Source organism: Streptomyces sp. NPDC001393 (assembly GCF_053597455.1).
The window spans coordinates 284,146-340,012 of record NZ_JBSFIH010000002.1; the positions used below are offsets into that span (position 1 = coordinate 284,146).

Here is a 55,867-nt window from a genome sequence, read left to right on the forward strand (position 1 = left end):
GCGGCATCACGCCCGAACCCGCCACCGGCGTGTGCGTGACCATCGACCGCCGCGTCTACCCCGTGATGCAGGTCGGGGAAGTGATCACCAGACAGAACCGCCGCGACTTCACCTCGGTCGAGATGCGCCGCGCACTGACCCGCCTCGGCTTCACCTGCCACGACGCGCGCCCGGTCACGCCGGACTGGGACGCGCGAGCCGACGAGCGTGCGCTCGATTGGTGACGTCTTCCAGTTCAACGGCAGGTGAGACGCGGTGCGCGGGGCGGAAAGCCGCGGATGCCGCCCGCTCCCCGGTTGTCGTCGCGGGGCTGCCCGGCGACATCCGGTGCGGCGTGTCCGGGCCGGTTGCCGCCGGGGCCGCTCAGGTCCTGACCGTGAGGTAGAGCCAGCCGCCCCACGTGGTCAGGTTGGTGTTGTCCTGCGTGCTGTGCACGTACTCTGAGCGCACCCGGAACTTCTGGTTGACCGCGTTGGCGAGGCTCAGCTGCGTCACCCCGGTGCTGTTCGGGTCGAGGTAGTAGCAGCCCGAGGTGGTGAGCGTGTGCCAGGCGCCGCTGTAGTACTCCTGGGCCTGGAACTTCTCGCACTGGCCGGACTTGTTCGGTGTCACGACGGCGGTCACCCGCGGCTTCACCGTGTGGTGGTACACGCGCTAGGTGACGCCGCTGTACGTCGTGCTCGTGTAGGAGCCGCCCAGCGTCTCAGCGATCTTCACCTGGTCGTAGGCGGTGTGGGTGGCCGTGGCCGGTGCGTAGCGGTAGTCGCCCGCGAAGGACGCCGTGAACGTCGTGTTGCGGGTGAGCTTGTACGTGGCCGACAGGTTGCCGCCTGCGTCCACGGTGCCGGTCTTGACCAGCGTCTTCCCGCCGCCGTAGGGCTGGGCGTAGACCGAGACCGTACGGCCGTTGTACGTCGTGCCCAGGTGGGCGGTGACGGTGGCGGTGGCGCCGTACGCGTAGGAGGACGCGTTGGTCGTGACGGACAGGGCCGTCACGGTTCGGGACACCTGGACGATCGCGGACGCGGTGGCCGCCTGGTGGGAGGCGTCGCCCGGGTAGCTGACCGTGTAGGTGTTGGCGCCACCGATGGACGGCGTGTCCTTGACCGTGATCGTGCCGTCGGCTCCCACGGGCACGGTCCACCGCACGGGCGTCGTGGTGTGGGCGGCGTCCGTACGGGTCACGGTGACCGTCTCGCCGCTGTCGTACGGCACCTCGCTCAGCGCGCCGTTGAACGTCAGCGCGGTGCCGCGGGTGGCGGTCGCGGGCGCGTTCAGCGTCAGGGCCGGGGCGTACGGGGAGACCTGGCGGGACGCGTCGGAGGACGTCGGCTGGTGCGTGGCGTCACCCGCGTACGACAGGTGGTAGGTGAACCGTCCCGCGCGGTCCGGGTCGTCGGTGACGGTGAACTCGGTGGTGGCGGGGTCGACCGTGACCGACGGCAGCTGCGTCGTCTCCTGGGTGTCCTCGTTCGTCCGGGACACCTGGACGGTGGTGCCCTGGGGAAGGCCGCCGAAGTTCAGCTGGGTCATGAGCGAGCCGGTGAAGACCACCGAACGGGGCGACGCCGAACTGATGGCGGGGAACGCGATGGTGGTGGGGAGCTTCGCCACGTGCACCGTCAGGGACGCCGTCGCGGCCCGGTGCGTCGCGTCGCCCGCGTACGTCACCTGGTAGGTGTACGCGCCCTCGTCCTGGCTGGTGTCGCTGATGGCGAAGGATCCGTCCTTGCCGACGGTGGCGTCGGGCAGGGCCGTACCGTCGCGGGTGACCTGGAGCGACGCGCCGACCGGTAGCAGGCCCCTGGTGCTCAGCGATCCGGTGAACGTGTACTGCTGGGTGGGAACCGCGTACTGCGGGGGATTCAGGGACAGTTGCGTGTCGGTGAGCTTGGGGCCGCTCAGCACGTTGAGGGTGTAGGCCCCGGAGGAGTCCTGCGTGACGCCGTAGAGCGTCAGGCCGTCGGCTCCCCACCGCAGGCCGTCCGGAGTCAGGGTTCCGGACGGGAAGGTGACGTGGTTCTCGGCGAGGGTGTTCGCGCCGGCGTACAGGTAGACACCGGCGGCCGAGCCCGAGGGGCTGCCGACGGCGATCGTTCCATCGGTGTCCAGGGCGAGCGCGTTCGGGCCGGCGCCGCCGGTGCCGTAAGCGGAAGAACTGGCGAAGGCGAGGTCCGCGGTGCGGTAGGCACGCGCGGCAGGCTGCTGGGGGCGGCGAGTACGACCTCCGTGCCGTCTCCGGTGACCTGGAAGCCGGTTGCCGTGCCGCCATGGACAAGGGTGTCGGCCTTGACGGACGCCGTCCCGGAGGAGACGTCGAAGGTGGCCACGTGGCTGAGGCTCTGCTGCGGCTCCTCGGCCGCGAGCACGCCTCCGCCCGTCGCGAGCAGGGGTGCGACCGACCAGTGCGACATCGAGGGCTGAGGCGTCGCCGCCGGGTCGGCGGCGGACGGATCCAGCGATCCGATGGCACCCTTGCCGTCGGCCGTGTATCCGTACCAGACCCTGCCGCCCGCCACCGCGACGGAGGCCGGGGCACTGCCCGTACCGGTCGCGTAGCGGGCGGACTCGGTGAGTTTCGCCGTGTCGATGGCGGCGACCGCGTCGCCGTCCGACAGCGCCGCGTAGAGCGTGGCGCCGTCGGCGGACAGCGCCAGAGCAGTGGCGCCCGGCTCGTTCTCGATGGTCGTGACGGGGGTGCCGGACAGGTCGGTCACCACGATGCCGGTCGAGCCGGCACCCTGGCTGAAGAAGATGTGCTGGTGGGCTGCGTCGACCAGCATGTGTGCGTAGTGGGACAGCGGCAGAGCCGCCGTACCGTCGGCCCAGGCGGCGGAGCCGGTGAGGCCGACGGTGACAGTGGTCAGCCCGGCGACGACCGATATCGCCGCCGTGACGGAGACCTGCTTGAGGCTCATGGAGCTCCTGTTGAAAAGGTGAACAAGCAAGTCGGACGATAACCCCTGCCACTGACGAGGCCGTCTTGGCAAGAACTCGCTCGCACGTCAGCGGCGGTGCGCCGAGTCCAGGTCCACCGTCAGCAGTTGCAGCGCCGCCTCGTGCCGGTGCCCTCGACGCAGTTGGACACCCGCTGACCGCACCACAGCTCGGCCAGAGGTGGAGCCGCGTGAGCCGAGGCGGCGGACGACCGGTGTTCACCCTCCTCGGCGAAGGAGACCTCCGGCCGATTTTCTCCGCGCTCCCGTCGCGAAAACCCAGGTCAGCAGCCTGAGGCGGTGGCCGCCGTGCTGATCTGTGCGGACGGCCACAGCGAAGGGCACACACATGGGCGCATACTGAGTCATGACAAAGCCTGCTGCGCCGAAGCGTCACTTGCCCACCAGCCCCTTCAAGGCCCCGGTCACACCGGCGCCCAAGCACTTCGCCGTCGGCGACCAGGTCACACACGACGTGTACGGCCTCGGCCGGGTGGTCGGCCTCGAGGACGGAGTCGCGGCGCTCGTGGATTTCGGCTCGGCGCAGGTACGGATCTTGAGCCCGTACGTCAAGATGACCAAGCTGTAGGACCGCTGTGTCAGCCGGCCGTCGGTCACGGTGAAGGTGTCGGCGCTCAGCCGGTGAAGAACCGGTCGTCGAGGGCGATCGTCAGGAGCCGGTCCATGGTCAGTGCCGGCTGCGGGCGCGTCACCGGAGCGCTTTCGGCGTACGAGTTCACCTCCCGCACCGCCACCCGGCGGCCGTCCGGACGCAGGGTGTCGACCAGCCACACCACGGCCGAACCGCCTTTCTCCGAGGGCTCCTTGACCTTTTTGACCTTGGTGCCGTCGGTCAGGGTCAGGGCCTCGCAGTCGCCGGAGGCACCGGCGCAGCCCATGTGCCCGCCCAGGTCGGCGGTCATGTCGTACTGCGCGTCGGCCTCCACCATGTTCTTCCCGTGGCCGTCGTCGTACACCAGCTGGACCAGACCGTCGCCGGCGTTCATGTCGGAGACGGTCCCGGTGCGGGGCAGGTGCGACTTCAGCACGCTGGTCATACGGGCCCCGGGCACGTGCTTCCGCCCGGTGGAGGGGCTCTTGGCGGGGGGTTCGTGCGGGGCCGGCAACGCGGCGATCGCCTTGTTCCAGGCCGGGCTGCGCACGACGGAGGTCAGCTGGGTGATCGACAGCAGCGGGTCCGCTCCGCCGGACGAGCCCTTCGCACCGCCGCCGCCGTACTCCTGCACCGTCAGCTGCACCCCCTCGGCGGTGGTGAGCACCACGTACCAGCGCTTCTGCCCGGAGTCACTGCTCGGACAGGTGAACGACTTGGTGGTGTTGAGCACGGCGCCATCAGGGAGGTTCTGCGTGGTGCACTTGTCGTACGGGCGCACCTCGACCGGAAGGCAGCCGCCCTGGCCCTGCTGGTCCGCGGGGACGCCGGGGTCCAGCCGCGCGATGTCGATGGCGATGCCGGAAGAGCCGTTCGCGGTGGAGTAGGTGAGCTGGGCGGCCGGCCAGACGACGGGGCCGCCCGACCGGGAGCCGCGGCCCGAGGCGGCGGAGACAGTGCCGCCGGGCGGCAGCAGGCTCTTCAGCGTACGGACCATCTCCTCCCCGCTGATGGACGGCCGAGGGGCGGACGGCTGCCCGCTGACGTGTCCTCGGGCGCCGGGCCCCGACTGCTCCGGTGTGCCGGCACCGCCCGGACCGCGGAGGGTGTCCGTGACCATCAGGGTGCCGCCCGCGGTGACCAGCGCGAAGGCGGCCGTGGCGGTGACCACCTGGGTGGCGCGGACCAGCCGCATCCGCCGGCCCCGCGCGACGGAACGGCGCACCAGGTCGGCGGAGTGGGGTGGGAACTGGGCGGCGGCGCGGCTCATGGCGCGCATCAGCCGTTCGTCGCGGTCCTCGGAGGGTGACATGGTGAATCTCCGTTCGTCTGGGCGTCGTTCGGCCTGGGAGGGAGGGAGAGGAGCGCCGTCGGGCCGGGCTCGTCATGCGGCCAGGTCGGCCAGCTGGTCGCCGAGCAGGGCGCGCAGCCGCTCCAGGGCGCGCAGGCTCCGGACCCGGACGGCTCCCGGCGTGAGGCGCAGGATCTGTGCGGTCTCCTCCACCGAGCGGTCCTCCCAGTAGCGGAGCACCAGCACGGCACGGTCCTTGGCCGTCATCCGGACCAGGCCGTCCAGCAGGGCCATCCGCAGTTCCGCGTCCGGCGCGGGGCCGGCCGTGTCGGGCAGCCGGTCGCTGGGGCGCTCTGAGGAACTGCGGCGGCGGCGCTGGGAGATGAAGGTCCGCACCAGCACGGTGTTGGCATAGGCCACCGGGGACTCGACCCGGTTGATGCGCCGCCAGGAGCGGTACATCTTGGCGAGGGTCTCCTGGACCAGGTCCTCGGCGAGGTGCCAGTCGCCCGCGGGCAGGCAGGCGGTCCGGAACAGGGGCCCGCTGCGGGCGGCTGCGAACTCCAGGTAGTCCGCGGGTGCTTCCCTCACCGTGTGTCCTTTCATGGTCGGACGTCACCTCTCCCACGCGCTGGGGGTGCCTCCGCGTTACGCGCTCGACAGGGTTCGACGGGGGAAGTGGACGGTGCCGCGCGCCTCGGCATCACGTGTGCGGTCCGGACGTACCGCAGGGGGCGTTCGGCGTCATGGAGCGAGGATCCGGGGAGCGTGGGTGGCGTCGGGCGCCGCGGCGGTACGGTGTGCGGCAGCCGATCGCGTGTTCTGCGATCGCTGACCACCAAGGGGGTTACATGAAACACCGCCGCCCGCGCCACCGTCGCAGAACGATCGCCAGAGCGGTCGGTACGGCCGGTGCCCTGGCCGTCGCCCTGGGTGCGGGGATGACACCGGCGATGGCCGCCGGGAAGACGTCCACCCAGCCCGCGGCCACCGGCTTCTCGCCCGACCAGCCCGACCAGCCCGACCCGAAGACGCCCTGGGCGCCCGAGAACGACGAGGGGGCGCTGCACCACAAGGCCGTACATCCCGAGGCCCTCACGTCCGGCCGCACGGACGGGTCCGGTCTCCAGCTCAACATGCCCGCGCCCACGGGGCCGTACAGCGTGGGCATGGTCGGCCTGCACCTCGTCGACACGTCCCGTACGGATCCGTACATACCCGGCAGCACCTCCCGCGAGCTGATGGTGTCGCTCTGGTATCCGGCCACCGCCACGTCCGGGCACTACCAGGCCCCGTGGATGCCGTCGATCTCCGGTGCCCACTTCCTCGTCTCGCGCGGCCTGTCGCCGCAGGAGGTGACCCTGCCGAGGACCGCGGGCCATGTCCTCGCCCCGGTGAACACCAAGCTCGGCAAGCTGCCCGTCCTGCTGTACTCGACCGGGCTGCACTCGGACCGCGCCATGGGCACCGCGCTCGCCCAGGACCTCGCCAGCCGCGGCTACCTCGTCGTCACCGTCGACCACACCCACGACGCCAACGAGGTGCAGTTCCCCGGCAACCGGCTCGAGGTCAACACCATGCCGCCGGGCGCGCACTCCTCCGACACCCTCAACGTGCGCGCGCACGACATCCGGTTCGTCATCAACCAGCTCTCCACGATCAGCAAGGGCGGCAACCCGGACCCCGGCCACCCCACGCTCCCCTCCGGGCTGTCGGGCGCCGTGGACATGTCCCGGATCGGGATGTTCGGCTGGTCGCTGGGCGGTGCGGCGGTCGACACCTCCATGCAGCTCGACAAGCGCATCGCCGCCGGTGCCGACCTGGACGGCCAGTTCTTCGGATCGGCGCCGAGCAAGGACCTGGACCGGCCCTTCATGCTCTTCAGCTCCGGCACCCACAACCGCAACAACGACGGGTCGTGGCGCACGCTGTGGTCGCATCTGAAGGGGTACCGGGTCGACATCCAGCTGCACGGCGCGGCGCACCTGTCGTTCAGCGACAACGAGTGGATGGTGCCGCAGGAGGCGGGCCTGCTCGGGCTCTCCCAGGACCAGCTCCAGCAGCAGTTCGGCACGATCGACCCCGACCGGGCGGTCAAGGTCCAGAGTGACTACCTCGCGGCCTTCTTCGACCAGGAGCTGCGCCACCAGCACCGCAGCCTGCTCGACGGGCCCGACAAGAGGTACCCGGAGATCTCGTTCGTCCGCTGACCGGACGCCGGCCGGCCGGCTGCCGCACGCTGCCCGGCAGCCGGCCGGACTCCCGCGTGCGGCGGCCGTCGCCCCCGGCTTCTTCACACGTACGACACAGGGACGTAAGTGTGATGGAAATGTGATCGCACGAGGCTAGAGTGTTCGCGCCATCGAACATTCGGGCGCTCGGCGCCAATTGAGGAAGGATCCCCTGCCCTGCCCTCCGCACCCCGGGCGCCGCGCCGACACCGCACCCGCCGCCGCGCCGATATGCCGATGCTCGGCGGGGTGCGCCCGCCGATCGCCTCACTCGTCGTACTCCTGCTGGTCGTGGCCGCCCTGACCGTGATCGGCCTCGCCGGCATACACACCGATCCGGTGCCGCAGGCCGTGCTGAACGGCGAGCAGCACACCGCCGCGGACACCGCGCTGTCGGTGCGCACCGCGATCGACGTCGAGGCGAGCACCGTACGCCGTACCGCGGGCGCGTACCCGGCGACGAGCACCTCGACCCCCGCGACCGCGCTCAAGGCGCTGACCTCTGCCAGGAAGGCGGTCCTCGGCAGCGCGCTGCTCGACCCGCGCACCGGCAGACTGCTGGCGGCCGGCGGCAAGCCGGTGCCCCTGGCCGGGGTGGACGTCGCCAGGACGGCGGCCGGGCACGGCACGATCCGGCCCCGGCTGGTGGCCTCGGGCGGCACGCGGGAACTGCTGTACTTCGCCAGGGTCACGCTGCCCGCACAGCAGGAGGACGCCAACCAGGACCAGAACCAGGCCCCGGGCCGGTCCGAGCGGCAGTGGCTGCTGGTGGTCTCCGAGGCGCTCCCCGCCCTCACGACGTACGGCGACGGACGCATCGCCGAAGTGCTGGACGCGAGCGGCACGGCGCTCGCCACCACGGCCCACGGCGCGTCGCCGGCCGGCGCCGACAGCGGTCTGCCCGCGGCGGCGGCCGGCGCGGCGAAGGGCTCGGGGAGTGGCACCGACGCCTCGGGGAGCCTGCTGGGCGACGCCACGGGCAGTCGGCGCACGGTGGCCGGCTGGGCGCAGGTCGCCTCGGCGACCGGTCCGGGCGACACCGACGACCTCGGTCTGGTGGTGCTCACCACCCGCCCGGTGCCCACCACGACCACCGCCGCCGACTACTCGCGCTTCGCGCTCGAGGCCGCGGGGGCGCTGGCCGGTCTGGCCCTGCTGCTCGGACTGGCGCTGCACTTCCTGGTGCAGCGGCCACTGCTGCGGCTGTATCTGTCCGCCGGCCGCCTGGCCCGGGGCGCGACCGAGAACGGGCCGGGCGCGCGGGAGGAGCTGTACCGGCCGGTTCCGGTGCACGGCTTCGGGGAACTGGCCCGGATCGGGCGGGCGCTGGAGTCACTGCGCCGGCAACTGCTCGGCGAGAGCGGCCCCGAGGAGTTCCCGGCCCGGCGCGGACCGGGCTACCGGGCGCTGGCCGTGGCCGGCGTCGTGGTGGTGGCCTGCTGGGCGGTGCCGATGATCTTCATGCTGAACCGGGCCGACGCCGCGACCGCGGTGCCGGGTCCGGTCCTCGCCGACCAGCAGGCGCGCACCCAGATCGCGGCCAACCGGATCCGGCAGTCCCTGGACCAGTCGTACACCGACCTGAGCGACGTGGCGGCGGGTCTGCCGGGCATGAGCCGCGCCGTCCAGACCCAGGTTCTGCGGCACACCCTCGCCGACCACAAGCACTTCCGCTCGCTGTATCTCCTGGACCGCTCGGGCGGCATCACGCTGAGGGTGGGCGACACCCCGCTGCGCACCCTCGTCCACGTGCCCGACGGCGGCGGGATCACCACCGTCAACGCCTCGGGCAGGATCCCGGCGATCGCCGCCTACGCCCAGGTCCGGCCCGTCAGGGGCAAGACCCCGGCGGCCGGGGTGGTCCTGTTCGGCGAGATCGACGTGAAGGCCCTCAACTCCATGCTGCCCAGGCCGAAGCTGGGCAGCGTCTGGGTGACGAACGACGAGACCAAGGTGCTGGCGGCGAGCGTGGGCTACCGCGCCTTCCAGTCGCTGCCCAACTCGGGCCTGACCCGGCTCGCCCGCTCCACCCAGGGCGCCGCGGGGACCACAGGCACCGCGACCTCGGCGGTGCTCCGCTCGTCCTCCGGCCCGTCGGTCGACGCCGCAGCACCGCTGGCGCAGAGCGGCCCGACGGCCCGCCTCGGCTGGCAGGTGGTGACGGCGGAGCCCGCGGCGGCGCTCCAGATCCCCGCGGTCCAGGCCGAGCAGCGCACCATGCTCGCCGGGATCCTGGGTCTCACCCTGGGCGCGGCCTGCCTGGGCTGGCTGCACGTCGTGGTGATCCGGCCGCTGCGCGCGGTCGCGGTGCTCGTCGAGCGGCTCGCCGGCGGCGACCGCCGCACCGTGCTGCACCCGGTCAACCACGACGAGGTCGGCTCGGTCACCCGCAGCCTGGAGCTGATGCGCCAGGCCCTGGCGGAACGCGACCGGGCGGCCCGGTCCGGGCACGCCGCCGGGCGCCCCCGGTCCCTGCGTGAGACCACCCTCCAGCGGTAGAAGGACGGAATCGGCGTGCTCTTCCTCTATGTCATCGTCCTGCTGTGCTGTGCCGCGCTGTGGATCGCCGGAATCGTCGAGCAGCGGCGGCACTTCGCCTCGCTGGCGCAGATACCGACGCGGGTGCTGGTCAACGGCATCCGCGGCAAGAGTTCCATCACCCGGCTGTGCGCGGGCGCGCTGCGCGGCGGCGGCCTGGTCACGGTGGCCAAGACCACCGGAACCGCCGCCCGGTTCATCCACCCGGACGCCACCGAGGAGCCGGTGTACCGCAAGTTCGGGCTGTCCAACATCGTCGAGCAGATCGGCATCGTGCGGCGCGCGGCGACCTACCGGCCGGACGCGCTGGTGATCGAGTGCATGGCGGTGATGCCCGCGCTGCAGGAGATCAACCAGGAGAAGCTGATCCGCTCCACGATCGGCGTGCTGTGCAACGTCCGCGAGGACCATCTGGAGGAGATGGGGCCGACGCTGGACGACGTCGCCCGCTCGCTCTCCCGCTCGATGCCGGTGGGCGGGGTGTGCGTGACGGCGGAGAAGGACCGCTTCCACATCCTCCAGGAGGAGGCCGCCGCCCGTAACTGCAAGCTCGTCTACGCCGATCCGGAGACGGTCACCGACGAGGAGCTGCGCGGCTTCAGCTGGTTCACCTTCAAGGAGAACGTGGCGATCGCGCTCGCCGTCGCCGAACTGCTCGGCATCGACCGGCAGACCGCGATGCAGGGCATGTGGGACGCGCCGCCGGACCCGGGCGTGCTGTCGGTGGAGCGTTATGTCACCCCCGAGGGCAAGAAGCTGCGGTTCGCCAACGTCTTCGCGGCCAACGACCCCGAGTCGACGCTGATGAACGTCAAGCAGCTGGAGGACCTGGGCGCGATCAGACGGCCGCTCAACGTGGTCATCAACTGCCGCCCGGACCGGGTGGAGCGCAACGGCCAGATGGGCGCGATCGTCCCCGACCTCGCCGCCGAGACGGTGTTCCTGATCGGCCACCCGACCAAGAGCGCCCGCGACGCGATCCCGGCCTCCTTCACCGGGCGGGTGGTGGACCTCGGCGGCGACAAGCGCGACCCCGAGGAGCTGACCGCGGCGATGCTCGCGGAACTCGGCCCGGCCTCCTCCCTGGTGGCGATCGGCAACATCCACGGCCAGGGCGAGCTGTTCCTGGAATGCCTCGCCGAACTCGCCCTGGACGACTCCGAGGACCCGCTCGACGCCGTACCCGACGGCGACGGACTGGACCAGGAGACCATGCAGATCGCCGTACCCCGGCCGCAGATCGCGGTGGCCCGGCCGCCCGAGCCGGAGCCGTACAGCTGGGTGGCACCGCTGGAGACACCGGCGTACGGCTTCCACATCCCGGAACAGCGCGAACTCGCCCGCCGGTACGCCGCCGCCCGCCAGGGCCGGCCCGACGGCCACAGCGCCGCAGACGACCACTCCTACGACCCGTCCCAGTCCTCGAGGAACCCGTGATCCCCGCCCACCTCACCGCACAGACCGCCGCGCTCGGGATCGCCCTCGGGCTGGTCTTCTCGCTCGTCTGCTATCTGACCACCAACCTCTCCCCCGGGGGCATGATCACCCCGGGCTGGATCGCCCTCACACTCGTCACCGACGTGCAGATGGCCGGCCTGATGGTCGCCGTGGCGGCGCTCACGTACTTCCTGACGAAGCTGCTGCAGCGCACCGTGATCCTCTACGGCAAGCGGCTGTTCGCCGCCGTGGTGCTGTGCGCGGTGTTGGCGCAGACCACCGTGATGCTCGCCCTCAACCACGAGTTCCCGCTGCTGTACACGTCACAGACCCTTGGCTTCATCGTCCCCGGCCTGGTCTCCTACCAGATGGTCCGCCAGCCGATGGCGGCCACGCTCGTCTCGACCACGGCGGTGACGCTGGCCACGTACGTGGTGCTGGTCGCCGGTCTGCTGATCGGCGCGCTGCCCACCGCCTGACCTGTCCACCGCCCCTCACCTCGCACTTCCAGGAGGATCGGCCATGCACTCCCAACCCGTCGGCAGGGGCAGCCGCCCGACGCGCCGCGCCGTGCTCGGGACGATCGCGGGCCTGGCGGCCGCCGGGGCGGCGGGCGGGTACGCCTGGAACCACCTCGGGCACGGCAGCGGCGGCGGCAGCGACGACCGGACCGGTACGGCCGCCGACGGCACGGACGCCGGCCCGAGCGCCCGGGCCACCGGGCCCCACACCTTCGAGCGGCTGTCCGCCCCCGACCGCACCGTGGTCCGCGCCGCCGACGGCGGCACGCTCGCCACGTTCACCGACGGCGCCCGTACGGCCGTACTCACCGGGCCGAACCGCACCTTCAGCGAGCCGCGGACCACCGAGGCCAAGGTGAGCACGGACGCCTGGGTACGGGTGCTGCCGCACGAGTGGCAGCGGGGCATGGAGAAGTCCGCCTGGTTCAAGGGCTGGTTCGGCAAGGCGCTCGGCGACACCAGCCCGGACGTCTTCGCGGTGGCGTTCGAGTACAGCAGTGCCGGGGCGCCCGACAAGCACAACGCCGACGGCGTGCGCTACGCGGGCACCGCCCACTTCGGCCCGCGCAACGCCAAGGTCAACAACCCGCTGGACTTCGCCTACCACGACGAACAGTCCGACTTCTACGACTATCTGGGCATCGACTGGACCTTCCCGGACGGCACGCGCGTGCAGCCGGAGAGGGCCCGCTACGGCGACGTCGACTGCTCCGGCTTCCAGCGTCTGGTGTGGGGCTACCGCATGGGCATCCCCCTGCACAACACCAACACCCGCGGCACCGGGCTGCCCCGCCGCGCCTTCGCCATCGCCGCCTACGGCCCCGGCCGCCTGGTGATCCCCGACACCGGCACGCAGCCCACCGATCTGGGCGCTCTGCAACCCGGCGACCTGGTCTTCTTCGCCATCATCAAGGACCGGCCCAACTTCATCGACCACTGCGGCATGTACATGGGCCTCGACGACCAGGGCCGGCACCGCTTCTACTCCAGCCGCTCCGCCGCCAACGGCCCCACGCTGGGCGACCTGTCGGGCCGCTCGCTGCTGGACGGCACCGACTTCTACGCCCGCGGCTTCCGGGCGGCCCGCCGCCTCTGAGCCGGCCGCCTGTGACCGGCCGCCCGTGAGCCCGCCGCCCGTGCACCACCGCCCCACCTGACCTGCTGATCCGAGGACCACTGCCATGACCGCCATCCCCGCCGTCCAGCCCACCGGCGCGCACCGAGGCCGCCGGGCGGCCGGCCGCCGCTCCGGCCGGCCGGAAGACGCCCCGCGCTGGGAGCGCCCGGCGCTCGCCGCGGTCCTGGTCGCCGCCACGGTGCTGTACTCCTGGGGCATCGGGCACGCCGCGCTCCACCCCTTCTACGGCGCGGCGATACGGTCGATGGCCGCCGGCTGGCGGGCCTTCTTCTTCGGCGGGCTCGACGCCGCCGGTTCGATCAGCATCGACAAGCTGCCCGGCGCGTTCTGGCCCGACGCCGTCTGCGTCTGGCTCTTCGGCCCGCACACCTGGGCGGCCGCACTTCCGCACGTCGTCGAGGGCGTGCTCACCGTATGGCTGTTGCACCGGATCGTCCGGGCCTGGGCCGGTCCCCTCGCCGCACTGATCGCGGCGCTGACGCTCACCCTGACCCCGATCACCGTGGCCCTCAACCGTGCCACCATCCCGGACACCGCGCTCACCCTGCTGCTGGTGGCGGCCGCCGGAGCGCTGCAGAAGGCGGTGCGCACCGAGCGTCTGCTGCCGCTGATCACCTGCGGCGTCTGGGTCGGGCTCGCCTTCCAGACCAAGATGCTGCAGGCGTGGCTGGTGCTGCCGGTCTTCGCCGCCGTGTACCAACTCGCCGCCCCCGGAACCCGGTTGAACCGGGCCCTGCGCGTCCTGCTGGCCGGTGCGGTCGCCCTGGTGGTCTCCTGCTCCTGGGTGCTGATCGCCTGGGTGACACCGGCCGCGAGCCGCCCGTACCTCGACGGCACGTCCAACAACGATCCGTTCACCCTGGTCTTCGGCTACAACGGGCTGAGCCGCTTCGGCAGCGACCCCACCGCGTTCGGCGCCGTCGCGGGTACCGCCGCCAGCCGCACCACCGGCAACACCGGCTGGAACATGCTGATCAACCACACGGTCGGCCCGCAGATCGCCTGGTTCCTGCCGCTCGCCGTGCTCGCCGCGGTCCTCGGTGTCGTCTGGCGCGCCGGGCAGCCGCGAACCGACCTGCTGCGTACGGGATTTGTGCTGTGGGGAGGCTGGCTGGCCGTGCACACGCTGGTGTTCAGCAGCTCCAACGGCAACCACGCCTACTACACGGCCGTCATCGCCCCGGCGCTCGCCGCGCTGACCGGCGGCGGGTTCGCGCTCTTCCGGTCGGAGTACGAGGCGACGTACGGGGCGAAGCGCGAGGCGCGTGACAAGGCGACGTACGACACCACGTACGGCGCGCCGTACGAGCCGGTTCGGCAGGCGGGGCACGGAACGGGGCACGAGGCGGGCGGCCGGCGGCACAGGGCGCTGCCGGCGGCGATCGTGCTGACGGCGGCATGGGCGCTGGTGCTCGACTGGCCGACCCGGTTCGTCTCCGCGCTGCTGCCGGTCGCCGTGATGCTCGCGCTGTGCGGCGTGGTGGGCCTGTGGACCCGCGGCCCGCGCACCTCCCCACGGATGATCCACGCCGCCCTCGCCGCCGGGATCGCGGCGACCCTGGTCGTACCGGCCGGCTGGGCCTTCGCCGGCGTCGACCCGCTCTACGCGGGCGCCTCCACCTCGCCGATGACCGGTCCGGTCGGCAGCGCGTACCATCCCCGCCACGCTCCCCGCCGGGTCGGGCTCGACCGGCCCAGCGCCCGCGACACCGCCCTGCTCGACTACCTCACCACGCACCGCCACGGCGAGAAGTACCTGCTCGCCACCCAGGCCGCCTACACCGCCGAGCCCCTGCTGCGCGCGAAGTCCGAGCCCATCCTGGTCATGGGCGGCTTCACCGGCATCACCCCCTTCCCCAGCGCCCAGCAGCTCGGCGGCCTCGTCACCGCCCACCAGGTGCGCTATGCGCTGCTGACCACCCAGCGCCCCACCACGCCCGCCACCACCTGGGTGAAGTCCCACTGCACCCGCATCCGCCCGTCCGCCTACGGCCGCCGCACCGACGGCAGCTTCGCCCTCTACGACTGCAACCCCAAGGGGTGAGGCGACGCCCCCGGCGGGACCGGACAAGGGCGATGCCACCGAGCAGGAAGGCGACGCCGAGCACACCGGCGACGCTGGCCGAGGTGGTGTCGGCCGGCTTGTGGCTGGCGTCCATGACGGCGGTGAGCAGTCCCGCCACGGCGCTGATGTAGCCCGTCCGGCCTGCGCCGCACACGAGGGGCGCGCGGGCGACGGGGTGCTGGAGGTCGGCGGCCCCTGGATCATCGACGTCCCCTCCGAGGAGGAGGCGCTGAGCCGGGCGGAGCGGATGCCGCTCAGCGACGCGGGCCGGGTGGAGGTCCGCCGCTGCGACGGCCCGCCCCGACACCGTGAACCGGCCCGACGGCCCTCCTGACCGCTCCGGCCGAGCGGGCGGGGTCAGCCTGCCTGGGGTCGGGCCAGGCCGTGGTCGTAGGCGAAGATCACGGCCTGGACGCGGTCGCGGGCGCCGATCTTGGACAGGACGCGGCCGACGTGGGTCTTCACCGTGGACTCCGACAGGACGAAGTGCGCGGCGATCTCACCGTTGCTCCACCCCTTGCCGATGGCGACGAGGATCTCGCGTTCGCGGTCGGTGAGGGAGGCCAGTCGCGGGTCCTCGGCCGAGCCGTCCCCCGCCGGTGGCACGAGACGGGCGAACTCGGTCAGGAGGCGGCGGGTGAGCGCGGGGGCGATCACGGCGTCTCCGGAGGCCACCGCGCGGATCCCGGCCAGGAGTTCCTCGGGGCGGGCGTCCTTGAGGAGGAAGCCGCTGGCTCCGGCGCGCAGCGCGGCGTACACGTACTCGTCGATGTCGAAGGTGGTCAGGACGAGGACGCGGGAGCGGTCGCCGGCGGCGACGATACGGCGCGTGGCCTCGATGCCGTCCATGCCGGGCATCCGTACGTCCATGAGGACGACGTCCGGGCGTAGTTCGGCGGCCTTGCGCACGGCTTCGGCGCCATGGGCCGCCTCCCCGACCACCTCGGTCCCGGGCACGGAGTCCAGGAGCATGCGGAAGCCGTACCGCTGGAGCGGCTGGTCGTCCACGACGAGCACGGTGGTCACCGGGCACCGTCCTCGTCCGTGAGGTCGAGATCGGCCCGTACCGTCCAGCCCGCACCCGCGGGGCTCGCGCTGACGTGCCCTCCGTAGAGCGCCGCTCGTTCCCGCATGCCCACCAGGCCGTGTCCTTCCTCGTTCGCCGCGCGGGGACGCCCCGCCGGGGTGAGCGGGCCGGAGTCCTGGACGGTGATGGTCAGCCGCGCGTCCTCCACGACGATCGCCAGGTTCGCACGCGCGCCGACCCCGGCGTGTTTGATGGTGTTCGTCAGGGCCTCCTGCACGATCCGGTAGACCGTGAGCTGCACCCCGCTGTCGAGGGCGTCGATGTCTCCGGCCGTACGGTAGACGACCTCCAGGCCGGCGGCGCGCACCCCCTCGCACAGCGCGTCGATGTCCGCGAGGCCGGGCTGCGGGCTCAGCTCGGGCTCGGCCGGCGGACCGTCCGCCTCGCGCAGCACGCCGAGCACCCGGCGCAGTTCGCCGAGGGCCTTGCGGCCGGTGTCCCCGATGAGGTGCAGGGCCTCCTGGCCGCGTTCCGGAGCGGCGCCGGCGGCATAGGCTCCCGCGTCGGCGAGGGTGATGATGACGGACAGGTTGTGGCCGACGATGTCGTGCATCTCGCGCGCCACCCGGGCCCGCTCCGCCGCGACGGCGAGCCTGCCCCGCTGGTCGCGTTCGATCTCCAGCCGGGCCGCGCGGTCCCGCAGCCCGGCCAGCTGCGCCCGCCTGATGCGGATCATCAGGCCGAGCGCGAGGGCCGCGGTCGCCGTGCTGAGCAGGAAGAAGAGCGCGTCCCAGACCGACACCGCCACCGAGACCCGCGCCGCGACCAGGCCCAGCGCACCCGCCATGACCCCACAGGCCCACGGCAGCTGCCGCAGCCGCCCGTGCAGGGTCAGGCTGTACAGGGCGACGAAGAGGGCGACGTCCGCACGCAGTGCCGCGCCGAGGGACCACTGGACGACGAACACGGCCGCGACGGCGCCGAAGGCCACCGCGGGCGCCCGCCGCCGCCACAGCAGCGGCAGCACCAGCCCGATCTGCAGGGCCAGCATGCCGGCCACGGGCAATTGGGTGAACGCCAGGCGGAAACGGCGCCGGCCGTCGCCGTCCCCGCCGAACCCGTGGCCGTGCAGCAGGTCCGGCAGGCAGAACATCAGGAAGACCAGCACCACCACCGCGGTGTCCAGCACCCACGGGCGGGCCTGGTCGGCGTGCCGGAGCCGCTGGCCGACCCGGCCGAGCCGGGCGACCAGCGGCCCCATCCCGCTGAGATCGTCGGTGGTCATGGAACTCACCCGTCCATGATGCGCGCCCTGATGCGGGTGCCGTCGCTCAGACGTCGCTGCGCAGCAGCCGGTACGCCGCCCCGGCCAGCGCCAGTGCCGTCCAGCCGAGGAAGACCAGCAGTCCGGCGGAGGGCGACAGGGTGGTGGAGTCATGGGTCAGCGCGAAGATCGACTCGCCTGCGTGGCTCGGCAGGTAGGGGTCGATGTTCCCCTGCCACGAGGTGGGCAGCAGGGAGACCAGTCCGGGCACCAGCATGAGGGCGGCGACCAGCACCGAGATGCCGCCGGCCACGGACCGCAGCAGCGCGCCGAGGGCGGCGCCGATCACGCCGACCAGGCCCAGATAGAGCCCGGCGCCCAGCAGGCTGCGCACGACGCCGGCGTGGCCGAGGCCCATCGCGGCGGGCGTGCCGGAGACGATCTGGCTGCCGACGAGGAAGGCGACGAACGCGCCGGCGGTCGCGACCACCAGGGCGACCAGTCCGTACACGGCGGCCTTGGACCACAGCACGGGCAGCCGGCGCGGTACGGCCGCGAGGGTGGAGCGGATCATGCCGGTGGAGTACTCGCCCGCCATGACCAGCACGCCGAGCACACCGAGCGCGAGCTGGGCGAAGTTCGTGCCGAACAGGGACAGGCTCACGGCCGTCGCGGTGGCGAAGTCGCGGTCCATGTGGCGGCCGGAGTCGAGGTTGGACTTGTAGTGGCTCGCCGCGATGACGCCGAAGGCCACGAGGAACAGCAGGCCCAGACCGAGGGTGATCCAGGTGGAGCGCAGAGACCAGAGCTTGGCCCACTCCGAGGCCAGCACGCGCCGTCCGGTCACCCGGTAGGCGGGGCGGGCCTCAGCCGCCGGGGCGGACTCGGGGGTCTCGGGTGTCGCCGTCAGGGTGCTCATGCCGCGCTCCCGGAGGTGTCGGCGCCGGTCGTGGAGCCGTGGTACTCCACGGCGTCCCTGGTCAGTTCCATGAATGCCTCCTCCAGCGACACCGCCTTGGTGGTCAGCTCGAACAGCGGGATGCCGTGCTCGGCCGCCTTCAGCCCGATCTCCCGGGCGGACGCCCCGGTGACCTGCAGTTCCTCCGTGCCGACGCGGCCGGTGATCTCCACGCCCGGCCCGGCCAGCACGTCCCGCAGCCGTGCGGGGTCGTTCGTCGCGACCTTCACGGTGTCACCGCCCGCCTCGCGGACCAGGTCCCGTACGGTCGTGTCGGCCAGCAGCCGTCCCCGGCCGACGATGATCAGGTGGTCCGCCACCAGCGCCACCTCGCTCATCAGGTGCGAGGAGACGAACACCGTCCGTCCCTCGGCGGCGAGCGACGTCAGCAGATTGCGGATCCAGAGCACGCCCTCGGGGTCCAGTCCGTTCACGGGCTCGTCCAGCATCACCGTCTGCGGATCGCCCAGCAGCGCGGCCGCGATGCCGAGCCGCTGCCCCATGCCGAGGGAGAAGGCGCCCGCCCGCTTCTTCGCGACGCTGCCGAGACCGGCGAGTTCGACGACCTCGTCGACCCGGCGGCGCGGAATGCCGTGGGTCAGCGCGAGGGCCCTGAGGTGGTTGTAGGCCGAGCGGCCCGGGTGGATCGACTTCGCCTCCAAGAGCGCGCCGACCTCCTGCAGCGGCGCCTGATGCCGGGCATAGCGGTGCCCGTTCACCGTGACGGAACCGCTCGTCGGCGCGTCGAGCCCGACGATCATGCGCATCGTCGTGGACTTGCCCGCACCGTTGGGGCCGAGGAATCCGGTCACCGTGCCCGGCTTCACGGTGAAGTCCAGGCCGTCGACGGCGGTCTTCTCCCCGTACCTCTTGGTGAGCTGCTGTGCCTCGATCATTCGCGTTCTCTCTCTCGGACTCCGGCGCCCGGCACGCCCGACGCCTCCTCCGCCACGCTAGGTCCGCGACCACCCCGATCCGGTGGTACCGGGGGCTGAACGGCGGGGGGCACGTGGTACCGGGGTACTACCCGGTCATGGATCGCCTCCGGCGGCCGGAAGGGGGTGGACCCAGGGGTGGACCCTCCCCGCCGCGAAGGCCGATCGTGAGCGCATGGACGATCACCGCACCGCGCCCGCCGAGGCCGCCGAGGCCGACGAGGTCCGCCGTTTCTGGCGCCGACTCGGTCTTCCCGGGCTCATCGACGTGCACACGCACTTCATGCCCGAGCGTGTCCTGCACAAGGTCTGGGACTACTTCGACGCGAACGGACCGCTGATCGGCGGGCTTCAGTGGCCGATCACCTACCGACAGCAGGAGGCCGAACGCGCCGTGCTGCTCAGGGAGTTCGGCGTCCGGGCCTTCACCGCGATGCTCTACCCGCACAAGCCCGGCATGGCCCGGTGGCTGAACGGCTGGGCGGCCGGCTTCGCCCGCCGCACCCCCGGCTGTCTGCACACCGCGACGCTCTATCCGGAGCCGGGTGTCGAGACGTACGTCCGCGAGGCCGTCGAGGCGGGCGCGCGTGTGTTCAAGGCGCATGTACAGGTGGGGGACTACGACCCGGCCGACGAACTTCTCCAGCCGGTCTGGGGGCTGCTGGCCGAGGCGGGGATCCCGGTGGTGATCCACTGCGGCTCCGGGCCCGCGCCGGGCAAGCACACCGGTCCCGGGCCGATCGCGCGGGTGCTGGCGCGGCACCCGGGGCTGCGGCTGGTCGTCGCGCATCTGGGCATGCCCGAGTACGAGGAGTTCCTCGGCCTCGCCGAGCGGTACGGGCAGGTGCGGCTGGACACGACGATGGCGTTCACCGACTTCACCGAGGCGTTCCTGCCGTTCCCGCGCCGGGCCCTGCCCCGGATCGCCGGGCTCGGCGACCGCATCCTGCTCGGCTCCGACTTCCCCAACATCCCCTACCGCTACGCGCACCAGTTGCACGCCCTGGAGCGCCTGGATCTGGGCCGGGAGTGGCTGCGGGCGGTGTGCCACGACAACGCGGCAGGCCTGTTCGGGCTGTGAACCGGGCCCGCTTCAGCTCCTCGTCGTCCTCGTCGTCCTAGTCGTCCTCGTCCCGGTCATCCTGCTTGTCCTGCTTGTGCTGCGCGCTCGACGACGGCTTGGCGAAGATGACCCGCCCGGGCTCGCCGTCCCTTCCCCTCGGGCCGGGACGACCCCTCCTGCCGGGATGGCCGGGACGGCCGTCATGCCCGTGCCGCCCCGGTCTGCCTGTCGGGCCGGGCGGGCCGGAGGGGCCCGAGGGGCCGACCAGGCCGGGCGTCGTGCCGTTCCCCTGGAGGTCGATGCGCCGGGCCTGGAGCTCGTCGAGCCGCTGCTGGTGGCCGATGAGCGCGGCTGCCTGCGCGGCCAGCAGGACAGTCAGCACCGCACCGAGCACAAGGCGGCGCCGCGGGCCACGCCGCGCCTCGTTTTCGCTGTTCACATCGCTCCTCATGCTGTGTGACGCCAAAGGTGAAGGGGTGCTGTCCGCACCCGACGCATGCGACTAGCCAGACGACGGCGGGCAGACGGCGTCCTTCCCGTCCTTCCCGTCCTTCCCGGCATGTCCCTCAGCCCCGTCCTTGCCGTCCTGGCCGTCCTTCCCGTCCTTCCCCGGCGGACCGATGGGGCCGACAGGGCCGGGGGGACCGGGCGGGCCGGACGGAGCGGCCTGGAGGCGCTCCTGGAGGCCGACGGGCTGTGTCTGCAGATCGTCGATCCGCATCTGCTGGGCGATGAGTACCGCTGACTGCACGACGAGCGCGACGGTCAGCACTGCGCCGAGCACAAGGGGGCGCCGCGGATTACGCAAAGCATCAATCACGCTTCTCATATCATTTCCTCACGCTGTATGACGGGCGAGACCCTAGGCGAGAAAGCCTTCGAAGCGGCGGAACTCCGCGCGGTGCGGCGTCCGCGCGTGCCCCGCCTGGAGGTACACGTGCATCCCTCCGGCGTACGCGTACACCCCCCTTCCGGCCCATGCGAAGGCCCCGGACCGGTCGGGGTCCGGGGCCTTCGGCATCCACTTCTCACATGAACACAGCTAGCAATCGGTGAACTGCGCGCCTGGATTTCCCTCGCCGTTCAGCAGGTTGCCCGCGATGCCGTTGGCGATGCCCACCTCACCCAGGATGTCGATGCACTCGCCGCCGCCGCGATGCGTGACCGCGCCTCGCGCGGTGGCGGTGGTGGCGGCGGTGGCGGCGGTGGTGGCGGTGCCGGTGGCTATGAAGCTCACGCTAGCGATGACCGCAGCCGCCGCAGCGGCCTTGGAGAGCTGGCGCATGTGTCCTCCTTGGGTCGAGTGGAGCGCGCCGTCGAAAGATCCATTTCGCGCTCATTTCGGAGGCTAATCCGATCTACACCCCAGCGCTCATCGGCAGCGCCATCCGGGGGCGCTCCGCTCAGGTGAGAGGTCCCGGCGCATCCCGCTCCGGTCTCGGTGCCGCGGCTGTCCACACCGTGTGGAAAGCGAGCCGCAAACAGCCTGCCAGGGCCGGGTGTTCGATGAAGAGGGTGGTGGTGGAGTCGGTTCCGGCCACCGGGTCGGGCATGTCGCACAGGACGAGGGACGCGTCGGCGATGACGAGTTTCAGGGGCAGTTCGGGGGCGAAGCGGGCCTCCTCCCCCGCCGCGGCGAACCGCCGTACGTGGTCCACCGTCTCGGGGTCGTCCAGAGCGTCGTCGAGGTAGATCGCGCGGACGGTGCCGCCCGACCGGTGGAGCCGCTGGACCACCGCCAGGCCGTCCGCGTTCTCGGCGGGGGCGACGAACGGCGGTTTGCAGAAGGTGAGCAGCTCGTGCCGCGCCTGCCGCTGGATGTCCGCGAAGCGTTCGGCGATCGCCTTCGGGTCGCGCAGGATCTCGATGTAGTCCAGCGGGTCGGTGTGGTCCCGGCCCTGGGACCACAGGGGTTGGAGGATGCCGGCCAAGTCCTGGGAGACGCGCTCGAGTCGGTCGATGGTCTCCCGCTGCGCGGCCATCAGGCGGGCGAGGGCCAGTTCGGGCGTGACGGCGGAGTACGTGGCCACCCGGCCGGGTTGGGTGGTGGCCAGTTGCCGTCGTACGAGCGCGTCCAGGACGTCGTACACGCGCTGGCGCGGCACGTCGGCCTCGCGGGCCACCTCGGCGGCCGTGTAAGAACCACGCCTGATGAGGGTCAGGTAGACCCGCGCCTCGTAACGGGCCAGGCCCAGCGACATCAGGTCGTTGATGGTTCCGTCTTCAAGCTCCATGGCTGCACAACGTACCCGTCACCGCCAGGGGGTTGAGGGCAAGGTTTTACCAACTGCCTCTGTTCTCTTCGGCAAATTCTCCATAACCTCGTACACAGCCACCACTGATCGTGGTGACAGCAACCGACAGCATGCCCGGAAGCGGCTCCACACGGCTACCCCCAACGGAAACCGCTTGTCATGTTCCTGATGACACTGAGGTTTCCGGCCGCCGTCGTGGTGCCACCCATCCCCCCACGGAGGGCAGTTCTTTGCATTCCCACCGCAGAAGGAACCCGATACGCCGCAGCGCGCCCGTGCTCCTGTCTGCCGCAGCTCTGATCACCGGCGGCCTGGCCGTCGCCACCCAGTCGTCGGCCTTCGCCACGACCACCAACGCAGCGCACACGGCGGCCGCCGGAACGACCACGGCCTCCACGGTGCACACCCGCCCGCTGTGTTCCGAGCCGACCAAGCCCGGCTACATGGCCTGCCAGGCGGTCGTCCGCACCGACCTCACGCCGCAGAAGTCCCTCGGCCGCCACGACACCCCCAAGGGCTTCGGACCGGCCGACCTCCAGGCCGCGTACAACCTGCCCAAGGACGGCGGCAAGGGCGCCACCGTCGCCATCGTCGACGCGAACGACGACCCCAACGCCGAGAAGGACCTGGCGGCCTACCGGTCCCAGTACGGCCTGCCGGAGTGCAGCACGAGCAACGGCTGCTTCAAGAAGATCGACCAGGACGGCGGCACCAACTACCCGACGCCCGACTCCGGTTGGGCCGGTGAGATCTCCCTCGACGTCGACATGGTCAGCGCGGCCTGCCCGCAGTGCCACATCCTCCTCGTCGAGGCCAAGTCCGCGAACATGGACGACCTCGGCGCGGCCGTGAACCAGGCCGTCAAGCAGGGCGCCAAGTACGTCTCCAACAGCTACGGCGGCGGCGAGGAGGCCGCCGACACCCAGGCGGACGACAAGTACTTCAAGCACCCCGGCGTCGCCATCACCGTCAGCTCCGGCGACAGCGGCTACGGCACCGAGTACCCGGCCGCCTCGCAGTACGTGACGGCCGTCGGCGGCACCTCGCTCAAGAAGGACAGCAGCACCCGCGGCTGGTCCGAGTCGGTGTGGGGCACGTCCGCCGGCGGCGAGGGAGCGGGCTCGGGCTGCTCGCAGTTCGACGCCAAGCCGTCCTGGCAGAAGGACCCCGACTGCGCCAAGCGCGCCGTCGCCGACGTCGCGGCCGTCGCCGACCCGGCCACCGGTCTCGCCGTCTACGACACCTACCAGGCCAGCGGCTGGAACGTGTACGGCGGCACCAGCGCCTCCGCGCCGTTCATCGCCGGCGTCTACGCCCTCGCGGGCACCCCGGGCTCCGGCGACACCCCGGCGTCCTACCCCTACGCCCACCCGGACAAGCTGAACGACGTCACCGACGGCTCGAACGGGTCCTGCAGCAACTACCTGTGCAAGGCGGGCAAGGGCTACGACGGCCCGACGGGGCTCGGCACCCCGAACGGCGTCGGCGCCTTCACCAAGTAAGAGTCCAGCGCAGACGTTCTGCTTCGCCCCGCCGGTCGTCCGGCGGGGCGAAGTGCTGTGCGGCGGTCCTCTGCGGCTGGAGCAGGTGGCCGTGATGACGCTGGCGCCGTGTCAGCTTGCCCACGCCGAGCACGAGCACCTGCTTCACTCCGAGCTGGACCCGGAACGCCTCGCTGGCTCCCTCGCCTGACCCCTGTGCCGCTGCCCTCACTGCCGCACCGAACGAACTGAGCAGGGGTGGGATGGCCCGGGAGGCCTGCGAGCGATTGGTGGATTTGGGCCACCTATGGCTCGGTGAGGCCCGTGTCACGGCCGTCAGAGCTGGCCCAGATTTGCCAATCGCCGGTCCGGCTGACGGTCGTGGCCCTACCGCCGCTGGTCCACGCACCGCCGAAGTCAACGGCACCTGTGTGCATGACACTTGGTCCCGGGCGAGGTGGCGCCGGGGGTGGTCGTGCCGGGGGTTCGCTTGCCCCGGGTGCCGGTGTGCTTGGCCGGGGAGTGGGTGGGCTTGGGGGAGGGTGAGGGGGCGCCTGGCTCGTTGGTGCCGTGGCCGAGGGGCGCCGGGGGCGGGAACGGGAGGTCGGGCAGGCCGGCCAGGGCGTCGTGCATGTACCGGGTCCAGATCTCGGTCGGGATGTCCCCGCCGAACACCTTCTGCAGGCCGCCGACGCCCGCCAGGGACTGGAGCTGGGGGTGGGCCGGGTTCTCCTTGAAGAGGACGACGGACGTGGCCAGTTGGCGGGTGTAGCCGATGAACCAGGCCGAGCGGTAGTCGTCGGTGGTGCCCGTCTTGCCCGCCGCCGTGCGGCCGAGGGCCTGGGCCTTGGTTCCGGTGCCCCGGGTGATGACGCCCCGCAGGACGTCGGTCACGTTGTCGGCGACCGGCGCCGGCAGGGCCCGTACGGGGGCGGGGGCCGTGAAGCCGGGGAGGACCGCGCCGTTGTGGGTCACCTTGGTCACCGAGTACGGCGTGGCCCGCATCCCGGAGGCGGCGAACGTCGCGTAGGCGCCCGCCATGCGGATGGCGCTCGGGGTGGAGGTGCCGATGTAGAAGCCGGCGCTGGGCGCGGCGAGGCTCTCCGGGCGCAGGCCCAGGTTCTTGGCCGTAGCGGCCACGTCGCCGTAGCCGACGTCCTCGCCCAGCTGCACGTACGGCGTGTTGACCGACTGCTCCATCGCCGTGCGCAGGGAGATGTACCCCCAGCGGTGCGGGGTGTCGTTGTGCTGGTGGAGGAGGCCGGTGGGGTCCTTGTCGTCGGTGACGAAGTGGCCCTGCCGGTCCTTGATCTGGATGCCGTCGTCGCCGTTGAACGTGCTGGCCGGGGTGATCGGCGCCGGGGGCGTGCCCGGTTTCAGGACGGCCCCGTGCTGCAGCGCGGAGGCGAGGACGAGCGGTTTGAAGGTCGACCCCACCGGGACGCCGGAGGTGTCGGCGTTGTCCGCGTAGTGGGCCTGCTGGTAGCCGGGGCCGCCGTAGACGGCCAGGATCCGGCCGGTCGCCGGGTCCACCGAGGCGGCGCCGGCCTGGACGTCCCGGTCGGCGGCCCGGTGGGCGGGGTCGAGGCGCTCGGCGCGCACCTCGGCGACGGCCTTGGCGAGTTCCGCCGTCCGCTTGCGGTCGAAGGTGGTGTGGATCTGGTACCCGCCCCGGCTCAGGGCGCTGTCGGTGATGGAGGGGTCGTGGGTCTGGGCGTACGAGCGGGCCAGCTGGACCAGATAGCCGGCCTGCCCGGTGAGCCCGGAGCCGGGGGCCCACTTCCTGGGCGCCGGGAAGCCGGCCGCCGCGATGCGGGCGCGCTGCGCCTGGGTCAGTCTGCCGGTCGTGACCATCCGGTCGAGCACCCAGGACCAGCGGGCCTGCGCCTGCGCCCGTGCCCGGGGGTCGGAGTCGGCGTACTGGAAGAGGCTCGGTTCGTTGACCGCGGCGGCGAGGAACGCGCCCTGGCTCACGGTGAGCCTCTCGACCGGCAGGCCGTAGTACACGCGGGCCGCGGCCTGGATGCCGTTTGCCTGGCGGCCGAAGTAGCAGGTGTTCAGATACCCCTGGAGGATCTGCTGCTTGCTCATGCTCGCGCCGATCTTGGCGGAGATCAGCAGCTCCCTGAACTTGCGGGAGAGCGTCTGCGACTGGTCGAGGTAGGTGTTCTTCACGAACTGCTGGGTGATGGTCGATCCGGACTGGACGTTGCCGCCCTCGGCCATGTGCACCAGGGCGCGCGCGATGCCCTGCGGGTCGATGCCCGGGTCGGTGTAGAAGGAGGCGTTCTCGGCGGCGATGAAGTCCCCCTGCACGTCCTCGGGGACCTGTGCCAGGGTGACGTTCTCCCGGTTGACGCTGCCGTCGGTCGCCAGCACGGTGCCGTCGGACCAGTAGTAGACGTTGTTCTGCAGCAGCGTCGAGGGGTTCGGGTCGGGGATGGTGGTCGTGGCGTAGGCGTACCCGACGGCCGCGGCCAGTCCGCCGGCGCAGAACAGGAACGACGCGAGCACCTGCCGCCACGACGGCAGCCAGCGGCGCGGGCCGGTCCGGCCGGCGCGCGGATAGTCGATCCAACGTTTCTGCGCACCGCTACGACTCTGCGTGCCGCTACGACGCCTGCCGCGGGCGCCCGCCGCACGGCTGCCGGAGCCGGTGCGCTGCGGCGGTCGGCGCCGGGTTCCGCTCATGGGCCTGGATCACTTTCCTCTCAGTACCGGGCCGACGGGGGCGACGGGGCCACCGGAGCCGACGGCAGGCTGCCGTGGCGCTCCACGCGCTGCCGGCGCAGGCGCGAGCCGGACACGGCGGTGAAGACGGACTGGATCACCACCAGATACGTCAGCTGCCGGTGGACGAACTGCTGCAGCGGCAGGCTCCACAGCGGGCCGGGGCGCTCGCCGTCCAGGCGGAAGGCGTACAGGCCCATGCCGAGTTGCAGCAGCAGGAAGGCCAGCCACAGGCCGGCCACCCGGAGTGGGTCGAGGAAGACCAGGCCGTACAGGGCGAAGAGGTCCATGACCGGCGCGAGCAGCGGCAGCAGGACCTGGAAGAGCAGGAGGTACCCCAGGCTCCGGCGGCCCAGATTGCCGGCGGCGCCGGCCGGTGCCGGACGGGGAGTCGGGGGCGCTCAGGCGGGGCGTGTCCGACTGGGCGGGGTCCGCCCGCAGGACGAACGGGGCGCTGATGCCAGGGCCGCCCACCAGGGTGCTGATCTGTCGCGCGGCGTCCCAGGACAGCGTGGCCGTGTCGGTGACGGCGCCGCCGCCCTCGTGGCCGTGGGCATACGGATACCCGGCACCGCCGTACGGCTCCTCGCCGTACGCTCCGCCGCTCTCGTCCATCCACTGCACGGGTCGTGTCCCCTGTCCTGGCCGACCGACTTTCCTGGCCGACCGACACGGTCGTCCGCTTGGACAGAGCGCGGCGGCCCGGAACTGTTACACCTCTCACTCCTCACGCACCCACTTCACCACCGCCTCTCCACATTCGGCCGTGCGCGTGTAGAAGAGCTTCAGCTCCTGGTGCGCCACCGCGAACGCGCGCCAGGTCTCGGGCTCCTCCCGCACGCCGCCGTAGCGGGGCAGCAGCGCGTCCCGGGCGACATCCCACAGTGCGTCGAAGTCGGCCCTTGCCAGGTAGCGGGACACCCGGCGGACCTGGGCCGCCGTCAGCACCAGCAGCGGTGGTTTGTGGCGGTCGGCGCGGAACACCGGCCGGCCGCCGAGCACCACCTGGGTCTGGGGCCGGTCCTGGGCAAGGGGGTGCGGGCCGGCGCCGGTGTAGAGGCGCTCCTGGTCCCGGTAGCGCCGGACGGTCTCCGAGTCGCCCTCGAAAAGCCGTTCCAGCCAGGTCGAGCTGTTGCGCAGGGCCGGCGGCGGCACCGCGCGCAGACGGAGGTACGCGCTCATGCCCGAAGGAGCGCACGGGGGCGCCGAAGCGTCACGGGGCAAGACGGGGCGGGGCGCTGTGCGCGGGGCGGCCGGGACCCTGGGCAGTGGTCGGGGCCGCCGGCCGCCCCAGCCCTCCCCGTGCCACCCAAGGGGGGAGAGGCGGGGACACGGAGAGGGGTCCGGGAGGGGCTGCGGCACCGGCGCCGGTGAGCGGCGGCCGGCGCGGTACCGCACCCGGCACTCACCCAGCGCACGGTCCGCGGGAAACGTCACCCGGCCACCGCCGCCGGTCACCCGCGGCCCTCACCAGGGGCCCCTGGTACGTTGTGACACTTCTGTGCGGGCAGACGCTGAGCACCATGGGGCCGTCGGTGCGACCGGTGCGCGACTGACGGCACGGACGGGCTACGAACCGGCGCGAACGAGGACAATCTTGGGCCAGGTACGGCAACCCCGGCGCGTACAGGCGTACGACGGGGAACTGGGCGCTGCGGTCGCGCGGGCCCAGGAGGGCGACGAGGCCGCCTTCGCGGTCGCCTACCGGTTCGTGCAGCCCGGCCTGCTCGGCTATCTCCACGGCATCGTCGGCGACGACGCCGAGGACGTGGCCGCCGACGCCTGGCTGGACATAGCCCGCGACCTCGGACGCTTCAAGGGCGACGGCGCCGGTTTCCGCGGCTGGACCGCGACCATCGCCCGGCACCGGGCGCTGGACCATCTGCGCCGCCAGCGCGTACGGCCCCGGGCGGGCGGGACCGAGCAGGACGTACTGGACCTGCCCGGTCCGCACAGCACCCATGAGCAGGCTCTGGAGTCCCTCTCCACCGAGCGGGCCCTGGAACTGGTCCGCAGCCTGCCGCAGGACCAGGCCGAGGCGGTGCTCCTGCGGGTCGTGGTCGGCCTCGACGGTCCCGCCGCCGCACGCGTCCTCGGCAAGCGCCCCGGAGCGGTGCGCACGGCGGCCCACCGGGGCCTGAAACGGCTCGCGCGCCAGCTGGGCATCGGCGGCGAGGTGGAGAAGGGTGTGACGGATGGGGCCTGCCGGACGCTGGGGGAGTCGACATGAACGACTCCTGCGACAGCGGCCGGCGGACCGGCAGCGGGGTCTGCGCGCCGAACGGACCGGTGCCCCGGACGACTTGGTGCACCGCACGCGACCTTTGGCGCACCGCACGCGACCTTTGGCGCACCGCACGCGGCCTGGTGCACCGCACGATGCGAAACGGCAGGACAGGAACGGACGGGAACGGAAGACGGACATGGGTGAACGGCTGAGCGGCGACGGACGACCGGGCCGTCGGCGTGTGCAGTCCGGCGCCGTGTCCAGCGCGCCGGACACGGCTGACGCCGCCGCGCTGGAGACGGCGCTGGCCGCCGTCCTGCGCCCCGGCGCTCTCGACCCCGGGGCCGAGCAGCGGGCCCTGGCGGCCTTCCGGGACGCCCGCGCCACGGGCGCGCATCACGCGCGTACCCGGCGGCGCGACGACTGGCGGCCGGCCGCCGAGCGGCGGGCCCGGCGGTCCCTGAAGATGACGTTCGGCGCGGTGTTCGCGAGCCTCGCGCTGGGCGGCGTCGCCGTCGCGGCCATCGGCTCCGTCGGCCCGTCGACGCACCGTACCGGTGCCGAGGCGCGCGGCGGGCGCCCGTCGGCGGTCGCCCCGGCCCGGCCGGGCGGTGCGGATCCGTCGGCTCCCTCCGGCGGCTCCCGGCGGTCGGGCCCCCCGGCGCACGCCCAGGACATCGAGGCCCACTGCCGGGCCTACGAGCAGGTCCAGGGCCGGGGCCGGGCGCTCGAGGCGCGCGCCTGGCAGCGGCTCCTCACGGCCGCCGGCGGCGAGGACAAGGTCGCCGCGTACTGCGCCGAGCAGCTGACGCGGGCGAGCGCCGAGCCGAGCCCGTCGGCCGGCAAGGGCAAGCACGGCGAAAGCGCCAAGGACGCCGGCAAGGACACGACGGGCGGCACCGGCACCTCGGGCCACGGCACCTCCGGCGGCACGGACGGCTCCGACGGGAAGAGCAGGGCCGGCGGCGGCAAGAGCGGCGGGAAGCACAACTAGGTCCTCGGCCGTGACCGCCTCCGGGGTGCCCTCCGCGACCCCGGACAACGACCCGTACGGGAAAGGACGTTGGGGACGGTGGCGGTGTGGGTGCGTACGGCGGGGGTCAGCCCTGTGCCGCGACCGTCGCGGCCGTCGCGCCCGCCGCGGCCGGCTCCCGCACCACGCGGCGGCGCCGGGTCGGCATCCCGAGGGTCGGGTGGGCGACGCTCCAGGCCGCGCCCTTGCAGACCAGCTCCTTGTAGAGGGCGGCGAGCCGTCCGGTCAGGGCCGCGCGGACGGCGCGGTCGTCGGCGGTGACGTACTGGATCAGGCCCTCCCTGCGGCCCAGCGAAATGCACTGGTTGTAGTAACGGATCGGTACGTTCGGGACCTTGCCGCCGGTCAGGCGGGCCGCGATGGCGTCCGCGGCCTGCCACGCGGTGAAGCCGCCCGAGGCGCACGACATCCGCAGCGGCTTCTTCCCGGGGCCCATCGCCATGGCCGCGTCGCCGACGGCGTACACGTCCGGGTGCGAGACCGAGCGCATGGTGGCGTCGACCACGATCTGCCCCGCGCCGGTGACCTCCAGGGCGGTGGCCCGCGCGATCGGGTGGACGGCGAAGCCGGTGGTCCACACGGTGACCGCGGCGGGCACGGACGCGCCGTCGGCGGTGGCCACGCGGTCGGCCTCGACGCCGGTGACCACCGTGTGCTCGTGCACGGTGATGCCGAGCCGGTCGAAGACCTTCCGCAGGTGCCGGCGGCCCTTGGGCGAGAGCCAGTCACCGAGGCCGCCCCGGGCGACGAGGGCGACGTCGAGGTCCCCACGCGCCTCGGCGATCTCGGTCGCGGCCTCCAGGCCGGTGAGGCCGGCGCCGACCACGACCACCGCCTGCCCGGCGTCCAGGCGGGCCAGGCGCTCACCCAGCCGGAGCGCTCCGGAGCGGCTCGCGATCTGCTCGGCGTGCTCCGCGGCGCCGGGGACGCCCTGGTCGTCCCAGCCGCTGCCGAGGGCGTACACGAGGGTGTCGTACGGCAGTTCCTCGGCTCCGTTCGCGCCGTCGACGGCGACGGCCCTGCGGTCGACGTCGACGGCGGTGACCCTCGCGAGCTTCAGCGCGACGCCGGTGCCCGCGAACATCTCGCCGAAGGGCCGGGGCCTGAGGTCCTGGCCGGCGGCGAGCTGGTGCAGCCGGACGCGCTCGACGAAGTCCGGTTCGGTGTTGACGAGGGTGATGGCGACGTCTTCGCGGCGTAGCCGCCTGGCGAGGCGCCCGGCCGCGATGGCTCCGGTGTATCCGGCTCCGAGGACGACGATGCGGTGCTGCATGTCCCTGCTCCTGTCCTGCTCTCCGGTCCTGCTTTCCTGTCCTGCGCGGACTCGCCCCTTGAACCGGGCGGCCCGCCGTTTCCTGACAGGAACGCGATGTGAAGCACCTCACATCGGGATCAGAAGGCCTCGAGCAGGGGTTCGCCGTGGTCGGTGGCCGCCCACCGCCGGGTCGCGCGTTCCAGCTTGTCGGGGTTGACCTGGTTGCGGACGGCGGCGATGCCCTCGGCGGTGACCTCCAGGCACATGACGCCCACGACCCGGCCGCCGACGACCGCGACCAGGGCGGGGGCGCCGTTGGCGGTCGTGACGTAGACCTCGGTCGAGCCGCCGACCAGACGGCGCTTGGCCTCGCTGGGCTTGAACAGCCCCCGCATGAACTTGGCGACCGCCTGGGCACCCTCGAACGCCTTGGCCCGGGCCGGGACCTTCCCGCCGCCGTCGCCGATCGAGACGGCGTCCTGGGTGAGCAGCCGCACGAGCGGCTCGGTCCTTCCGCTGGTGGCGGCCGCGAGGAACTCCTCGACGACGCGCCGGGCGGCGGCCTCGTCGACCTCGGCGCGGGCCCTGCCGTCCGCCACGTGCCGCTTGGCCCGGTGGAAGATCTGCTGGCTGGCGGCCTCGGTGAGGTCGAGGATCCCGGCGATCTCCCGGTGCGGATAGCCGAAGGCCTCCCGCAGCACGTACACCGCCCGCTCGCCCGGGGACAGCCGCTCCAGCAGGGCGAGGACCGCGTACGACACCGACTCGCGCTGTTCGGCCGTGTCGGCCGGCCCGAGCATCGGGTCCCCGGCGAGCAGCGGCTCGGGCAGCCACTGGCCCACATAGGTCTCACGCCGCGCACGGGCCGAGGCGAGCTGGTTGAGGCACAGGTTGGTGAGCACCTTCGTCAGCCATGCCTCGGGCACCTCGATACGCCCGACGTCGGCACCCTGCCAGCGCAGGAACGCCTCCTGCACGGCGTCCTCGGCCTCACTCGCCGAGCCCAGCAGCCGATAGGCGAGGGCCTCCAGCCGCGGCCTGCACGCCTCGAACCGGTCCACGTCCTCCACGGTCAGCGCCATGGGCCGGATCCTAGCTCCCAGCGCCATTACTACCCAGTAATAGCATTCTTTCCCCAAAGGGAAAGTAATGCGACATGCGCCACTTGCGAGCGAAACGGAGCGATAGCAGTCCGAATCGCCTTGACAGGTGACAGGTTAACTATCGTATTGTTCAAGAGTACGCTCATGGGGGGAACGTCAACGTAGCCGGCTCCCTCATTCTTCGATGTCGACGCCTGCGCCTGGGGCGTACAACCAAGGGGGATAATGGACATCGGGATACTAGGGCCTCTCACTGTGAGATCGGCAGGACGTGAAGCTGCTCCGACCGCACCGAAACCTCGTCAGCTTCTCGCTCTCCTCGCCATTCGCACCGGTCAGGTCGTGCCGATGGAAGCACTCGTCGACGAATTGTGGGAACACGATCCGCCAGCCAGTGCGGTGACCGTCATACAGACCTACATCGTCCTGCTGAGGCGTTCACTCGCGGCGAGCCTCCAGCTGTCGACCGAGCACGTCGCCCAGCACGTACTGCCGTACACGGGCTGGGGCTACCAGCTGTCGCCCGGCGAAGGGGCGCACGACGCGGACTCCTTCGCCCAGCTCACCGAGCGGGGGAGCCGGGAGCTGGCGGACGGCGACTACCACCGCGCGACCATGTCCTTCCAGCGCGCCGCGCAGTTGTGGCGCGGCCCCGCCCTGGCGGACGTGCGCACCGGGCCGCAGCTCCTGGCCCACCGCACGTCACTGGAGGAATCCCGCACCGTCGCCGTCGAACAGCGCATCGAAGCCGATCTGCACCTCGGCCGCCATCACCAGTTGATTGGTGAACTTTCCGGTCTGGTAATTCAGGATCCGTTGCATGAGCGAACCCATTCCCTCCTCATGGTTTCCCAGTACCGGTCGGGACGCAGGGCGCAGGCCCTCGAAACATTCCGGAAACTCCACAAAAACCTGAGGGAAGAACTGGGAATAGAACCGTCTGAGCACGTCACAAGAATCCATCAGCGAATTCTCTCCGGGGATACGTCTCTGCTGCACTCGGCCGAGGGGCTGAAACCGGAAGGGTGCCGCAGGTCCGCGGCATAAGTGGGGGTGGCGCACTCCGCATGCTGCATACGGGGTGCGCCACCGCACGCCGGCGACTCAGCTCTTTATCTCGCAGATGAGTGCGCCCGAGGAGACGGAGGCGCCCACTTCTGCCGTCAGGCCCTTCACCGTGCCGGAGCGGTGCGCATGGAGCGGCTGTTCCATCTTCATCGCCTCCATGACGACGACGAGCTCCCCCTCGGCCACCGGCTGCCCCTCCTGGACCGCGACCTTGACGACCGTGCCCTGCATCGGGGAGGTCAGCGCGTCACCCGACGCGGCGGCCCGGTTCGCCCCCACCGTGCGCCGCGCGGGCCTGACGGCACCGGCCAAGGACGGGGCGGCCGTCCCCAGGGAAGCGGGCAGTGCCACCTCCACCCGCCGGCCACCGACCTCGACGACGACGGTCTCGCGAGCGGGTTCTGTGCCGGGGTCCGCCGCGGCGCCGGCGAACGCCGGGATCGCGTTCACGAACTCCGTCTCGATCCACCGCGTGTGCACCCGGAAGGGACTGCTGGTGTAGGCCTCGTCGGCCACCACTGCCCGGTGGAACGGAACCGCCGTGGCCATCCCCTCCACCCGCAGCTCCCCCAGGGCCCGGGCCGCCCGCTGCAGGGCCTGCTCCCGGTCGGCCCCCGTCACGATCAGCTTCGCCAGCAGCGAGTCCCACGCCGGACCGATCACGCTCCCCGACTCCACGCCCGCGTCCAGCCGTACGCCCGGCCCGGACGGGGCGACGAACCGTGTCACGGTCCCCGGCGCCGGCAGGAACCCCCGCCCCGGATCCTCGCCGTTGATCCGGAACTCGAAGGCGTGCCCGCGCACCGGCGGATCGTCGTACCCGAGGGCCTCGCCGTCGGCGATACGGAACATCTCCCGGACCAGATCGATGCCCGTGACCTCCTCGGTCACCGGATGCTCCACCTGCAGCCGGGTGTTGACCTCCAGGAACGAGATCGTCCCGTCCGCCCCGACCAGGAACTCCACGGTGCCCGCGCCCACATACCCGGCCTCCCGCAGGATGGCCTTGGAGGCGGCGTACAGCTGGTCGTTCTGCGCAGCCGTCAGGAAGGGCGCGGGGGCCTCCTCCACCAGCTTCTGGTGGCGGCGCTGCAGCGAGCAGTCCCGCGTGGAGACGACGACCACATGGCCGTACGCGTCGGCCAGGCACTGGGTCTCCACATGCCGCGGCCGGTCGAGATACCGCTCCACGAAGCACTCGCCCCGCCCGAACGCGGCCACCGCCTCACGCACCGCCGACTCGTACAGCTCCGGCACTTCCCGCAGCGTGCGGGCGACTTTCAGGCCGCGGCCGCCCCCGCCGAAGGCGGCCTTGATGGCGATAGGCAGCCCGTGTTCCCGCGCGAAGGCCAGCACCTCCTCCGCTCCCGACACCGGATCCGCCGTGCCCGCCACCAGGGGCGCACCCGCCCGCTGTGCGATGTGCCGGGCGGCGACCTTGTCCCCGAGGGCGCGGATCGCCTGCGGCGGCGGGCCGATCCACGTCAGCCCCGCGTCCAGCACGGCCTGCGCGAAGTCCGCGTTCTCGGACAGGAAGCCGTACCCCGGGTGGACCGCGTCGGCCCCCGACTCCCCGGCCGCCGCCAGGACCTTGGCCATGTCCAGATAACTCGCCGCCGGGGTGTCTCCGCCCAGGGCGAACGCCTCGTCGGCCGCGCGCACATGCAGCGCGTCCCGGTCCGGTTCCGCGTACACCGCCACACTGGCGATTCCGGCGTCCCGGCACGCACGGGCGACGCGGACCGCGATCTCGCCACGATTGGCGATGAGCACCTTACGCACGACTCCTCCCTCTCCCCCATCCCTGCGATCCGGCCCATCCCCGTGATCCGGCTCGCCACGAGCCCGCCGACCGGCACGGGCCCTCCTCGGCCCTTCCCCAGCCGGCCCTCGCCGGGCCGGGGCCGGCGGATACCGCCGCGGCGCGCCGCGTCACCGCGCTCAGCACGACCGTGAGGACGGCGAGGTCCTCGTGGCTCGGATTCCCCCGGAGCACCCGGACGCCGCCCTGCCGTTCGGGCCGCCCGGGCGTCACAGCGGCGGGTTGCCGTGCTTGCGCGACGGCAGGTCGGCGTGCTTGCTGCGCAGCATCGCGAGGGAGCGGATCAGGCACGACCTGGTGTCGCCCGGGTCGATGACGTCGTCCACCAGGCCGCGTTCGGCCGCGTAGTAGGGGTGCATCAGCTCGGTCCGGTACTCCTTGATCTTCTGCCGGCGCACCGCCTCCGGATCGGAGGCCGCCGCGATCTCCCGGCGGAAGATCACGTTCGCCGCGCCCTCCGCCCCCATCACCGCGATCTCGTTCGACGGCCACGCGAGCGAGATGTCCGCCCCGATGGACCGGGAGTCCATGACGATGTACGCACCGCCGTACGCCTTGCGCAGGATCAGCTGGACCCGTGGGACCGTGGCATTGCAGTAGGCGTACAGCAGCTTCGCGCCGTGCCGGATGACACCGCCGTGCTCCTGGCCCACCCCGGGCAGGAACCCGGGCACGTCGACCAGGGAGACCAGGGGGATGCTGAACGCGTCGCACAGCTGGATGAACCGGGCGCCCTTCTCCGACGCCCCGATGTCCAGGACGCCCGCGAGCGACGCCGGCTGGTTGGCGACGATGCCGACGACCTGGCCGTCGAGCCGGGCGAGCGCGCACAGGATGTTGGTGGACCACGCCGAGTGCACCTCGAAGAACTCGCCGTCGTCGACGATCTCCTCGATCACCGCGCGCATGTCGTAGGCGCGCCCCGGGTCCTGCGGCACCAGGTCGAGCAGGGCGTCGGTGCGCCGGTCGACCGGGTCCGCGCAGGCCTCGGCCGGGGGGAGTTCGCGGTTGTTGGCGGGCAGGAGCGACAGCAGGAAGCGCACGTCCGCCAGGCAGGACTCCTCGTCGTCGTACGCGGCGTGCGCCACCCCGGAGGTGGCCGCGTGCACATCGGCGCCGCCGAGACCGTTCTGGCTGATCTCCTCGCCGGTGACCGCGCGCACCACGTCGGGTCCCGTGATGAACATCTGGGAGGTGTCACGGACCATGAAGACGAAGTCGGTCAGGGCCGGGCTGTAGGCCGCGCCGCCGGCGCACGGGCCGAGCATCACCGATATCTGCGGGATGACCCCGGACGCCCTGGTGTTGCGCTGGAAGATGCCGCCGTAGCCGGCGAGGGCACTGACACCTTCCTGGATGCGGGCACCCGCCCCGTCGTTCAGGGAGACCAGCGGGGCACCGGCCGCGAGGGCCATGTCCATGATCTTGTGGATCTTGGTGGCGTGGGCCTCGCCCAGGGCGCCGCCGAAGATCCGGAAGTCGTGGGCGTAGACGAAGACCGTACGGCCGTGCACCGTGCCCCAGCCCGTCACCACCCCGTCCGTGTGGGGGCGCCGCTGCTCCAGGCCGAAGCCGGTGGCGCGGTGCCTGCGGAGCGCCTCGATCTCGGTGAACGACCCCTCGTCCAGGAGGAGTTCGATGCGCTCGTACGCGGTGAGCTTGCCCTTGGCGTGCTGGCGCTCGGTGGCGGCCGGATCCGGGCCCCGCCTGACCGCCTCCTTGATCTCGCGCAGCTCGGCGAGCCGCTCGTGGGAGACGGCGTCGTCAGTGGATTGCATGGTGTTCGCCCTTTCTGCGTGGGTCGCGTTGACTCGTCAGACCGCGAGCGGACCGGGGTTGCCGGTCTTGCGTGACCTCGGCGGTCGTGGTCCCGGCGGCGGGGCCACGGCCGGCGCAGGACAGCACGTAGCCGGGCGGGCCGGGCAGGACGGTGCCCGCGAGGTCCGTGTCACCGGGCAGCCAGGTCAGCCGCCGGGAGGTGCGGGGGAAGGTGCCGGGCGGTGGGCTGCCCACGGGTCTGCGCAGCCCACCGCCGGCGAGTCCCCGGCCGGCCGCCTTGCCCGCCGACTCCTTGCGCGTCCACAGGTGCAGCAGACCGACCGGGCGCAGTGCGGGCGGCAGGGACAGCACCCAGGACGCCTCGCCGGGGGTGAACCAGCGGGTGGCGAGCCCCGCCGCGTCGAGCGGGCGGATCGCCTCCACGTCCACCCCGATGCCGGAGAGCTCCGTGTGCGGCCTGGTGACCGCGACGGCGACGACTCCCCGGGTGTGGCTCACACTGGCGCACAGTCCGGCGGCGGCACCGGACAGTTCGGGCCGCCCCGACGCCGCCCGGCCGAGCACGACGTCGGCCGGCCGGGCGGCGCACACCTCGGCGGCGACGCTCCTGAGGAGTTCCCTGGCCCGGGTGCGCGGGTCCGCCCCCGCATACGCCCAGCGGACGGCGACGGCGGCCGCCATGCGGTGCGTTCAGCCGCCGGAGACGAGGGCCGGGTCGCCCTGTGCGAACGACCGGGCGTGTTCCAGGGTGATGCGGCTGTTGCCGGTGAGCGCCGTACGGGCGAACTCCAGGGCGTCGGCCACCGTCGCGGTGTCGCCGAGGACGCCCGCCACCGCCTCGGGGTTGATCACCACGGTGTGCCGCGAGGTGAGGGTGACGCCGCCGTCGACGGCCGCCACCCGCCACTCACCGGTGTGGGCGGCCAGCAGCGGCGGCAGCACCGTCTGCTTGTAGACGATGCGTTCGCCGGCGAAGCAGATCCGTACGGACCTGGTGGTGTGCCGGTCACCGGTGCGGGTGATGGAGTCCATCTCCATGACCTGGACGCCCGGATCGTCCTCCGTGAGCTCCATCCGGGACACATGGGGCAGCCGGTCCGGCCACCGCGACGCCTCGTGGAGGAAGGCGTACGCGTCCTCCGCGCGGCCGCCCTCCACGAGGATGGTGTCGTCGAAGGTCAGCCGGTGCGCCGGCCCGGTGGCGGCCCGCTCGGCGAGCGCCTTCAGGTTCGCCAGCTCGGCACGGCTGTTGCGCTCCGTCACGTCCGCGATCCAGGCCAGGGCGGCCGGATCGTCGTCGACCGCCCGGTAGCTGTGGTCGAGGACGATCCGGGTGCCGCCGTCCGGGAGCGCCTGGAGCGTCCAGGCCCCGGACATCGACGCGACGGGCGGCTGGGACACCTCCTGCCGGAAGGTGATGCGCAGCTTGCCGGGGTCCAGTTCCCGGCGGGAGGTCCACGCCTTGACGGTGTCTCCGGCCAGCGCCCAGATGCGTATGCGCTCCCTCCCGCCGTCGCCGTCCGACCGCTGCAGCTGCTCCACATGAACGGTCGGGGAGAAGGTCACCGGCCAGGACGCGGCATCGGCCAGCAGGGCGTAGACGGTCCGCGGTGCCGCTGTGGTGGTGATGGTGTGCCGTACGTCGGTCATCGCACGTTGCTCCCTGTCGTCGGGTCTGCGTACACGTCGCTGCGCATCAGTAGTTGCCGAGCCCGCCGCACACGTTGAGCGCCTGGGCGGTGATCGAGGCCGCGAGGTCCGAGAGCAGATAGCCGACCAGGCCGGCCACCTCCTGCGGGGTGGAGTACCGCCCCAGCGGGATCTTGGTCTCGAACCGTTCCAGGACCGCCTCCTCCTCGGTGTCCCAGATGCGCGCGTAGTTGGCCCGCACCTGCTGCGCCATGGGCGTCTCGACATAACCGGGGCAGACCGCGTTCACCGTGATCCCGGACTTGGCGAGTTCGAGGCCCAGCGCCTTGGTGAATCCGATGACGCCGTGCTTGGACGCCGAGTAGGGCGCCCCGAGCACGACACCCTGCTTGCCGCCGGTCGAGGCGATGTTGACGATGCGACCCCGCTCCTTGTCGCGCATGCCGCCCGTGGTGAGCACCTCCCGTGTCATGAGGAAGACGCTGTTGAGGTTGGTGTCCATGACGTCGTACCAGGTGTCGTCGTCGAGGTCGGCGGTGACACCGCCGCCGCTGCGCCCCGCGTTGTTGACGAGGGTGTCGACGGTGCCGTAGCGCTCCACCGCCGCCTCCACGAAGGCGCGCACCTCGTCCCGCGAGCGGACGTCACAGGTCCTGCCGTCCACCTCCAGGCCCCGCTCGCGCAGGCCCTTGACGGTGACGTCCAGGTCCTCGGCGTTACGGGCGCAGATGAAGACCCTGGCGCCGGCGGTGGCCAGGCTCTCCGTGATCGCGAGTCCGATTCCGCTGGTGCCACCGGTCACGATGACCGTGGTGGCCGTGTCGTTGGCCATGCTGTGCTCTCTCTTCTCACGTCGACGAGGGGTGATGAGGGGCGATGACGGGCGATGCGGGTCGGTGCCGGGCGATGGGGTCGGTGAGGGCCGACGAGGCTCATGCGGCCCGGGCGGCCGGCGGGAGAGCCCCGTTGGCGGCCGCCAGCAGCAGCCGCGGGGTCTCCGCCTCGCTCACCGCGTCGTCGGAGAGCTTCACGCCGAACTCGCGCTCGATCCGGCTGGAGGCTTCCAGCAGGGCCAGGGAGTCGTAGCCGAGGTCGGCGAAGAGGGTGTCGAGAATGTCGCCGTCGAGGTCGACGCCCTCGTCCTCACCGGCGCTCTCGCGCAGGATGCGGGTCAGGTCGTCGAGGGTCAGTTCACGTGCGGTCATGGTCGGTGTCCTCGTTTCGGTGGGGAATGAAGTGGCACGAGTGGCTGACTATGCGTCAGATTGCTTGTGTAGAAGGTCAGTCGGCGGTCGGGGCGCGCAGCACCATGGCGGCGTTGAAGCCGCCGTGGCCACGGGCGAGCACCAGCGCGTGCCGCACCGTCATCTCGCGGGCGGCGTCCCGGACCAGGTCGATCGCGCAGTCCGCCGCCTGCTCGGTGACGCGCAGCGTGGGCGGTACGACGCCGTCCCGCATGGCGAGCAGGGCGGTCGCCGCGTCCAGCGACGCCGCGCCCGAGTAGAGGCGGCCGGTCATCGTCTTCGGGGCGGTGACCGGCACCGAGTACGGGCCGAACACCGCGCTCAGCGCCGCTGCCTCCGCCCGGTCGGCATCAGGCAGTCCGGCGGCGTCCGCGAAGACCACGTCGACGGCCTCCGGGGCCACCCGGGCGTCGGCGAGGGCCGTCTCGACGGCACGGCGCAGTCCCGGTTCACGGCCGGAGCCGGGCCTGGGGTCGAACGTCGCGCCGTAGCCGGCGATGGTGCCGTAGCTGCGCGCGCCCCGTTCCCGGGCGTGGGACGCGCGCTCCAGGACCAGGATCGCGCCGCCCTCGCCGGGCAGATGTCCGTCCGCCGAGACGTCGAACGGCGCGTAGGCACGCTCGGGGTCGCTGGTCGGGCTCAGGCGCCCGGTGGTCAGCTGGGAGACCAGACCCCACGGCGACAGGGAGGCGTCGACCCCGCCCGAGACGACCACGCCGGTGCCCTTGCGCAGGTGCCGGCGTGCGTGGCCGAGCGCGTCCAGGCCGCCCGCCTGGTCGGTGACCAGCACTCCGCTGGGGCCGCGCATCCCGTGACGGATGGAGATCTGACCGGTGTTGACGGCGTAGAACCAGGCGAAGGACTGATAGGCGCTGACGTACTGGGGACCCTTGCTCCACAGCTTCTGCAGTTCGTGCTGGGCGAACTCGAAGCCGCCGGAGGCGCTGGCCGTCACCACGCCCATGTCGAACTCCGGCACGGACGCGGGGTCCAGGTCCGCGTCGGCGAGCGCCCAGTCCGAGGCCACGAGGGCCATCTGCGTCATCCGGTCGGTCTGCGGCAGCAGCCGGCTCGCCAGGTGCTCCCCGGCGACGAAGTCCGTCACCTCGCCGGCGAGCTGCGTCGGGTAGGAGCCGGGGTCGTACCGGCTGATCCGGTCGATGCCGCTGATGCCCTTCTGGGTCGCGGCCCAGTACTCCTCGGTGCCCAGGCCGTTCGGCGCGAGAACGCCGATGCCGGTCACCGCGATGGACTCGGTCATGCCGTCTTCCTCTCCGAGGGCCGGGTCAGCACCATGGCGCTCTGGAACCCGCCGAATCCGCTGCCGACGGTGAGCGCCGTGTCGACCCGCTGTTCGCGGGCGGTGTGCGGGACGTAGTCGAGATCGCACTCCGGGTCGGGGGTGTGCAGGTTCGCGGTGGGCGGCACCACGCCGTGCTCGATCGTCAGCGCGCAGGCGGCGATCTCGATGGATCCGATCGCCCCGAGGGAGTGGCCGATCATCGACTTGATCGAGCTGACCGGCACGTCGTACGCGTGCTGTCCGAGGCTGCGCTTGAACGCGGCGGTCTCGTGGCGGTCGTTCTGCTTGGTGCCGGAGCCGTGCGCGTTGACGTACTGCACGTCCTGCGGGTTCATCCGGGCCTCGGCCAGCGCGGTCTCGATGGCCACCGCCATCTCCCGGCCGTCCGGCCGCAGTCCGGTCATGTGGAAGGCGTTGCACCGGGACGCGAAGCCCGCGATCTCGGCGTAGATGTGCGCACCGCGCCGCCGGGCGTGCTCGTACTCCTCCAGGACGAACACCGCCGCGCCCTCGCCCAGCACGAAGCCGTTGCGGCTCCTGTCGAACGGCCGGGAGGCGTGCTCCGGGTCGTCGTTGCGCGGCGAGGTCGCCTTGATGGCGTCGAAGCAGGCGACCGCGATCGGGGAGATCGGGGCGTCGGTGGCACCGGCGACCATGATGTCCGCGCTGCCCTCGGCGATCAGCTCGCGGGCGTAGCCGACCGAGTCGAGGCCGGAGGTGCAGCCGGCCGAGACCACCGCGGTGGGGCCTTCGGCGCCCACGGTCCAGGCGACCTCCGCGGCGATGCTGCTCGGCACGAAGTGCCCGTACAGGTGCGGCACCCCGTACTCGGCGTCGACGAGCCACTTGCGCCCGCTGTCGCTGAGGACGACGTACTCCTCCTCCAGCCCCATGGTCGCGCCGACCGCGCTGCCGATGGTGACGCCGATCCGGGCCGGGTCGGGGGCCTGGAAGTCGAGGCCGCTGTCGCGCACGGCCTCCCCGGCACCGACGACCGCGAACTGGGTCGCCCGGTCCATGCGGCGGATCTCACGCGGCGTCAGCCCGTGGAGCGCCGGGTCGAAGTCGCACTCGGCCGCGATCTGCGAGCGGTATGGGGACGGGTCGAAGAAGGAGATGCGTCCGGTCGCGGTGCGTCCCGAGGTGATGAGGTCCCAGAAGGCCTTGGTGCCCGTGCCGCCGGGTGCCACCACTCCGATGCCGGTGATGACCACCCGGCGGGGGGCTGTGGGCCGGCGCCCCGGCTCCGCCGCGCGGCGGGAGTCCGCGGCAGGGTCCGTCGCTGACATGTCGGCTGCCTTTCCGTGAGAGGGCCGTCCCCTCGCATCACGGCCGCATCGATGCCGGCCGGAGCGCACAGGGACTCAGATCGTGGAACTGCCGTCGGCGGGAAGGCCGCACCGGCGTGAGCACACGCTCTCGGCGCGGCCTCAAGGTCCGCTAAAGATCCGGCCAAGGAGTACGCCAGCACCGCTGGACAAGGCTTGCGGAAGTCCCCCGGACATGCCTGTGGCCTGCGACGCAGCGTTCCGCGTCGCAGGCCACGAGAGTGCGGGTGGATCGGTTTCGGTCAGCCGGGCGCCGAGAAGTGCCGGGCCAGCGCGACCCGGTCCGGCGTGGCCACGGCACCGGAGTACGCCAGCACCGCTGGACAAGGCTTGCGGAAGTCCCCCGGGACATGCCTGTGGCCTGCGACGCAGCGTTCCGCGTCGCAGGCCACGAGAGTGCGGGTGGGCCGGTTTCGGTCAGCGCACGAGTCGCCAGACCAGCCAGGCGTCCAGGGCGCTCCAGGCGCTGAAGGCCGTCGTACGGACCCAGCTCACGCGCAGCAGATGGGCATGGACGGGCGCCGAGAAGTGCCGGGCGAGCGCGACCCGGTCGGGCGTGGCCACGGCACCGGAGAGCGCCATGATCGCGGCCAGCAGCAGCACCGACAGCACCGCTGCCCAGAGCGGGACCGCCGCGCCCCTGGCCACCAGGAGCGCCACCGACGTCAGGCCGGCCACCAGCAGGCCGGGCGCGAGGACCCGCCAGAACATCTGGTTGTGCGCCGCCATGTACGACTCCGACGCGCCCTCACGGAGCCTGGCCACCATGGGGTAGTCCATCAGCTGCAGGGTCCAGACGAACCCGGTCGTGTAGAGGACGGCCAGAGTCTGGGCCAGCACCAGGGCGGCGGTGAAAACGCGCGGGGCGGTGAGGCAGGTCATCGTCGCTCGTCGGTCCTCTCGTCCGGGTGTGACCGGGTGACCGGCGGCTTGTCCCAGAGCAGATGCAGCTCCTGCCAGTCGGGGCACGGCTGGGGCAGCTCCGCGGGTTCCGGGGACGCGGCGCTGCGCAGCCCCTCCAGGGTCATGTGGAGGTAGCGCAGCCGCAGTTGCCGGACGCGCTCGGGCCGGCCGGGGATGCGTGTCCTGAGGTGCACCAGAAGCAGGACGAGATCGGCCGCGCCGACGTCCTGCCGGAGCGCTCCTTCGGACCGGGCGCGCTCCAGGAGGGCGTCGATCGCGGTGTGCAGCCGGGCCGACGCCTCCTCGACCTCTGGCGTGCCGGGCAGGATGCCGCCGATCAGCGGCAGCAGGCTGCTGGTCGGAGCGCTGACGGCGTCACACAGGAAACGGACCAGCGCGTCCCAGCCGCTGTGCTCGTCGGCTGCCGCGCGGGCGGCCTCGGTGAGCCGGTCCATGCTGACGACCCGCACATGCTGGGCCAGCGCCGCTTTCCCCCGGTACCGGCGGTAGAAACTGCCCATGCCGATTCCGGCCCGGCGGGCGATCTCGGTCACGGAGACCGTCCAGCCGACCTCCGCAAGCGCCTGGTGCGCGGCGCGGAGCAGACGTTCGTCGTTGCGTTCGGCTTCCCGGCGGCGGCCACGCGGTGCCGGGGTCGGCGCCGGGATGGGTGCGGGGATGGGTGCAGGGCTTGCGGGCACAAGGCGGCTCCTTGGCTTCGGGATGGCGACGGGCGGTCACGCGGCACGGTGCACAGGGACGCGGTCACGCGGCACAGTGCGGATGGGCCCCGCAGAAGTCGACCATCTCCCCGAACACGGCCGGCACGTCCAGCGGTGCGGCCGGCTCGGCACCGCGCTCCTCCGCGTACGCCCGGTGCAGGTTGACCACCAGGCGTTCGCTGTCGACGAGTTGGGCGTACCGTCCCAGGTCCGTGGCCCGGGCGAGCGCCAGCGGATCCAGGCCCTCGGCGATGCCCCGGCGCGCCACGGCGCGCACCCATCGCAGGTAGTCGGCGTCCGCGTCCAGCAGTTCGGGTCCGCCGACCGGTCCGTGCCCCGGCACCACGACCAGCGGCTGCAGGGCCCGCAACCGGTCGAGCACGCGCAGGGATCCCGCGACCGATCCCATGAGCGTGAACGGGGTGGCGCCGGAGAAGACCAGGTCGCCGGTGAACAGCACGCGTGGCCCGGGAAGCCAGACGACCGCGTCGCCCGCCGTGTGTCCCGGACCGAAGTGGATCAGCTCGATCCGGAACCCGGACGTCGGCAGGGTCATACGGTCGTCGAACACCACCTCGGGGGCGCCCGCCTCCACATGCCCCCACCGCACGTCGGGCCACAGCGTCGTGAGCGCCAGTTGGTGCTCGGCCATCTCGTCGGCCGCTGTGCGGTGGGCGACCACGGTCGCCTGTCCGAAGAGGTGGTTGCCGAAGGTGTGGTCGCCGTGACTGTGGGTGTTGACCAGGATGTCGACAGGGGCCGGGCTGAGCTGCTCGACCACATCGCGCAGCCGGCGGGCCCGCGCCTCGGTCGCCGCGGTGTCCACGAGTACGGTCCCGCTGCGGGCCAGCACGACACCGGCGTTGTTCAGGCACCAGCCGCCGTCCGGCTGGAGGTAGGCGTAGACGCCCTCCTCGATCTCCTCGACCGCGTGCACCGGTGCCACCGGGCTGCTGGGGACGACCGGCATCTCACACCTCCAGCGGCGGCGCGTCGAGCACGGGCCGGCAGACGGTCGGCCGCCCGGTCGCGAACGCGGACAGCGGGCGCAGGCGTGCGACGACCTCGCGGCGGGCCAGGGCGGCCCGCAGCGACTGCTCGTCCTGCCACTCCGCCACGTTCACATAGGTCGGGTCGGCGCCTTCGGAACACAGCAGCCTGTGGTGCAGAAAACCGGGCTGCGTCCGCATGATTTCGGAGACTTTCGTGAATGCGCGCTCGAATCCCTCGGCGGATCCGTGGACTTGGAAGACATTGACGAGAACTATCACGTGAACACCCTTTTCTTCCTCTTCTTCCTCGGTCTGGGATGCGGTCGCAAAAGGCCCGGGCCCGACGACGGGGGAAGGCGTCGGACCCGGGCCGGCACTGCAGGCGGTGCGCTAGTCGCCGACGGCGACCGCGGGCCGCGTCGCGTCGGGGACGGCGACCGGCTCGCCCTGCGCGGTCACCGCCCGCACCGGCCGGGGCATCAGCAGGGCGGTGACGGCACCGAGGGCGACGAAGGTGAAGCCGACCCACAGGGCCACGTGCATGCCGTGGATGTAGTGCGCCGGGCTGTCGTAGCCGCCGTGCCCGGCGAACACCGCGGCGAGCACGGCCACACCGAACACTCCGCCGAGTTCCCGGATCGCGTTGTTGGCACCGGAGGCGATGCCCTCCTCCTCGCGGCGCACCGCGCCCATGACGACGTTGCCCGCCGGGCCGAAGTACAGCCCCATGCCGAAGCCGTTGCAGACGAAGGCGGGCACGAGGGACAGGAATGAGCTGCCGGTCGTGATGGACAGGGCCAGCCAGAGCAGGCCCACGCTCTGCAGGGCCAGACCGGCCACGATGATCGGCTTGCCGCCGATCCGGTCGGACAGGCCGCCGCCCAGCGGAGCCGCGATGAGCACCACCCCGGTCCACGCCAGGAAGCGCAGCCCCGCGGCGAACGGCGAGTAGCCGAGCGCGGCCTGCAGGTACTGGGTGATCAGGAAGATCGAGCCGAACATTCCGAAGAACATGAACAGCGACAGCAGGTTCACCGTGGTGAAGGCGCGCCCGGTGAAGAGCCGCATGGGCAGCATCGGGTGCGGTGTGCGCAGCTCCCAGGCGACGAACGCCGCCAGCACCACCAGGCCGCCGATGCCCGAACCCAGGGTCTGCGCGCTGGTCCAGCCCTCCGCGTCACCCCGGATGATCGACACCACGACGCCGAGCAGACCGAGGCAGGCGAGCACGGTACCCGCCAGGTCGAGCTTGGCCGCCGGCCCGAAGCTCTCCGTCAGCCAGCTCCAGGAGAGGGCGAGGAGCACCGCGCCGATCGGCACGTTCAGCCAGAAGATCCACTGCCAGGACGCGCTCTCGGTGATGAAGCCGCCGATCACCGGGCCCAGGGCGACGCCCAGGCCGCCCACTCCGCCCCACACGCCGAGCGCCGCTCCTCGCTTGCTCGGCGGGACCGCGGCGGAGAGCAGGGTCAGGGTCAGCGGCAACACGATGGCCGAGCCGAGGCCCTGGATCGCGCGGGCCGCGATGAGCACGCCGATGCCCGGGGCGAGCGCGGCCATCGCCGACGCCCCGGTGAACAGGGTGAGGCCCGCGATGAACAACCGGCGGCGCCCGAAGCGCTCGGCCAGCGCGGAGGCCGTGAGCAGGAAGACGGCGAAGGTGAGGGTGTAGGCGTTGACCGTCCACTCCAGGCCTTCGAGACCGGTGTGCAGATGCTCCCGGATCTTCGTCAGCGCGGTCGTGACGACGAGTTGGTCGAGGGACACCATGAAAGTGGCGACGGCGGTCACGGTCATGGTGCGGCCGAAATGACCGGTCGTGGCCTCGGACGCATCCGGAGAGGTGGTGCTGTCCATCTCCGACTCCTTTGGATTTCGAATGGACTGCGGATTGATGTGAGGTGTCTGGAAGGGCCGTTCTCGCGGCCTTGCGCACTTCCGGAGAGCGCCGCACCGGGCGTGACAAATGCGGTGGGGCGTGAAACAGTTAGCCTGGAAACTGCGACATCGTCAGGGTAGGCAGGAGCGAGTTAACATGTCAACTGAAGCGGGTGTCACGCCCGATGAGGCCCCCGCCGCGACCGGAACCGCCGGGCCGGAGTTCCGGGCATGGATCTCCCTGGCGCACACCTACGGCCATGTCTCCAAGGCGCTCGACCGCTCACTGACCCAGGAACACGGCATCTCCCTCGCCTGGTTCGAGGTGCTGGCCCGGCTCAGCAACGCGGAGGGCCGGCGGATGCGCCTGCTGCAGCTCAGCCGCGACCTGGTCGTCTCCAAGGCGAGCGTGACCAAACTCGTCGACCGCATGGAACTCGCCGGGCTGGTACGCCGGGAGACGCCCCAGGAGGACAAGCGAGCCGTCTACGCGGCGCTCACGCAGCACGGCAGCGCCACGCTGGACAAGGCGCTGCCGCTGCAGATCCACAACATCCGGCAGGCGCTCTCCTGCCTGGGGCGGGACGAACTTCAGAGCCTGCAGAGCATGCTCGACGACGTCATCCGCGGGTTCGACGCCCAGTGGCGCACGAAGGGCTGAGCCCGGCCGGCCCCGGGCCGCTCACCACTCGACGGCACCGATGTCGAGCGGCTGCGGCGGCCTGCCCCGCATCCGCGCGACCAGACCCAGCAGCCGTTCGTGCAGTTCCCCGGCCGGCCGGTGACAGCGGTCGCCGTGGCCGGGCAGCACCCAGCTGAAGCGGGCCTGCTCGGCCAGCCTCAGCAGCGAATCGGTCAGCTCCGCGCGCGAGTACCAGACCACCGTCTCGAACACCTCGAGGTCCTGCGCGGTCCGCGACCAGTAGAGGGTGTCACCGGTGAAGCAGTACCGCTCGTCCACGACGTACACCACACTGCCCCGGGTGTGGCCGGGTACGGGTCGCGCCGTCACCCCCGGGAGCACGTCGACCGGCTCCCGGCCGCGCAGCACCATGTCGGCGTACGGCGCGGCGTCCCGGTCGCCCTCGTGGATCCACACCCGGGCGCCGAAGTGCCGGGCGAACCGCCGTGCGTGGGCGGTGTGGTCGCGGTGGGTCAGCAGGATGTGCGCGATGCCGCCCAGTTCCTCGTACGAGGCGGCGACGGCCGGTGTCCAGCGTGGCGTGTCCACCAGCAGATTGCCCTCCGGGCGGCGCACCAGGTAGGCGTTGGCCCCGAAGGTCCGGGCCGAGTTGTGCCCGCACAGATGGACCTCGCCGTCCAGGCGCATCGGAAAGGGGGCCGCCGGGAGCTCACCGGGGCCGCGCCGGATCGCCCGCACCGGACAGGCGACCGCCGCCCGCGCCAGGGCCAGCTCCTCCGCCTCGTCGGCCGGCTGACGCAGCAGAACCGAGCGGGCGCCGGCCTCGACGACCGTCTCCGGCGCCAGTTGGCGGGCCACGTCGCAGTTGACGCAGTTCTCGCGGATCTCCCACGCGACTCCGGCCTGCCCCCGCGGCTCAGCCGCCGACAAGTCGGCCCCTGAGTTCGTCGCGGGCCACCTTGCCGGTGGCGAGCCGCGGTATTTCGGAGACGACCTCCAGGCGGCGGATGCGCTGACCGGCGGTCAGGTCGGCGTTCACCGCGTCCAGCACCGCGTCGGGGTCCCCGCCGGCGCCGTCCTCGAACACGACGAAGGCCGCCGCGGACGCGCCGAGCACCGGATCGGGCACCCCGACGACCGCACAGCCCCGGACCGCCGGATGGGCGTCCAGCCTGCGCTCCACCCCGGTCGGCGACACCAGCTCGCCCCCGCACCGGAAGCAGTCCTTGACCCGGTCGAACAGGAAGAGGTAACCGTCCTCGTCCAGATGCCCCATGTCCCCCGTGGCGAGCCAGCCGTCCTCGTCCACCACAGAGGGCCCGAAGTGGCCCAGATACCCCTGCATCACATGCGGACCGTGGATCTGGATCTCCCCGATGCCGTACGCCGGCAGGACCTTCGCGGACTCGGGGTCGACGATCCGGATCCGGGTGCCGTCCAGGGGCAGCCCCACGGAACCGGCACGGGGTGCGTCGGGGTCGTCCGAGGACGCCAGCGACGAGGTCTCGCACATGCCGTACCCCTGGAGCAGCGGGAGACCGAAGGTGTCCGCCAGGGCCCGCACGACGCGCGGGGGAACGGCGGTGCCCCCGGACGCCATCAGAGTGACCGTGTCCAGGCGCAGGCCGGGCAGCGCGGGGTCGGCCGCGAGCTGCAGCAGGCGTACCGGGAACGTGTAGTAGTGCGTCGCGGCGGTGCGGTTGGCCAGCTCGATCGCCTCGGCCGGGCGCGCACTCGCGCACAGGACCTGCGTCGCGGCGACGGAGACCGCGGTGTTCATGTGCATCGGGTGGTAGATCGGCAGGTGGAGCAGGACCGTCGAAGAGGAGTCGACGCGGTGCGCCGCCGCCATCTGGGCCGCGTTCACCTTGACGTTGCGGTGGCTCAGCCGGACGGCCTTGGGCACCCCCGTGGAACCGCTGGTGAACAGGATCACGGCCCCCTCCTCCTCGGCCGGGGCCGCCGGGTGCCGGTCCCCGGCACCGGAGCCGTCCGGCAGGTCCTCCCCGAGGACCAGCACCCGCCGCAGGTCCGGAAGCGTGTCCAGCAGCGGCAGCAGCCGCTCCCGCACCTCGGGCGGCACGACCGCCAGACGGGCCTTCGACAGCCTCAGTACGTGCGCCAGGACGGGCGCGGGCAGCAGCGGATTGACCACGGCGGCCGTACCGCCCGCCCGCAGGATCCCGTAGTACACGGCGGGGAACCGCGGATCGAGCGCCTGGGCGACGGCCACCGTACCCGGCGGCTCGTCGAACACCTGGTGCAGCGTGCGGGCCCAGTCCGTCGCGGCCGCGTCCAGCGCGGCGTAGGAGATCTCCGCATCACCGCTGCGGACCGCCACCCGTGCCGGGTGGGCGCGTGCCGCCTGGGCGAGCAGCGCGTCGACCGGCCCCTCCGCCCAGCGCAGGGGGCGGGCGGGGGCCTGTGGCGATGTCTCGGCGGTCAGCGGCGCCGTCTCGGTTCGGGTCATGTCGTCCTCGTCTCCGGCAGTCGTGTGACGGCGGCCCGCGCAGGCGGTGCCGCACGAGCGCCGACCTTGCTGAGACGGGCTCAAAGGCCGCTGTAGACCGGGTCAAGACGGGCACACGGCGCCCTTGACCCGGTCTGGAGCGGACCTTGAGCCGGGGCACCCAGCCTTCCGGTGCACCTCACCCGTCACCGATCACGCCTTAAGGAGGCTCCCTCATGGTCCAGGCGACCGCAGTGGCACCCGTACCGGTCAGCGCGGAGGTCTACCAGGATCTCCAGCACTTCTACGCCCGTCAGATGCAGTCCACGGACGACCTCGACGTGCCGGCGTGGGCGGGCAGCTTCACCGAGGACGGCGTCTTCGCCACCAACGCGTTCCCCGAACCCCTCACCGGCCGGGCCGCGATCGCCGCGCACTGCGAACGGGCCTTCGCCGCACAGGCCGAGGCCGGGATCGTCCGCCGTCATGTCATGACGATGCTGGCGGCCGACCATGCGACGGGCCCGGACGGCGACCGGGTCCACACCCGGTCGTACGTCATGGTGCTGGAGACCCGGCGCGGCGAGAAGCCGGTGATCTACTGCAGCACGCTGTGCGAGGACGTCCTCACCCGGGTGGACGGCGACTGGCAGGTGGTCCGACGCCAGGTCCACCGCGACGACCTGTGAGTTCAGCAGGCCCTCGCGTTCCAGGACGCGAGGGGTCCTGACCTCAGGCCTGGCGAGGGTCCGGCCTGAGGACCGCGAAGACCGCCTGTGCCGGGTCCGCCAGCCAGGCGATCCGGCCGACGCCGGGGACGTTCGCCGTCGGCATCAGGACCGAGCCGCCGCTGCCGCCGACGCGCGCGACGATCGCGTCCGCGTCGGCCACGGCGAAGTACGGCACCCAGCGGGCGTCCTCCCGGTCGTCCCGCAGCGGGGCCACACCGCCGAAGGTGCCCTCCTGCTGGTCGCCCTCCGCGATGCTGAGCACCTGGTACGTCATGCCCGGCGCCTCCATCTCCTGCGCCCGCCAGCCGAACAGCCCGCGGTAGAAGCCGATGGCCGCCTTCGGGTCGGGGACGTGCAGCTCCACCCACACCAGCGCGTCGTCCTCCGACGCCAGCTGCAGCCCCTGCCCGGACTGCAGCACCGCGAACTGCGCGCCCTGCGGGTCGGTGAACTGGGCGAAGGTGACCTCGCCCATGCTCACCGGCTCGGCGCGCACCCTGCCGCCGGCGTCGGTCACGGCCCGGGCGGTGGCCCGGGCGTCGTCGGTGCGGAAGTACGTCATCCAGGCGGATCTCGCCCCCGGTTCGGTCAGCGGGCCGAGGCCGGCCACCGTGCCGCCGTTCTTCTGGAAGTACCCGTAACCGCCCCCTTCCGGACCGGCGGAGGCGAACCGCCAGCCGAAGACGGCGCCGTAGAAGTCCACGGCCGCCTCCGTGTCGGGGCTGCCGAGGTCGATCCAGATGGGCGATCCGGTGCGGAACTCTGTGCCGAGCATGTGTCTCCTCCTGCCGGTCCGGTGCGGAAGCCGCCCGCCACTATGCCGACGGAAACGGCCCGGACCCGCCCGGGACACGGGAAGAGGGACCCGCAAATCTGCGCAGGAGTGCCACACGGGCTGCACACAGCCTTTCAAAAGGCTCGTTAGCGTGACCGTGGCCCGCCCCCCTGGACTCAGGAAGACCACAGATGGACTACTGCTCCTCGTGCCGTCGGCACCTCAACGGCGCCCTGGTCTGTCCCGGGTGCGGTGCCTACGCCCCGGACATAGCCCCGCCCCGCACGGACGCCGGTGTCTCGGCCGCACCGCTCGCGGCCGGCAACTGGTTCGGCGCCGGGGAAAGGGCCACCGAGCCGGCCGCCGGTCTCGCGGACCCGGACGCGGCCACGGACGTACCGTCCGCCGACGTCACCGACGCCCCGCCCGCCCCGCAGGGACGCGCGGCCCGGCGCCGGCAGCGGGCCCGGTGGAAGAAGAGCCAGCGCCGGGCCGTGGTGGCGACCGCCGTCGCGCTGGTCGGCGGCGGCCTGACCCTCGCCTCGCTGGACCGCGGCAACGGCGACAGGGCCCAGGCGGCCGGCGCCCCGGACCACCGGAGCATGGGCCTGACCGAGGCCCCGTCGGCCGCGCCCAGCGGCCCGGCGTCCACACCGGCACCGCCCGCCGCGACGCACCGGCACACGCCCGCCACGCCGGCGGCACGGACGGCCGCCGCCGACATCCCACGGACGCAGACCCTCGCGCCCGCGTCCCGCACGGCCCCGTCCGCGGTCCACCCGTACACCGCCGCGGCGCCCGCGCACCCGGCCGCTACGGCGACGCCGGCGGCCCCGGCCATCCCGCAGCCGGCGAGCACCCCGTCGACCTCCTCCGGCACGAACGGTACGACCGGCACGAGCGGTTCCACCGGTACGGCGGCGCAACCGCCTTCCACCGGCACGGGCAGCGGCACCTCCACCTCCTCGACGTCCCCGTCGTCGACCTCGCCCAACCAGCTCTGCCTGGTCCTGGTCTGCCTCGGCTGACCGCGCCCGTCCGCTCACCGCTTCCGCGCGCGCTCGATGGCGGACTCCACCGCCGCGATCCGGTCCGCCAGCAGCCCCAGCGCGGCCACCGCCCGGGTCACGGGGTCCTCTTCCCGGCCGCCGAGGGTGCGGGCCCGCACATGGGCCCGCTTCACCTCGGCCCAGCGCGCCGCCCGTTCGGCGTCGAGCGTGCCGCGCAGCTCCGCCAGTTTCAGCAGACTGGCCTCGGCCCCCGTGGTGAGGGTCTGGGCCTCGGCCGTGTAGTGGTCGTCGACGACGGCCTCGCGCTCGGTGTCGTTCATGACCGGGCGCAGCCGCCCGGCGATCCTGTTCATGTCGCGGTAGGAGCCCTGGAGGCGGAACGGGGGTTCCGTGCGGGCGGCCTCCGACTGGGCGGCGGAGGCGATGTAGGCCTCGTTCACCTTCAGCACCGTCTCGCGGACCGCCATCAGATGCCGCAGCACGGCCACCACGCCCTGAAGTTCGGCCGGCGGCATCGGGTGGGTCAGCCGGTCGGCGCGGGCGAGCGCAGCGAGATGGGGGTCCCCCCGGACGAAGTCTGGGGGAGGATCGGCGGCGGCCAGCCGGATGAGGAGGTCCAGGTCGGCGCGGTCGCGGGCGGCGAGCGGGGCCAGCACCGGGTTGGCGGTGAGGGCGTTCTCGACGAAGCTGAGCGCGAAGACGTCCTCCTTGCCGGTGAGGACCTCGCCGAGGTTCCACACGTCGGCGCGGTTGGCGAGCATGTCGGGGACGCGGAAGCGCTCACCGGACTCGGTGTAGGGGTTGCCGGCCATGCAGACCGCGAACCGCTTGCCGCGCAGGTCGTAGGTGCGCGGCTCGCCGTCCCACACGCCGTCCACGCGCCGGGTGGCGTCGCACAGCGGGATGAACTTCTGCAGCAGCTCGGGCGAGGTGTGCTGGATGTCGTCCAGGTACAGCAGCGTGTTGTTGCCGGCCGCCAGCGCGAAGTTGATCTTCTCGATCTCGCGCCGGGCGGTGGCGTCCGGGGCGTGAGCCGGGTCCAGTGACGTGACGGTGTGGCCGAGCGCGGGCCCGCTGACCCTGACCAGCATCAGGCCGAGCCGGTCGGCGACGTACTCCATGAGCGTCGTCTTGCCGTATCCGGGCGGGGAGACGAGCAGGAGCAGGCCGCCGGTGTCGGTGCGCTTCGACTCGCCGGTAGTGCCGAGCTGCCGGGCCAGGCTGTCGCCGATCAGGGGGAGGTACACCTCGTCGACCAGGCGGCCCCGGACGAACGCCGGCATCACCCGGGGGCGGTGGTCGTCCAGGCGGAGCCGGTCGCGCTCGGCGGCCACCAGGGCCGTACGGCGGCGCTGGTAGGCGCGGAAGGCGGGCACCTCGTCGGCCGCGAACCGGGCCGTCCGGGACAGGAACTCGTCCAGCCGGAGCGGCAGTTGACCCCTGACCACCCGAGGGTGTGTGCCCAGCAGGCCCTCCGCCGTCGCGGTGAGCGGGGCGTCGCCGTCGTAGCGCGGCAGGCCGGGGCAGAGCTCGGCGGCGACCGCCTCGGCCAGTTCGCCGGGCCCGGCCTCGGTGCCGGTGGCGGCGGCGTACGCGGCGAGCCAGGCGTGCACCACCTGCCGGCGCGCGGCCAGGTCGGTCAGCCCCTCCAGATCACCCCGGTAACTCCCGTCCGCGTGCCGGAACTTCTCCAGCAGGGTGCGCGCCGTGACCCCGAGGACGAAGCCCTCCGGGCCGCCGGTCAGCTCCTCGAAGAGGTACGCGGCGGCCGGCCCGCCCGCCACCGACGCGTCCCAGGCCTCGATCGCCCCGGCCAGCTCCCGCTGGAGTTCCCCGATGGCCGGTACGGCACCGAAGGCGTCCCGGGCCCGGGCCAGCGACACCGCCCGCCGGGCCCAGGCCGTGCGGGCCTCCCCGGTCGTGCCGTACGCCCAGAACAGCTGGGCGGCGGCGCGGGCGGCGGGCTCGTGGCGCAGCGTGCCGGCACCCTCGTACAGGGGCAGCAGGGCCTGGAGCACGAGCGTCGCGTCGTGGTCGTGGACCCCGCGCTCGTAGCCCTCGTCGTACGCCTCCTGCGCCGCCCGGCGGACCAGGTCCGGCAGGTCGTCGGCGGCGGCGAGGGCGGCCGGGCCGTGCTCGGCGAGCAGGCGGGCGGCGAGGTGCTCGGCGCGGTAGACCTCGGGGGACTCCGAGGGCAGGTGGCGGTCCCAGTAGGGGCGGTACGCGGCGAAGTCCGGGTCGGCGACCGGGGCGCGGTAGTCGGTGCCGGTCACCGCGAAGGCCAGGGTGTCACCGTGCGGGACGAGGGTGAGGTCGAGCGGCTGGGTGTTGACGGCGAAGCGGTGCCCGCCGAGCAGCAGGGTGCGGCCGTCCTCGGCGTACAGGTCGGCGCGGTCGCGCAGGGCGCGGGCGGCCTCCTGGCGGGCGGACTTCAGCCGGCCGTCGAGTTCCTCGGCGCGCACGCTGTCGCCGAGGGCGCGCAGCTCGTCGGCGGTGCGGCGGACCTTGGCCACCAGCGGGTCGGAGGCGAAGTACGTGGTGATCGCGTCCGTGTCGGACAGGGTGGCCGCCCGCCGGGCGACCGTCTGCAGCATGCGCCCCGCCGAGAGGGCGAGCTGCTCGGCGCGGCGGGCGCGGGCGTCGGCGAGGGACTGCTTGCGGGCGGCGAACGCCTCGTAGATCTCGGTGCGCCGGTCGGCGAGCTCGGCGAGGAAGTCGTCGAACTCGGCGAACCGGCCGTCCAGGTCCTCCAACCGGGCCAGCACCGAGGCGAGTTGGTCGTCGCACTCCTCGGGTGTGCCGGACGCGGCGAGCGCGGCGGTGACGGCCTGGGCGAGCAGCGCGGTCTCGGCACCGAACTCGGCCCGTCCCTCGCTGTCCTGAAGGCTGCGGCGGCGGGCGTCCAGGGTCGCCCGGGCCCGGTTGACACCGCCCAGCACCTCGGCGATCCGCTCCAGGACGGCCGTACGGACGACCGCGTCGGCGATGTCGAGGCCGGTCACCACCTCCGTGACGGTGCGCAGCCCGTCGGCGAGCTCGTCGAGCCGGGCGGCGACGGGCGCGCCCTGGGCCACGGTCTCGACGGCCGCCGCCTGACCGACCAGCCGCTCGACCTCCTCCTGCTGCCCGGCGAAGGCGTCCTCGCGCGCCAGGAACTGCACCGCGCGCCGCCCGAAGGAGGCCAGGTCGTCCTCGGCCGCGGCGGCCAGCTCCGCCAGCCGGACGGCATCGACGTACCGCAGCTCCCGCAGCGTGAGCAGATGCCCGTGCGCGTGCCGGAGTTCGGTGAGCCCGCTCACCCAGGCGGCGGCCTCGCGCGGCGCCTCGCCGCGCAGCCGCCGCACCACGGCGGCGATCCGCGCCTCGGCCTCGCCGAGGGCGTCCGCGGCGTGCCGGGTCAGCTCCCGCACGGTCTCGAACTCGCCCAGCACCTGCTCGGCAGTCGTACGCACCTCGTCCAACGGGTCGG

At 72.5% G+C, this 55,867-nt stretch carries 53 protein-coding genes (2 of these 53 running past the window's edge); 18 read left to right on the forward strand and 35 right to left on the reverse strand.

What is annotated here, in order from left to right; genetic code table 11:
- Positions 1–224 carry the 3' portion of an SCO5918 family protein gene (locus tag ACWC2T_RS04310; RefSeq protein WP_450668919.1) on the forward strand. The gene continues 64 nt to the left of window position 1, outside the view, so the window shows 224 of its 288 coding nt (coding positions 65–288); its start codon lies beyond the left edge, outside the window; its stop codon occupies positions 222–224.
- Positions 225–363: 139 nt separating this feature from the next.
- On the opposite strand, the gene ACWC2T_RS04315 is transcribed toward ACWC2T_RS04310, so the two are convergent.
- The 3 genes from ACWC2T_RS04315 to ACWC2T_RS04325 form a co-directional block, all read right to left on the reverse strand.
- A complete protein-coding gene (locus ACWC2T_RS04315; protein ID WP_450668920.1) occupies positions 364–624 on the reverse strand; it encodes a hypothetical protein in 261 nt (86 codons plus the stop codon).
- Positions 625–654: 30 nt separating this feature from the next.
- Positions 655–1,908, reverse strand: coding sequence for a hypothetical protein (locus ACWC2T_RS04320; RefSeq protein ID WP_450668921.1), 1,254 nt, complete (start codon positions 1,906–1,908; stop codon positions 655–657).
- Positions 1,909–1,991: 83 nt separating this feature from the next.
- Positions 1,992–2,918: a hypothetical protein gene (locus ACWC2T_RS04325; protein WP_450668922.1), complete on the reverse strand. Its 927-nt coding sequence runs from the start codon at positions 2,916–2,918 to the stop codon at positions 1,992–1,994.
- 385 nt (positions 2,919–3,303) lie between these two features.
- On the opposite strand from ACWC2T_RS04325, the gene ACWC2T_RS04330 reads away from it, so the two are divergent.
- A complete protein-coding gene (locus ACWC2T_RS04330; RefSeq protein ID WP_450668923.1) occupies positions 3,304–3,525 on the forward strand; it encodes a hypothetical protein in 222 nt (73 codons plus the stop codon).
- 46 nt (positions 3,526–3,571) lie between these two features.
- Here the strand turns inward: ACWC2T_RS04330 and ACWC2T_RS04335 are convergent, their stop codons facing one another.
- Positions 3,572–4,861: a hypothetical protein gene (locus ACWC2T_RS04335; RefSeq protein WP_450668924.1), complete on the reverse strand. Its 1,290-nt coding sequence runs from the start codon at positions 4,859–4,861 to the stop codon at positions 3,572–3,574.
- Between the two features lie 72 nt (positions 4,862–4,933).
- Positions 4,934–5,431 carry a SigE family RNA polymerase sigma factor gene (locus ACWC2T_RS04340; RefSeq protein WP_450668925.1) on the reverse strand — a complete coding sequence of 166 codons (498 nt, stop codon included), beginning with the start codon at positions 5,429–5,431 and terminating at the stop codon, positions 4,934–4,936.
- Positions 5,432–5,691: 260 nt separating this feature from the next.
- Here ACWC2T_RS04340 and ACWC2T_RS04345 point away from each other — a divergent pair, with 260 nt between their 5' ends.
- The 7 genes from ACWC2T_RS04345 (at position 5,692) to ACWC2T_RS04375 (ending at position 15,104) form a co-directional block, all read left to right on the forward strand.
- Positions 5,692–7,050, forward strand: coding sequence for an alpha/beta hydrolase family protein (locus tag ACWC2T_RS04345; protein WP_450668926.1), 1,359 nt, complete (start codon positions 5,692–5,694; stop codon positions 7,048–7,050).
- Positions 7,051–7,320: 270 nt separating this feature from the next.
- On the forward strand, positions 7,321–9,570 hold the full coding sequence (locus ACWC2T_RS04350) for a HAMP domain-containing protein (RefSeq protein WP_450668927.1): 2,250 nt from the start codon (positions 7,321–7,323) through the stop codon (positions 9,568–9,570).
- Positions 9,571–9,585: 15 nt separating this feature from the next.
- Complete coding sequence (pgsB, locus tag ACWC2T_RS04355; RefSeq protein WP_450668928.1) at positions 9,586–11,046, forward strand: poly-gamma-glutamate synthase PgsB; 1,461 nt, start codon at positions 9,586–9,588, stop codon at positions 11,044–11,046.
- The gene (locus ACWC2T_RS04360; protein ID WP_450668929.1) at positions 11,043–11,525 is read left to right on the forward strand and encodes a poly-gamma-glutamate biosynthesis protein PgsC/CapC; all 483 of its coding nucleotides are present in this window, start codon (positions 11,043–11,045) and stop codon (positions 11,523–11,525) included. Before pgsB ends, ACWC2T_RS04360 begins: the two co-directional genes overlap by 4 nt.
- A gap of 43 nt (positions 11,526–11,568) precedes the next feature.
- On the forward strand, positions 11,569–12,663 hold the full coding sequence (locus ACWC2T_RS04365; protein WP_450668930.1) for an NlpC/P60 family protein: 1,095 nt from the start codon (positions 11,569–11,571) through the stop codon (positions 12,661–12,663).
- An 85-nt stretch (positions 12,664–12,748) separates the two neighbouring features.
- Entirely contained in the window at positions 12,749–14,749 is a 2,001-nt protein-coding gene (locus tag ACWC2T_RS04370) for an ArnT family glycosyltransferase (protein ID WP_450668931.1), read from the forward strand.
- Positions 14,750–14,849: 100 nt separating this feature from the next.
- A complete protein-coding gene (locus tag ACWC2T_RS04375; RefSeq protein ID WP_450668932.1) occupies positions 14,850–15,104 on the forward strand; it encodes a hypothetical protein in 255 nt (84 codons plus the stop codon).
- A gap of 23 nt (positions 15,105–15,127) precedes the next feature.
- Here the strand turns inward: ACWC2T_RS04375 and ACWC2T_RS04380 are convergent, their stop codons facing one another.
- Genes ACWC2T_RS04380 through ACWC2T_RS04395 form a run of 4 tightly spaced genes read right to left on the reverse strand, consistent with a single transcriptional unit; the run spans position 15,128 to position 18,915 of the window.
- A complete protein-coding gene (locus ACWC2T_RS04380; RefSeq protein ID WP_450668933.1) occupies positions 15,128–15,796 on the reverse strand; it encodes a response regulator in 669 nt (222 codons plus the stop codon).
- On the reverse strand, positions 15,793–17,082 hold the full coding sequence (locus tag ACWC2T_RS04385; protein WP_450668934.1) for a sensor histidine kinase: 1,290 nt from the start codon (positions 17,080–17,082) through the stop codon (positions 15,793–15,795). Before ACWC2T_RS04385 ends, ACWC2T_RS04380 begins: the two co-directional genes overlap by 4 nt.
- Before the next feature lie 46 nt (positions 17,083–17,128).
- A complete protein-coding gene (locus ACWC2T_RS04390; RefSeq protein ID WP_450668935.1) occupies positions 17,129–17,980 on the reverse strand; it encodes an ABC transporter permease in 852 nt (283 codons plus the stop codon).
- Positions 17,977–18,915: an ATP-binding cassette domain-containing protein gene (locus tag ACWC2T_RS04395; protein WP_450668936.1), complete on the reverse strand. Its 939-nt coding sequence runs from the start codon at positions 18,913–18,915 to the stop codon at positions 17,977–17,979. The genes ACWC2T_RS04390 and ACWC2T_RS04395 overlap by 4 nt, the downstream gene beginning before the upstream one ends.
- A gap of 214 nt (positions 18,916–19,129) precedes the next feature.
- Between ACWC2T_RS04395 and ACWC2T_RS04400 the strand changes: the two genes are divergently transcribed.
- Entirely contained in the window at positions 19,130–20,035 is a 906-nt protein-coding gene (locus ACWC2T_RS04400; protein ID WP_450668937.1) for an amidohydrolase family protein, read from the forward strand.
- Between the two features lie 37 nt (positions 20,036–20,072).
- Here the strand turns inward: ACWC2T_RS04400 and ACWC2T_RS04405 are convergent, their stop codons facing one another.
- A complete protein-coding gene (locus tag ACWC2T_RS04405) occupies positions 20,073–20,456 on the reverse strand; it encodes a hypothetical protein (RefSeq protein WP_450668938.1) in 384 nt (127 codons plus the stop codon).
- A 120-nt stretch (positions 20,457–20,576) separates the two neighbouring features.
- On the opposite strand from ACWC2T_RS04405, the gene ACWC2T_RS04410 reads away from it, so the two are divergent.
- The gene (locus ACWC2T_RS04410) at positions 20,577–20,762 is read left to right on the forward strand and encodes a hypothetical protein (protein WP_450668939.1); all 186 of its coding nucleotides are present in this window, start codon (positions 20,577–20,579) and stop codon (positions 20,760–20,762) included.
- Positions 20,763–21,059: 297 nt separating this feature from the next.
- Here the strand turns inward: ACWC2T_RS04410 and ACWC2T_RS04415 are convergent, their stop codons facing one another.
- Entirely contained in the window at positions 21,060–21,302 is a 243-nt protein-coding gene (locus ACWC2T_RS04415; RefSeq protein ID WP_450668940.1) for a hypothetical protein, read from the reverse strand.
- A 118-nt stretch (positions 21,303–21,420) separates the two neighbouring features.
- A complete protein-coding gene (locus ACWC2T_RS04420) occupies positions 21,421–22,251 on the reverse strand; it encodes a TrmB family transcriptional regulator (protein ID WP_450668941.1) in 831 nt (276 codons plus the stop codon).
- Positions 22,252–22,529: 278 nt separating this feature from the next.
- Here ACWC2T_RS04420 and ACWC2T_RS04425 point away from each other — a divergent pair, with 278 nt between their 5' ends.
- Positions 22,530–23,774 (forward strand): S53 family peptidase, encoded by a 1,245-nt coding sequence (locus ACWC2T_RS04425; protein WP_450669067.1) that lies wholly within the window; start codon positions 22,530–22,532, stop codon positions 23,772–23,774.
- A gap of 396 nt (positions 23,775–24,170) precedes the next feature.
- Here ACWC2T_RS04425 and ACWC2T_RS04430 read toward each other — a convergent pair whose 3' ends face one another.
- The 3 genes from ACWC2T_RS04430 to ACWC2T_RS04440 all read right to left on the reverse strand — a co-directional run bounded on the left by ACWC2T_RS04430 (position 24,171) and on the right by ACWC2T_RS04440 (position 27,665).
- Positions 24,171–26,444, reverse strand: coding sequence for a transglycosylase domain-containing protein (locus ACWC2T_RS04430; protein ID WP_450668942.1), 2,274 nt, complete (start codon positions 26,442–26,444; stop codon positions 24,171–24,173).
- A gap of 20 nt (positions 26,445–26,464) precedes the next feature.
- Positions 26,465–26,773 (reverse strand): hypothetical protein, encoded by a 309-nt coding sequence (locus ACWC2T_RS04435; RefSeq protein WP_450668943.1) that lies wholly within the window; start codon positions 26,771–26,773, stop codon positions 26,465–26,467.
- A gap of 430 nt (positions 26,774–27,203) precedes the next feature.
- A complete protein-coding gene (locus ACWC2T_RS04440; RefSeq protein ID WP_450668944.1) occupies positions 27,204–27,665 on the reverse strand; it encodes a DUF1877 family protein in 462 nt (153 codons plus the stop codon).
- 415 nt (positions 27,666–28,080) lie between these two features.
- Here ACWC2T_RS04440 and ACWC2T_RS04445 point away from each other — a divergent pair, with 415 nt between their 5' ends.
- Both ACWC2T_RS04445 and ACWC2T_RS04450 read left to right on the forward strand, forming a co-directional pair.
- Entirely contained in the window at positions 28,081–28,713 is a 633-nt protein-coding gene (locus tag ACWC2T_RS04445; RefSeq protein WP_450668945.1) for an RNA polymerase sigma factor, read from the forward strand.
- A 193-nt stretch (positions 28,714–28,906) separates the two neighbouring features.
- Positions 28,907–29,704 (forward strand): hypothetical protein, encoded by a 798-nt coding sequence (locus tag ACWC2T_RS04450; protein ID WP_450668946.1) that lies wholly within the window; start codon positions 28,907–28,909, stop codon positions 29,702–29,704.
- A gap of 106 nt (positions 29,705–29,810) precedes the next feature.
- Here the strand turns inward: ACWC2T_RS04450 and ACWC2T_RS04455 are convergent, their stop codons facing one another.
- Positions 29,811–31,016 (reverse strand): NAD(P)/FAD-dependent oxidoreductase, encoded by a 1,206-nt coding sequence (locus ACWC2T_RS04455; protein WP_450668947.1) that lies wholly within the window; start codon positions 31,014–31,016, stop codon positions 29,811–29,813.
- A 119-nt stretch (positions 31,017–31,135) separates the two neighbouring features.
- The gene (locus tag ACWC2T_RS04460) at positions 31,136–32,080 is read right to left on the reverse strand and encodes an RNA polymerase sigma-70 factor (RefSeq protein ID WP_450668948.1); all 945 of its coding nucleotides are present in this window, start codon (positions 32,078–32,080) and stop codon (positions 31,136–31,138) included.
- 246 nt (positions 32,081–32,326) lie between these two features.
- Here ACWC2T_RS04460 and ACWC2T_RS04465 point away from each other — a divergent pair, with 246 nt between their 5' ends.
- Positions 32,327–33,148, forward strand: coding sequence for an AfsR/SARP family transcriptional regulator (locus tag ACWC2T_RS04465; RefSeq protein WP_450668949.1), 822 nt, complete (start codon positions 32,327–32,329; stop codon positions 33,146–33,148).
- Positions 33,149–33,205: 57 nt separating this feature from the next.
- On the opposite strand, the gene ACWC2T_RS04470 is transcribed toward ACWC2T_RS04465, so the two are convergent.
- The 14 genes from ACWC2T_RS04470 to ACWC2T_RS04535 form a co-directional block, all read right to left on the reverse strand.
- On the reverse strand, positions 33,206–34,951 hold the full coding sequence (locus ACWC2T_RS04470; RefSeq protein WP_450668950.1) for an acetyl/propionyl/methylcrotonyl-CoA carboxylase subunit alpha: 1,746 nt from the start codon (positions 34,949–34,951) through the stop codon (positions 33,206–33,208).
- Positions 34,944–35,282, reverse strand: a complete 339-nt coding sequence (locus ACWC2T_RS04475) for an acyl-CoA carboxylase subunit epsilon (RefSeq protein WP_450668951.1) — start codon at positions 35,280–35,282, stop codon at positions 34,944–34,946. The genes ACWC2T_RS04470 and ACWC2T_RS04475 overlap by 8 nt, the downstream gene beginning before the upstream one ends.
- Positions 35,201–36,769 carry an acyl-CoA carboxylase subunit beta gene (locus ACWC2T_RS04480; RefSeq protein ID WP_450668952.1) on the reverse strand — a complete coding sequence of 523 codons (1,569 nt, stop codon included), beginning with the start codon at positions 36,767–36,769 and terminating at the stop codon, positions 35,201–35,203. The genes ACWC2T_RS04475 and ACWC2T_RS04480 overlap by 82 nt, the downstream gene beginning before the upstream one ends.
- Positions 36,756–37,451 (reverse strand): 4'-phosphopantetheinyl transferase family protein, encoded by a 696-nt coding sequence (locus ACWC2T_RS04485; protein ID WP_450668953.1) that lies wholly within the window; start codon positions 37,449–37,451, stop codon positions 36,756–36,758. Before ACWC2T_RS04485 ends, ACWC2T_RS04480 begins: the two co-directional genes overlap by 14 nt.
- Positions 37,452–37,460: 9 nt before the next feature.
- Positions 37,461–38,420, reverse strand: coding sequence for an aromatase/cyclase (locus tag ACWC2T_RS04490; protein ID WP_450668954.1), 960 nt, complete (start codon positions 38,418–38,420; stop codon positions 37,461–37,463).
- A gap of 46 nt (positions 38,421–38,466) precedes the next feature.
- The gene (fabG, locus tag ACWC2T_RS04495) at positions 38,467–39,252 is read right to left on the reverse strand and encodes a 3-oxoacyl-ACP reductase FabG (protein WP_450668955.1); all 786 of its coding nucleotides are present in this window, start codon (positions 39,250–39,252) and stop codon (positions 38,467–38,469) included.
- Between the two features lie 100 nt (positions 39,253–39,352).
- A complete protein-coding gene (locus ACWC2T_RS04500) occupies positions 39,353–39,625 on the reverse strand; it encodes an acyl carrier protein (protein WP_208899763.1) in 273 nt (90 codons plus the stop codon).
- Positions 39,626–39,701: 76 nt separating this feature from the next.
- Positions 39,702–40,925 carry a ketosynthase chain-length factor gene (locus ACWC2T_RS04505; protein WP_450668956.1) on the reverse strand — a complete coding sequence of 408 codons (1,224 nt, stop codon included), beginning with the start codon at positions 40,923–40,925 and terminating at the stop codon, positions 39,702–39,704.
- Positions 40,922–42,256: a beta-ketoacyl-[acyl-carrier-protein] synthase family protein gene (locus ACWC2T_RS04510; protein ID WP_450668957.1), complete on the reverse strand. Its 1,335-nt coding sequence runs from the start codon at positions 42,254–42,256 to the stop codon at positions 40,922–40,924. Before ACWC2T_RS04510 ends, ACWC2T_RS04505 begins: the two co-directional genes overlap by 4 nt.
- 456 nt (positions 42,257–42,712) lie before the next feature.
- Positions 42,713–43,177, reverse strand: a complete 465-nt coding sequence (locus tag ACWC2T_RS04515; protein WP_450668958.1) for a hypothetical protein — start codon at positions 43,175–43,177, stop codon at positions 42,713–42,715.
- Positions 43,174–43,899: a TetR/AcrR family transcriptional regulator gene (locus tag ACWC2T_RS04520; protein ID WP_450668959.1), complete on the reverse strand. Its 726-nt coding sequence runs from the start codon at positions 43,897–43,899 to the stop codon at positions 43,174–43,176. Before ACWC2T_RS04520 ends, ACWC2T_RS04515 begins: the two co-directional genes overlap by 4 nt.
- 64 nt (positions 43,900–43,963) lie before the next feature.
- On the reverse strand, positions 43,964–44,890 hold the full coding sequence (locus ACWC2T_RS04525) for an MBL fold metallo-hydrolase (protein WP_450668960.1): 927 nt from the start codon (positions 44,888–44,890) through the stop codon (positions 43,964–43,966).
- Between the two features lies 1 nt (position 44,891).
- Entirely contained in the window at positions 44,892–45,191 is a 300-nt protein-coding gene (locus ACWC2T_RS04530) for an antibiotic biosynthesis monooxygenase family protein (RefSeq protein WP_450668961.1), read from the reverse strand.
- Between the two features lie 111 nt (positions 45,192–45,302).
- Positions 45,303–46,769 carry an MFS transporter gene (locus tag ACWC2T_RS04535; RefSeq protein ID WP_450668962.1) on the reverse strand — a complete coding sequence of 489 codons (1,467 nt, stop codon included), beginning with the start codon at positions 46,767–46,769 and terminating at the stop codon, positions 45,303–45,305.
- Between the two features lie 178 nt (positions 46,770–46,947).
- On the opposite strand from ACWC2T_RS04535, the gene ACWC2T_RS04540 reads away from it, so the two are divergent.
- Positions 46,948–47,451, forward strand: a complete 504-nt coding sequence (locus ACWC2T_RS04540; protein ID WP_450668963.1) for a MarR family winged helix-turn-helix transcriptional regulator — start codon at positions 46,948–46,950, stop codon at positions 47,449–47,451.
- Positions 47,452–47,472: 21 nt separating this feature from the next.
- Here the strand turns inward: ACWC2T_RS04540 and ACWC2T_RS04545 are convergent, their stop codons facing one another.
- Both ACWC2T_RS04545 and ACWC2T_RS04550 read right to left on the reverse strand, forming a co-directional pair.
- Positions 47,473–48,363, reverse strand: coding sequence for an MBL fold metallo-hydrolase (locus ACWC2T_RS04545; protein WP_450668964.1), 891 nt, complete (start codon positions 48,361–48,363; stop codon positions 47,473–47,475).
- Entirely contained in the window at positions 48,350–49,903 is a 1,554-nt protein-coding gene (locus ACWC2T_RS04550) for a class I adenylate-forming enzyme family protein (protein WP_450668965.1), read from the reverse strand. Before ACWC2T_RS04550 ends, ACWC2T_RS04545 begins: the two co-directional genes overlap by 14 nt.
- Positions 49,904–50,118: 215 nt before the next feature.
- Here ACWC2T_RS04550 and ACWC2T_RS04555 point away from each other — a divergent pair, with 215 nt between their 5' ends.
- Positions 50,119–50,571, forward strand: a complete 453-nt coding sequence (locus ACWC2T_RS04555; protein WP_450668966.1) for a nuclear transport factor 2 family protein — start codon at positions 50,119–50,121, stop codon at positions 50,569–50,571.
- Between the two features lie 43 nt (positions 50,572–50,614).
- Here ACWC2T_RS04555 and ACWC2T_RS04560 read toward each other — a convergent pair whose 3' ends face one another.
- A complete protein-coding gene (locus ACWC2T_RS04560) occupies positions 50,615–51,388 on the reverse strand; it encodes a VOC family protein (protein ID WP_450668967.1) in 774 nt (257 codons plus the stop codon).
- 191 nt (positions 51,389–51,579) lie between these two features.
- On the opposite strand from ACWC2T_RS04560, the gene ACWC2T_RS04565 reads away from it, so the two are divergent.
- Positions 51,580–52,416 carry an SCO2400 family protein gene (locus ACWC2T_RS04565; RefSeq protein WP_450668968.1) on the forward strand — a complete coding sequence of 279 codons (837 nt, stop codon included), beginning with the start codon at positions 51,580–51,582 and terminating at the stop codon, positions 52,414–52,416.
- A gap of 14 nt (positions 52,417–52,430) precedes the next feature.
- Here ACWC2T_RS04565 and ACWC2T_RS04570 read toward each other — a convergent pair whose 3' ends face one another.
- Positions 52,431–55,867 carry the 3' portion of a DNA repair ATPase gene (locus ACWC2T_RS04570; RefSeq protein ID WP_450668969.1) on the reverse strand. It continues 1,411 nt past the right edge of the window, so 3,437 of the gene's 4,848 nt are visible here — the last part of the coding sequence; the start codon falls outside the window, past its right edge; it ends in the stop codon at positions 52,431–52,433.

Excerpts from the sequence above, each read along its gene's own strand:
- ACWC2T_RS04490 (WP_450668954.1), bottom strand. The coding sequence starts at position 38,420 with ATGACCGACGTACGGCACACCATCACCACCACAGCGGCACCGCGGACC.
- ACWC2T_RS04450 (WP_450668946.1), top strand. The coding sequence starts at position 28,907 with ATGGGTGAACGGCTGAGCGGCGACGGACGACCGGGCCGTCGGCGTGTG.
- ACWC2T_RS04505 (WP_450668956.1), bottom strand. The coding sequence starts at position 40,925 with ATGACCGAGTCCATCGCGGTGACCGGCATCGGCGTTCTCGCGCCGAAC.
- ACWC2T_RS04390 (WP_450668935.1), bottom strand. The coding sequence starts at position 17,980 with ATGAGCACCCTGACGGCGACACCCGAGACCCCCGAGTCCGCCCCGGCG.
- ACWC2T_RS04460 (WP_450668948.1), bottom strand. The coding sequence starts at position 32,080 with ATGGCGCTGACCGTGGAGGACGTGGACCGGTTCGAGGCGTGCAGGCCG.
- ACWC2T_RS04435 (WP_450668943.1), bottom strand. The coding sequence starts at position 26,773 with ATGGACCTCTTCGCCCTGTACGGCCTGGTCTTCCTCGACCCACTCCGG.
- ACWC2T_RS04560 (WP_450668967.1), bottom strand. The coding sequence starts at position 51,388 with ATGCTCGGCACAGAGTTCCGCACCGGATCGCCCATCTGGATCGACCTC.
- ACWC2T_RS04345 (WP_450668926.1), top strand. The coding sequence starts at position 5,692 with ATGAAACACCGCCGCCCGCGCCACCGTCGCAGAACGATCGCCAGAGCG.
- ACWC2T_RS04485 (WP_450668953.1), bottom strand. The coding sequence starts at position 37,451 with ATGGCGGCCGCCGTCGCCGTCCGCTGGGCGTATGCGGGGGCGGACCCG.
- ACWC2T_RS04420 (WP_450668941.1), bottom strand. The coding sequence starts at position 22,251 with ATGGAGCTTGAAGACGGAACCATCAACGACCTGATGTCGCTGGGCCTG.
- ACWC2T_RS04565 (WP_450668968.1), top strand. The coding sequence starts at position 51,580 with ATGGACTACTGCTCCTCGTGCCGTCGGCACCTCAACGGCGCCCTGGTC.
- ACWC2T_RS04365 (WP_450668930.1), top strand. The coding sequence starts at position 11,569 with ATGCACTCCCAACCCGTCGGCAGGGGCAGCCGCCCGACGCGCCGCGCC.
- ACWC2T_RS04330 (WP_450668923.1), top strand. The coding sequence starts at position 3,304 with ATGACAAAGCCTGCTGCGCCGAAGCGTCACTTGCCCACCAGCCCCTTC.
- ACWC2T_RS04370 (WP_450668931.1), top strand. The coding sequence starts at position 12,749 with ATGACCGCCATCCCCGCCGTCCAGCCCACCGGCGCGCACCGAGGCCGC.
- ACWC2T_RS04325 (WP_450668922.1), bottom strand. The coding sequence starts at position 2,918 with ATGAGCCTCAAGCAGGTCTCCGTCACGGCGGCGATATCGGTCGTCGCC.
- ACWC2T_RS04395 (WP_450668936.1), bottom strand. The coding sequence starts at position 18,915 with ATGATCGAGGCACAGCAGCTCACCAAGAGGTACGGGGAGAAGACCGCC.
- ACWC2T_RS04335 (WP_450668924.1), bottom strand. The coding sequence starts at position 4,861 with ATGTCACCCTCCGAGGACCGCGACGAACGGCTGATGCGCGCCATGAGC.
- ACWC2T_RS04500 (WP_208899763.1), bottom strand. The coding sequence starts at position 39,625 with ATGACCGCACGTGAACTGACCCTCGACGACCTGACCCGCATCCTGCGC.
- ACWC2T_RS04525 (WP_450668960.1), bottom strand. The coding sequence starts at position 44,890 with ATGCCGGTCGTCCCCAGCAGCCCGGTGGCACCGGTGCACGCGGTCGAG.
- ACWC2T_RS04385 (WP_450668934.1), bottom strand. The coding sequence starts at position 17,082 with ATGACCACCGACGATCTCAGCGGGATGGGGCCGCTGGTCGCCCGGCTC.
- ACWC2T_RS04550 (WP_450668965.1), bottom strand. The coding sequence starts at position 49,903 with ATGACCCGAACCGAGACGGCGCCGCTGACCGCCGAGACATCGCCACAG.
- ACWC2T_RS04555 (WP_450668966.1), top strand. The coding sequence starts at position 50,119 with ATGGTCCAGGCGACCGCAGTGGCACCCGTACCGGTCAGCGCGGAGGTC.
- ACWC2T_RS04535 (WP_450668962.1), bottom strand. The coding sequence starts at position 46,769 with ATGGACAGCACCACCTCTCCGGATGCGTCCGAGGCCACGACCGGTCAT.
- ACWC2T_RS04400 (WP_450668937.1), top strand. The coding sequence starts at position 19,130 with ATGGACGATCACCGCACCGCGCCCGCCGAGGCCGCCGAGGCCGACGAG.
- ACWC2T_RS04415 (WP_450668940.1), bottom strand. The coding sequence starts at position 21,302 with ATGCGCCAGCTCTCCAAGGCCGCTGCGGCGGCTGCGGTCATCGCTAGC.
- ACWC2T_RS04510 (WP_450668957.1), bottom strand. The coding sequence starts at position 42,256 with ATGTCAGCGACGGACCCTGCCGCGGACTCCCGCCGCGCGGCGGAGCCG.
- ACWC2T_RS04430 (WP_450668942.1), bottom strand. The coding sequence starts at position 26,444 with ATGAGCGGAACCCGGCGCCGACCGCCGCAGCGCACCGGCTCCGGCAGC.
- fabG (WP_450668955.1), bottom strand. The coding sequence starts at position 39,252 with ATGGCCAACGACACGGCCACCACGGTCATCGTGACCGGTGGCACCAGC.
- ACWC2T_RS04515 (WP_450668958.1), bottom strand. The coding sequence starts at position 43,177 with ATGACCTGCCTCACCGCCCCGCGCGTTTTCACCGCCGCCCTGGTGCTG.
- ACWC2T_RS04480 (WP_450668952.1), bottom strand. The coding sequence starts at position 36,769 with ATGCAATCCACTGACGACGCCGTCTCCCACGAGCGGCTCGCCGAGCTG.
- ACWC2T_RS04540 (WP_450668963.1), top strand. The coding sequence starts at position 46,948 with ATGTCAACTGAAGCGGGTGTCACGCCCGATGAGGCCCCCGCCGCGACC.
- ACWC2T_RS04440 (WP_450668944.1), bottom strand. The coding sequence starts at position 27,665 with ATGAGCGCGTACCTCCGTCTGCGCGCGGTGCCGCCGCCGGCCCTGCGC.
- ACWC2T_RS04465 (WP_450668949.1), top strand. The coding sequence starts at position 32,327 with ATGGACATCGGGATACTAGGGCCTCTCACTGTGAGATCGGCAGGACGT.
- ACWC2T_RS04410 (WP_450668939.1), top strand. The coding sequence starts at position 20,577 with ATGTCCCTCAGCCCCGTCCTTGCCGTCCTGGCCGTCCTTCCCGTCCTT.
- ACWC2T_RS04455 (WP_450668947.1), bottom strand. The coding sequence starts at position 31,016 with ATGCAGCACCGCATCGTCGTCCTCGGAGCCGGATACACCGGAGCCATC.